This is a genomic window from Niallia sp. Marseille-Q9988 (genome assembly GCF_976954375.1).
Genome location: NZ_CDRJSZ010000002.1, coordinates 92501 through 150171, shown reverse-complemented (window position 1 = coordinate 150171; position 57671 = coordinate 92501). Strand labels below are relative to the sequence as shown.

The window sequence follows — 57671 nt, the reverse complement described above, 5'->3', positions numbered from 1 at the left end:
GATAAGTTCTCTTACTTCTTGTAAAAAGCCCCAAAACAGTCCTTCTGCTTGCTCAATGTCAAATGTTAAATCTCCTTTACCACCACTGTCAGTATACTTTTTAGTTGCTTCTCTAAGTTGGGTTGCAATTCCAATAAAGTCTACAATTGTTCCACCTTGCTTACCGGGGAATACACGGTTTACACGTGCAATTGCTTGCATAAGATTGTGACCCTTCATTGGTTTATCTACATAGAGGTAGGTTAAAGGCTTAGCATCAAAACCAGTAAGCCACATATCTCTGACTATAACAAGTTTGAGCGGGTCCTTTGGATCTCGTAATTTTGCTTTTACAGCCTCTTGATCCTCTTTAGATTTAATATGGGAGTAATCACTACCCTCTTGTTTTTGACGCCATTCTTCCGGGTCCTTTGATACATCACCAGTCATAATAATTTCAACAGGAGGACAATTTGATAGTTTTCGCATTTCATTATAAAGAGCAACACAGTTTTCACGACTCATACATACAATCATGCCTTTTGCTTCCGGTGTTACTGCTTGTTTTTCAACAAAGTGCTCTATAATTGTTTTTGCTAGTTCCTCGACACGTTCCTTAGTTCCAGCCAACTTAGCGAGAGCCGCCCATGCTCTGCGATGTTTCTCAAGTTCGTCATTACCTTCACCAGTTCCTAACTCGGCAATTTGGCTATCTATGTCGTCGTTAGTTACCCCTAATCTAATCAGACGTGATTCATAATAGATGGGAACTGTTGCATTGTCCTCAACTGCCTGAAGCATATCATAGGTATGAATCGTATGACCGAACACTTCATTCGTACTTCTTCCTGCAAAATCAACCGGAGTACCTGTAAAACCGATATGGCTGGCATTGGGTAGAGCCGTTTTTATATGGCCTGCATATCCGGCATCATTATATTGTGTTCTATGTGCTTCATCTGCTATCACGATAATATTCTCTCGTTCAGAAAGAACAGGATGAATACCTTCGGCCTCTTTCAAACGAAACTTTTCAATAGTGGTAAATATTATTTGCCCAGACTCATTTTTTAAAAGTTCTCTTAAATCGCTAGCAGAATCAGCCTGTTTCACATGACCTACAAGGTTTTTTCCCTCAACAAAAGTGTCATGTAATTGATTGTCTAAATCAGCCCGATCAACTTGAATCACTACAGTTGGATTTTTCATTTCACTGTGCCGAATTAAGATACCGGCAAAGAATAACATAGATATTGATTTACCTGATCCCTGTGTGTGCCAAATAACTCCAATTTTTCTATCCCCATTTGGCCTCGTTGCTCGAATGGATTCTTGGACAGCAAAGTTCACACCAAAAAACTGATGATACTTGGCTCCAATTTTTGCTTTCGTTTTACCATTGTCCATAAAGACGATAAAATTACGAATATAATTTAGTAGGCGGTCTTTTTGAAATAAACCCTCTACAAGAGTTTTCATTGTATTAGCGATGTTATTGTCTATCCTTACGCCGTCAATAGATTTCCAAGCAGAAAAAAATTCTATTGGTGCAAATGGCATTCCATGTAATGTTGTTATTCCGTCCGAAACAACAGAAAACGCATTATAATTAAATAGTTGGGCTATGTCATAGGTGTAATTTCTGACTTGTGTGTAGGCGTCCTGAACTGTGGTGTTTTCTATATAAGGGCTTTTTAATTCAAAAAGTATAAGTGGTAATCCATTAATATAAACAAGGATATCTGGTCGTCGTGACATTCTCCCTTCAATAGCCAATTGATTCATTACCACAAAATCATTTTCTAAAGGCTTTTCCCAATCGATAGGAGAGATATGGTAGAATTGGTCTTCATCATTCTCTTGCTCAATTTTAAAATCTATCCCTTTTGTTAACACTTCATGAAATCGTTCATTCCGTTGCTCAACTGTAACTCCGTCAACATTAGTAATCTGAGATATCAAAGCAGGCATATGTTCTTTTGGAAAGGTAGGATAAGTATCATAAAGATACCTTTCCAACCTTTTCTCCATAACAACATCTGCTAATGACGGACGTGAACCCCACTCATAAGCGGGAACATAATCATATCCTAAGTTTTTTAACCTCTCTATCGTCGTTTCCTCAAAATCAGATTCATACAGACGGCTCCGGTTGCTCATTCAAAATAACCTCCTTTACTTTTTCTGCTACTTCTGAAAGATCTATTTCAGCCGACAAAAGACGTGGAAGCAGATAGTCCCTCGTATCTGTCAACGACAATATTTGTTCATGATTCGTTTTAATTAAACTTTCGTATACCGAAACCCTACTCTCATATTCATTGATTATGGTTTCCACTGGGACAATGACTTTTAGGTTTTCTAACTCTCCTTTATTAATAGAGTTAAAAATAGTTCCTGAACCATACTTATCTTCTTCACTAAAAAGTGTTTTTAGTGTATATAACAAAAAAGAGGGATTATTTGTCTTTGATGAAATGGCACTTAAACCACGTCCAATAACCATTTTTGTATGTGCTATATTAAGTCGACCAACAGGTGCTCTGACACTTATTAGTAAATCCCCTTCCTCAGCAACACGGAGAAGTTTAGTACTATGTGTGATATTAATCGGAAATCTAATTCCAAAATTTGCTACACCTTGATGAAAAGGAAGCCCTTCACCTTCCTGATTATAAAACTCAGATTTAGGTGATTGTCCCATTAGGATACTTGCAATATCTTTCAATGACTTTACTTCCCAACCTTTAGGGATTTCTCCTAATTCCGTATCAGTAAAGTCCCCATCTTGAAATGGTCCGAAATCAATAAACCAATGCTTGTAAAGTGTCATTGCCATATGTTCTAGAGTATTGTTCATCGCATGGTTTAATTCAATTTTGCTTTCTATTGAATCAATTATATTAACAATTTTCTCTTGAATTACCTTAGGCGGTATAATTAGTTTGACTTTCTTCAAGTCTCTTATAGGTAATTGTGGTTGAGCACTCCCTGAAGTAAGGGACTTATATTGTTCTTTTAATAAGGGACTCTTTAACAAATGGTATAGATACTGAGTTAAGATATCACTATCAGCGTTTCTTAGTATTACCATACCTGAATTTATTCTAGCAAAATCGTAGTCCAATTTATTATGAAAGAATCCAACGTTCCCGACAGTACCACGTGTAGTTATAATAATATCATTAACTTGAATCCTTCCTTTTCTTAGTAAAGAATCCCTTTCCTTAGATATAAACTCACAATCATTTAGAGATATTTTATCTCCTATTAAGTTTTTATTATTTAAGAATGGGCAGTAACCAGTAGATGTTAGTTCGTCTTTTTTGGGATAATTTTTTCCCCTGTCACCATCAATAATATTTATATTTAACTCTTCTAGACTCTTAACTGTCCAATTTTGTGAAAAGGAGTTCACACTAGTCCCTCCAAGTTCTTTAATATCTTATCCTGAAGGCGGTTACTATCTGTAAATTGCTCCCGAAGCCTGTTTGTCAATTGTTCCATTTTTTCCTCATAGGGTATATCTTCTTCCTCAACTAGTGCTGTTCCAACATATAACCCCGGTGTTAATTTATAATCATTCCCTATTACTTGTTCAACAGTAGCAACTTTTGTAAATCCTGCCTCCTCTACTAAATTACCATCAATGTTACGAAATTCATGATACGCATTTGCAATTTTCTCAATTTCCTCATTGTAAAAAGCCTTTTGTCTTCTACTTACAAGTGATCCCATCTTTCGTGCATCTATGAAAAGAATCTCATTCTTTCTTTCTCTATAGTCTTTAGAGCCATGTTTATTTTTACTTAGGAAAAATAAGCAGCAAGGAATTCCTGTTGTGAAGAATAGTTTTTCAGGTAATTGAACAATACAATCAATATAATGATCATCAACGAGTTTTTGTCGAACTTCTTTTTCACCAATTGTGTTAGTAGTCATTGCTCCATTAGCCATAACATACCCTGCTGTTCCGCCTTCTTTTAAGTGATAAAGGAAATGTTGCATCCACATATAGTTAGCGTTCGTATTAGTAACTGGACCGATTAAACGCGGGTCATCCTTGGATATTCTCTCTGCCCCCCATGTATCAACGTTGAAAGGTGGATTAGCAATAACATAATCCGCCTTCAAGTCTGGATACTGGTCGTTCAACAAAGAATCACCAAGACGTATTTCTGCATTCATACCATGCAATAGCACATTCATTTTTCCTAATCGTAATGTTGTTTCAACATTTTCTTGACCGTAGAAAGATAATGCATTTTTTCTTTCAGAATATATTTCTGATTGAATAAACATTCCTCCTGAACCACATGCGGGGTCAAACACTGTTCCCTCAATTGGTTCCATCATTGCAACAAGAAGTTTTACAATTGATGAAGGAGTGAAAAATTCTCCACCTCTGTTCCCCTCACTTGATGCAAAGTTCCCAATGAAATATTCATACGTTCGACCCAAAACATCTACACTATCTTCCTGACGTGCGCTAAAAACATCTCTTGAGAATATTTCAATCAGACCTGCAACATTTTCTGATGGTAAGTTAGAACCTTGAAAAATACGTGGCAAGATTCCTTCCAATTCGGGGTTTTCTTGCTCAATCAATTTCATAGCATTATCTAAAATTCCTTTAATATTGCTATCATTTGCTTTTTCAACTAGATAAGACCACCTTGCTTCTTGCGGGACCATAAATACATTTTCTGATCTATATTGGTCAGGGTCGTTAAGTATATTCTCTCTAACTTCTGGATCTTCTGAGTACCAAATATTATCAGGCTCATTAACCATCTCTTCAACTTGTGCTCTACGTTTATCAAAACGTAATGAAACATATCTTAAAAATATTAGTGGTAATACGTAATGTTTATAATCTGATGGAGTAATACTTCCTCTCATCCTAGTCGCTGCATCGAATAAGTCTTTCTGAAAATCTATATCTGCTTTAACAGCCATTATTAAATCCCCCTAGTCATTCCTCAGAATTTCCAACTTTCTTCCTATTTTATCATATTTTTTGTCGTATAATATAAATAGATTATACCTCTATCCAATGGTCAATGTGCTTATGTAGAAATTATAGAAATTTTCTTCCATGTCTATTTTTCTTACAAGTAAAAATAGATTAAGAGAGTATATTTGAGACGTTTTTAACTGTTCTCACCAACCTTAGATATATTTATTCTTAAAAACTTTTAAATGAGGTGTTTCCATGAATAATAGAAGAAGATTAAATGGTGAAGAGACTTGGTATAGACTTCGAGAATGGTCTAAAGGACAAGCACCTGCTGAAAGGCTTGCCGGCAGCGTTTTACATTCAGAGGGTTACCTATCTATTGACCCATCCCATCCATTAGGAGGACCTGATGGAATTAAAGATTTAATATGTAATAAAGATGGTGTTTCTTGGGTAGGCGCATGTTACTTTCCCAGAGGACAGAAATCCTTTAGCACAATTAAAGAAAAGTTTTTAAATGATTTAGAAGGCATAGAAAAAAATAATGTACATGGTCTTGCATTTATCACCAATCAAGAACTAACACTTTCAGAGAGAAGCCAACTTAAAGATCTCTCTACATATCAAATTGAAATTTACCATTTGGAGAGACTTGCTAGTCTTCTGAATAATCCAGTTAATTATGGGACTAGACTAGAATTTCTAGATATTGAGATGACCTCAGAAGAGCAACTTTCTTTTTTTGCTCAAAGAGACCAACAATTAACAAGCAGAATTGAGAGTTTCTTATCGGACATGGACAATTTTAAAGAAGTTATATTAAATAGGGCCATTCAATATGAAGATAGAGAAGAAGAAGAAATTAGTTTGGCAATAGAGGAATTAATTGAAAAAGTTTGGTACAACCGCCATTTAGTTCTGAGATACAAAGTAGAAAATGGAATAGAAAAAGTAAATCCAGAAATTTGGAAAGGCGCTCTTTCTTCTGCCAAAAGGGTTGAAGAGAAATTCGGGATAGAAAATTTAGGACCTTATGATGATTTTGAATGGGGAATGCTTAATGGTAAATTGTCAGCCCTTCGGTGGGTTCTAGGTGATGATTGGGATATGTTAGATACATAAAGTAATCCTTTTATTTAGGTACCCTTCCAACTTCATAGACTTGCAATAGAGCGGCATTATTTTATAGCCTTAGACGGGGTTCTAACGTGTCAATCACTTATGAGAGTAAGAGATATACCAAGAATGTTTAAAACATATTCTAGGGGTCTTTTAAGGCCGATTTTAGCCTTATTTTATGCTGTTAAGAGGCAATGGTTAAGAAGGACCCTATTTTTTTATGTATAGTTAAAACTTTCTCTCCTTTTGCTTTTTATAAAAATGATCTGTCTTTAGTTTTTCCTTTCTATCTATTTTCTAATTTGCTTGCTTATGTGTTCACAACATTGTTTTGATAATCAATTAAATTGGATATGTAATTAAGTTCCTCTAAATTGCAGTAATACTTATGTCCATCTTCAACTTTGATTTGTACTGGATATTGCTCAATTTCCTTGTCAATTTTAACATCAATATGACCACAAACTCCTGAATGGACAATGTCACAAATATCCTCAACATAAAAGTTTCTAAGGATCATTATCAAATCCCTCTTACTAAGAATGAATTCTTCTATATCATGACCATCATAAAGTTCAAATAGAACCGTATTACCTGTTGCGTAGGTTATCGTTACTCTAGTTGCACCATTATAAAAATCATTAATTTCTATTAATTCTTCTATACTTAATTTAAGCAATATCTCACCCCCTTTTTCGTTTACTTCTACATTTAAGCGATGATTACTGCATTTTAAAACAATAATTTTATAAACATATCCGGAAATTAAGGCAAATAAAAAGACAAGGATTTCACTCCTCGTCTTTGTCCAAATAAATTGGATTCAATTTTTCAACCAGTTTTAAACACTCGAAAATCGCAGCATCACCTAGAATATACTCGCTCAAGACAGCATCTATATTTTGAGTAAGATCTTCAAAGGTTGCAAAAACATTGTCACTAATCTCTGTATTGAAAACTTCAATTAAAGAATTCTCTTTATCAATCTTTGCTAGCCTTTTGTCGAACACAAATAAAAAGTACTGATATCGAGAGAACCCCTTGTATTGCTTCCAGTTGATTCTTTTAAAGCGTGTAATAATAAATTGATAATCTTCGTGATGGAATTCAACAATTTCATTTTCCATTGTTTTTCTTGAGTGATTTGTTCGCTGCAAGTGTATCTCCTCCATTATCTTTTGAGAATTTATTCATGACGACTCTTCAAGAACATGGAGTAAAAACCTTGATTTTAAGGGAGATTATCTATATATAAAGTTGAGTTTAGGGTCTGTTACCCCCTTTAAGTGATTTTCCCTTATTATAGTTACTAAAAAGAAATAAAAAAGTCGTTAGTTAGCAAGTAAATAAGAACTTGTTAATTAACGACTTATTGTAATAATCCTTAAACAACATCTAAAAATTCATCCATAGTCATTTGCTCATAATTTTCAAAGATATGTTGTCCAGTTTCTAGGAATTTATCTGAAACTAGAAACCTTCTCACAATATTCACCTTTTTTCCTTCAACAGATTCAAAAGCATAACTTTGTTCATGAATTGTAACATTAATCCCAAACTGGATAATCTGTTCGATAATCTCTTTTATGTAATTGTGAATCCAACGCCTCATTTTTTGTTTAAATGGAGAAGGTAATTGTCCCCATACCGGGTTAATTTTTTCACAAATGTCTGTGCTTGTAAAAGAAAATGGTCCTGATCCAATATTTCTTCCAATAACACTCCTTAATGAATTGCGTACTTGGGTTTGTAAAATATCTTCATTTTCTTTTTCTAATTGACCATTGATATCAACTGGAACAATATATATTAGACTATTGTTTAGTAAGGTGTTTTCATTTATAACCCTGTAACTCTCTAATTTTTCTCCCTTTCTCACAGTAAGATATAAACCATCCGGTTTAATCTCTATTCCAAAAATATCATGAGTCATAGAATGGCCTAATTTATCCTTTACTGTTTCACTTATAGATTCCAAAGTTTGAGACATTTTCTGCTGTTTCTCTTGATTAACACCGTAAACAATTTTTGCATTTATATCTGACTTGGTTTCTAAACCAAAAAAATCTCTTAAATGATTTGGTGTAAGACTTAAGTATCCAGCAGCCTGTCTCGTTCCATGGTGACTCCAATCAACATCGAAGTTACGAACTTTACATTCAATTAATAAATATTCTTTATCATTATCTTTATATAAAATTACTTCTGGAGTCACGGCTTTCTTTTGTCCAATGACTTCTTTGAGTTTTTTTATGCTTCGTGGTTCAAGTGGTATTGGTTTCTCGATATGTTTTAAGACATAACCCTGCCTGTTAAAATAAGGATAAAAATTAGATTCTTTTGGATAGGGTAAACTTAAATGTATTAATAAATTCAATTGAAATAATGGAGATAATTCCGTCTTCATTGACCTATACCACCTATTACATTGTTTAGTATTTCTTCATAGGGAATATCTCCAACAAACACATCAATTTGCGGATCTAAAAATCTCTGAATGTTTGTTACAAGTCGATGTATTGTATTCCCACATGTACCTTTGGGAAGAAAAAGAATAAATTCCTCTAGACTTAAATCTAGAACAACATTTTGCCAGAGATGAAGGTCTACTCCGTAAACGTGAACTCGTTCCTCACTAATTCTTTTTACTTCTCCAAAAATTTTAAATGGCTCTCTTCCCTTTGGGAAGGTGAATTCTATAAAGTTATTAAATACATTACTACTTAATGGTTTGCTAAATTTAATTGTAACGGGGCTAGCCTTAAATGAATTATTAATTAGAATATCCTTACTCTTAACTTCTTCCATTTCAACCCATGCTTTCTTTTCTAAACGCTCAGTCATATTTTGATAAATTGTGACAATTTGTTTTAACTGCATACGATGATCAGAAAAACTATCGGATCGATTTGTAAATTTTCCATTCTGGTAAACATCATGCCCACCTTTTCCAATATGACTTGGAAATCGTAAACTTCCTACTGAGTGGAAAGAAGAAAAATATCTTCTAACACCTTGCAGTTTATCAACTATACCACCTATCTCTTCAACCAAAGATACCGATGAAACCTTATGTTCAATGATTTCATCTTTGTTAAGGTGATTTTTCTCAAACATTCCATTAAACTCAAACTTCATTTTTGTGAAACGTTCTGGATGATGAAGTGAAGTAATTTCTTCTAGAAAGTTGTCATACATTTTTCCAGAAATCCATAAAGAATCCAAAATTGTAGATTTTTTAACTAATGCACGTGTAAGGTGATCAGAATACTTAGAAGATTCTGTTGTATATAATGTACAAAAACGCATATTCAGTTGCTCAATAAATCCAATTATCTTACCACTTTCATAGAAAGCAAAAAGTTCCTCATCAATTTGCTCAAGAGTGTGTTTGGAATCACTAAATAAACTATTTACGTTTAATAATTCTCTTGTTACATGTTTAGAATTAAAAAGACTCTCATCAAATGTCTCAAAGACATAAGATTTTAAGAGTGTATTTTTCATTTTATAATTATCAATTTGCTCTTTTGAACTTTGTGAGTATTCTTCGAGGTAATTAAATACTTTTTCTCTAGACTTCCATTGACTTTCCAATGTAACGTTCCCCCTAAGTAATACGGTTCTATGTACGAAAAAACCCTCCTCATGCAATGATGAAGAGGGTTCCATGGGAACTGTGCGCTCAGTTGCGCGGAGTGCTAGGACTCAATGTTCCCAAACATTGAATGCGCTCGATTACGCGGTGCGCCAAGGCACAACATACTATATTATACACCTACAATGTACTACATATTCCATATAATTGCAATATTTTTATTCATCTATCGTAGCAGCGGTGGTTTCATAAGCGTTCTGTTTTAGTTGTTCCTTAAGTAGTTCATTTTCTTCCAATAACTCTTTGTTCTTCTGTTGCTCATCAATTAATTTATCTTGGGTTTCAGTATAAATACGAAACATGTTTGGCATAAAGTGTTCCATAATTGTTATATCAATTTCATCTAAAACTTCTGGTCTGACTTTTGCCTTTTTCCCGTCTTTTTCATGTTGGTATAAAACTCGGTTTTTATCTATTCCACGAACAGCCTCTAAACATATTCCACTCCCATGCTTCAATCCGTCAGCAGTATCAGCATCTATATGTAGAGGATCATCATCTCCGTGTTTTCCAGAAGAAATCGGCGCAACAAGAAGTTGTCCTTTATTATTGTCATAAAGAACCACTGCTGGATGCAAAAATGTCAATTCTTTATTAAAATGTCCAAACAATTCTACCTCTACAATATGGCCTCTAGAGAGGTTTTTTCTAAATACGTGAGATATTCGCTTAGATTGATCTTTTACGTACCTCTCTAACCCCATTAACCAACGAATACCATAGTATTGGTTTTTCTTTATTATTTCATTAAATAATTCCGAAAGTAGTTCGTTTGTATCTTTAATTAATCCTAAATTTTCATGCATCTTAGGAATATTTTCATTTGGAATTCCTCTAAAGTCTTTCAGTTTTGTTCTGTATTTATTTGTACGCAAACCGACCTCTCCCATATCAAATATGTATTCTCTTTATCTATTATACTCTTTTACATACCATTCCTAAAAGAAAATTTTGGATATAAAACTTACTAATTACTTAAAAAATATGGAAAATTTTTGATATAATCTTACTGAAATACCAATTAAGGAGGATATTTATGAGTGATGACAAATTAAGGTTTTTAGAAGAAAAAGTTCAACATTTAGAGTTCAAGTTAGATTTAATGTTTCATGATTCCAATATTAATAGAGTTCTTTATGAATATGATATTACTAAAACTCAATATAATGAAATTATGAATCTCATGGACTATTTCCGAGATAAAATAAACCAAAAAAAGGAAATTAGTAATGCAGAATATGAATCTGAAATTTATAAAATCACTGGAAATGAAGGGGATTACCATCTAGCCGAGTACATCGCAAAAGCATTTTGGGAAGATGAAAGATGGGATGAAGTTTTTCCAGCACTATATGGTAACTTCCCAAAATACAGGCATATTATTAGTGAGAAGGATGGTATTTAACTATTGGACTTAAATACTTTAGGCAGTATATCAAGTATAGTCTCTCTAGGTGGGGCTGTAATTTCATCAATATTCGCTTCCAAAACTGTGAAATATTTTAAAAACACCACATTGCAATATTCCTACGCTGATATCCTATCGAGAATTAAAAATATTGCTGAAGAATCGCGTGAGAATAAACGAAAATATATTAGAGGTAGTGAAAAGTCTTATGAAAAAATAATAACTAAGTTGAATAATGTTTTATATGATTTACCTATTAACGAAGATGAGATTAAATCCTCTATTGAATCTATTATCAATAGAATTGATGATTGCCTCAAAGAGCAGATCTCCATTCAGCAAATAGACGAAAAAATTGCTACTATTGAAGGAAGAGAAAAATTCAAAGACATTGACACCATATTTAGGGAAATTGTCGAGATAATTAAAGGAAAGTTATCAATCCTACAAGATAAAAACTCAAATAATTTATTTAGTTGGATTAAATATAGGTTTCAGAAGAAAAGTAAAAATGATCATTAGAGAAAATTTAAAATTAAATAATAACAGGGAAATCCCGCTGGATTGCCCTGTTATTATTATTGAACTAAGGTTTTAATTTTTCTAACCAACATTTATTAATCCCTAATTCCACTCGTTGTTTTACCACTATTTGTGATACGGTTCAACTAAATTCACTGGTAATATATATGTTCATACCTAATTTCCATATAAATAAAAGGAGACCATAATAGTCCTCTGGTTTCTTACCTCATCACTTTTTAATAGTAATTCCTTTATACACAATACCTTTTCAATTAAACACTCTATCATTTTTAATTTGATTTCCCTATTTCTCTTTTGATTTCTTCTATTCGTTTTTTTCCCCAATCATACATCATTTCCACAATTGGAAGTAACGTCATTCCCAACTCAGTCATTGAGTATTCCACTCTAGGCGGAACTTCTGGATAAACCTCTCGATGTACAATGCCGTCTTCCACCAATTCCTTTAATTGATTCGTTAAAATTTTATGGGATATTTTTGGAAATAATCTTTGTAATTCACTAAAGCGGTGCGGACCTTCAACACCTAAATGCCATAAAATCACAACTTTCCACTTTCCACTGATAATCGATAAAGTAAGTTCTTTTTCACAGTTGTAATCACCATTTATTATCTTCTCTTTAATTTCATCTCTAAGTGTATCCGACATATTTTCTGCCTCCGCTTTCAATTGTTACTTTAAGGTTACCCTGTTACAAAAAAGTGCATTCTTCCCAGAATAACAAACAGGTTGTAATATATATTTGTGAGTTAAAGACAAACTATTTTAGGAGGAATAACAATTATGAGTAAAAAAGCACTTTTAATTATACCACCCGAAAGATTTAATGAAGATGAATTATTTAAACCAAAAGAGGCACTTGAAAAAGCAGGAATAGATGTAACAATTGCAAGCACAAAAACTGGCGAAATTATTGGCGATTTTGAAGGTAAGGCAATATCCGAAAAGGTCTTTACCGATACTACAGCAACCGATTTTGACGTTATTTCTGTTATTGGTGGTTCTGGCACAAATGATCATCTCTGGAATAATGGAGAATTATCCACGTATTTAAAGAAAGCACATAATGATAAAATTCTTGTTACTGGAATTTGTGCTGGTTCAGTTTCTGTCGTGCAAACTGGCTTACTTGAAGGTAGAGAAGCAACTTGCTACCCTGTTGACGTACAAAAAGACCAACTGAAAGCAAATAATGTAAAGTATGTTGAGAAACATGTTATTGCACATAGTGACATTATCACAGGTGACGGCCCAGATGGCGCTGAAGAATTTGGAAAAGCACTCGTTAATGCAATAAACTAACTTAAAAGATGATAAAAGCCTTTGGTGTATACCAGAGGCTTTTTCAATTTTTAATCTTCTCTTATTCCTCATTTTATGTTAGTAAATAACTTATCTAACCACTGATTATCAAGTACAATTTCCACTCTCTATTTTACCACTATTTGTGGTACGGTTCACCCCTATTAATCCGAAAAGCCCGATAAACCTGCTCCACCAAAATCAACCGCATCAACTGATGAGGAAACGTCATCTTACTAAACGAAAGCTTATCATCTGCCCGCTTCAACACCTCATCACTAAGCCCCAAAGATCCACCAATAATAAAAGTAACCTTGCTTTTTCCATATGTCCCTAGCTTATCAATGGTATCGGCTAGCTCCTCTGAAGACTTTTGCTTACCTTCTATAGCTAGTGCGATAACATGTGCATCAGCTGGGACTTTGGCAAGGATTCGTTCGCCTTCTTTTTTCTTTACTTGCAGCATTTCTGCATCACTTAAGATTTCTGGTGCTTTTTCGTCTGGAACTTCAATGATTTCTATTTTAGAATAGCTTGAAAGTCTTTTTGTATATTCTTCGATTCCAAGCTTTAAGTATTTTTCTTTTAATTTTCCAACTGTAACAATTGAGATATTCACATGCTTTCCTCACTTTACAAACAAGATATCCACATAAGTTATCCACATATCCACATTTTTAATCCACATATAGTATGGAATCACTTGTTCGCCACCATATATATGGCGTTATTTTTACAATATTCACAGGTTGTTGATAACTTTTCTTTATCTGAAATTTGTTCCAAAATCGGAAATGTTTCAAACTCATTTACCACAGAATCTATTGCTATATCAACGTGTTCAGCACAACTATAAATCATTTTTCCTTCTCCTTTTAGCGATTGCTTTTTTCATTTTTCTAAAAATAATTGTGGATAATCATTTTTTCTAATCCAATTATTAGTTATCCACATTCCATCTTATCATTCTACCCAAAAACTGCAACCACTCTAACAAAATTCATTTACTTTTCACGATAAGACCTTATCCACAAACAACATCATTATTTTTGGAAAAAAATATTTCTCCTTATTCTCCTTTAATAAAAAAGTAGAGCAAAACTTTTGTCAGTTTTGCTCTACTTTTCTTTTTTACATTTGATCTTCCGATAACGTTAGCTCTGCTGTTTCTAACTTTCCATTGCGATAATATTTTACTTCCATGGAATCGCCAATTTTCTTTTCATTATATAAATGCTTTCTTAAATCAATTAAGTCCACTATTTCTTTGCCATCTAGTTCCACAATAACATCTAGCTCTTTTAATCCTGCTTTTTGAGCTGGTGAATTTGGTGAAACATCTTTAATTGCTACACCTGTAGTGACATCCTCTGGTAACTTTAATGCTTCCTGCTGATAGTAGCCCGGAATATCGCTAACAGATTGCAACTCTACTCCCATGTAGGGTCTTTGTACTTCTCCATGTTCTTCTAAATCCTCAATAATTGGTATAGCTGAATTAATTGGTATCGCAAGCCCAATCCCTTCAACAGCAGATTCGGCAATTTTCATACTATTGATACCGATAAGTTGACCTTCAATATTAACAAGGGCTCCACCACTATTTCCTGGGTTAATAGCAGCATCTGTTTGAATAACCTCTGATTGCCAATCTGGTGTCCCGTCCTCATTAATATCAACTGGAATCGTTCTTTCTAATCCGGAAACAATTCCTTGTGTAACCGATCCAGAAAAGGTTAACCCTAATGGATTACCAATTGCAATGACAGGTTCACCTGCTTTCAGCGTATCTGAATTACCAAATTCCGCTATCTTTGTTATTTCGCTTGCATCTACTTCGACTACTGCTAAATCTGTCCAAATATCAGCACCAATTAGTTCCGCACTAATTTTCTTTCCGTTTGATAAAGTAACCTCTAGCTCTGTCGCACCTTGCACGACATGATTATTTGTAACAATATATGCCTTGCCATCACTTTTTTTATATATAACACCTGAACCTGTACCAGCCTCTTCTGCCGTCGTTTCATCTGCCCAGAAATTAGAGGACTGCAGATTGGTAATTCCAACAACTGAATCAGCTGCTTTATCAACTGCCTTTGTGACATCTGTTTCGACATTCAATGAGACATTCTGCGTTTTTACCCCTTCCGAATTGCTTATCACACTCCCGCCTTCTTCCTTATTCGGAAGAATCGCTAAATCTGTTAACCGTGGGCTAATTAATAAAACAAGTACTGCACCAATAATTGCACCAATAAATCCAGAGAAGAAATATCCTTTTCGTGACCTTTTCTTCTGCCCATCTCCCTGATTCCCATAATCGTAATCCACGAGCTTCATTCCTTTCTACAGACATTATCTAAATACTTTTCTAACATATTCTTTATTATTTTTCCTTTTTTTTAAAAAAACAAACGAACTACTTAGAGATGTTTTCACCATATGATACCCAAAAGCGTTGATAGCATACTTCCATTTTTCCATAAAAAACAATCATGATCTTTCGCTCTTAACCCAGGAATGAAAATTGGTTCCCCACACCATAATGTAGATACCACAAACAGTGAGTATATGACGTGGCTCTTATTGGTGGTCTTACCCTGTACAAAAAACTGTTGGAATGAATTTGGTGCACAACCCATTGTTAGCTCTCTCCTATGAGAGATGACTACGAACAGAAAAATGCTTAATTTCAAATTCATTCCACTGTTTGTGGAATATATTCTGGAAGGTTGAACAAATGGAAACATTGTACAAACGGTGTGCTGGCTTGGATGTTCACTCAGAGACTATTGTAGCCTGTGTCCTAATGGGTGAATCAGAGGCAGACCTGGTAAAAGAAACTGAAATGAAACATTTCCTACTATGACTAAAGACTTGTTTCGGCTTCTAAAGTGGTTAGAAGAAAAAGAGGTAACTCATATTGCGATGGAAAGCACTGGCGTTTACTGGAAACCTGTTTATAACATCTTAGAAGATTTTTTTGATATTACCTTGGCAAACGCACAAAGAATCAAAAACGTTCCCGGTAGAAAGACAGATGTGTCAGATGCAGAATGGATTGCCAAATTATTAAGACATGGATTAATAGAGAAGAGCTTTGTTCCTCCAGAGGACATAAGAAATCTAAGGGATCTAACTCGTCTCCGCAAGAAATGGATTGGTCATATGACATCTGAAAAGAATCGAATCCAAAAGGTACTTGAGACTTCAAATATCAAATTAAGTACAGTAATTTCAGATGTATTTGGAGTTTCCGGCAGGAAACTTTTAGAACAACTAATGTCTAATGGTTACTTAGATCAAAAAGACGTTGAACAAAGAATTCATGGTCGAATGGCTCATAAAAAACAGTCAATTACAGACTCCTTGTTTGGTACGATAAATGACCACCAATTATTTCTTATCAAACAATCTTGGATGCACATTGTCTATCTAGAAGAGTTAATATCAGATATTGAAAAAAGGATAGATGAAATCTTAAAAGACTACAAAGAAGAAGTGGATATCATTGTCACGATGACAGGTATTAAAAAAGATACAGCAGCTACAATAATTGCAGAAATCGGAGTAAATATGGAACAATTTCCGACTTCCAAACATATTGCTTCCTGGGCAGGATTATCACCAGGAAATAATGAAAGTGCAGGGAAAAGAAAAAGCACACGGACGGTGAAAGGAAACCCCCATATTAAGTCAGCACTTTGCGAAGCTGCGTGGGCAGCATCACGAAGTAAAAACACCAGGTTATCCGCTAAATATTGGTCACTAGCTGCAAGAAGAGGAAAGAAAAAAGCACTCGTTGCCATTGGACATCGAATGCTTACAATCATCTATCACATGCTAAAGAACAAAGAACCCTACCATGAGTCAACATAAATTAGCAGTATAGACAAAAGTTAAAAAAGATATTCGAGATACCATAAATTCAGGTACCTCTGCTTTCCTATTGCAAAAATTGCATTAATAATATCATTAACACAACTGATCTTGTTTAAACCCATATTTATTTTCACAGAAAAAAGCGAATAACCAAGTATCCGCTTTTTTTATCCACTTATATTGCCATCATTTTTGTCGGTATTCTAGGATCTGTATCAAATAAAGTAACCTGTTCCCCTAACCCGACTCCACGGCTTTCCAATGTCTGTCCAACTGACATTCTGGCTAAATCCTTCATATTATTATCTAAGCTTAGGTGAGCAAGATAAATATGCTTTGTGCGATCTCCAATTACCTCGCTCATTGCAATTGCTGCATCTTCATTACAGACATGCCCTACATCGCTTAAAATACGTCTTTTAATATTCCATGGATATTTTCCCATCCTCAGCATCTGCACATCATGGTTGCTTTCAAACACATAGGAATCTGCATTGGAAATGATTCCTTTCATTCGATCACTAACATAACCTGTATCTGTGATTAGTACGAGCTTTTTCTCTCCTTCATGGAATACATAAAACATTGGCTCTGCCGCATCATGGGATACGCCAAAGGATTCAATGGATAAATTGCCAAATGTCTTAACGGTTTCCATATCAAATTGAAATTTCTGCTCTGTGGGAATTTCGCCGATTAAGGGATCCATTGCTTTCCACGTTTTTTCATTTGCATAGATAGGTAATTTATATTTTCTTGCAACAATTCCTACCCCTTTAATATGGTCACTATGCTCATGTGTCACTAATATCCCTTTTAAATCACTCATTTTCCGTTCAATGCCTTGAAATAAGCCTTCCATTTGCTTTCCGCTTAATCCAGCATCAACTAAAAAGGAATGATCTTCTGTTTCAACAAAGATGGCATTTCCTGTACTGCCACTTGCGAGAACACTAAACCGCATTTTTCTCTCACTCCAATTTCATTTCCTCTGTTTCTGGTTGAATAACTGCCCCGTCCAAAGCATTTACATAAAAGTCTTCTTCATCCACTGTTACTTTCCAAGTTGGAGCAAGCAATTGTGCAGATGTATCAAGCTGTGTATAATAGCCTAATTCTACATAGCTTACATACGAATCACTTTCTATGAAGTTATTTGTAAATAAGTTCAGAATAACATCCAACGGCTGAATAATGTTTTCTTTTTCATCCATTTCTTGAATTTTTTCCAAATACGTCTGGTTATAGGAAACGATTTTGTTCTCTTCATTTACATTAAAGGTAATTTCACCCTTTGGATTTCGATATAATGTCTTTCCAGCATGCTGTTGATAATACGTAATGGTATTCCCACTCTTTTCCCAAAAGCGATACTCTGAACCGTTAAGCACTTGATTAAACAGAAATTCAGTTAACTCCTCTGGGTCAAAATCTTCTTTAATACTAATTGGCTCCACTAACACTGCTTGAAGATATATGCTATCTCTTACGGTAATTTCTTGACCACTTAATAGCCCTTTTTCCATCTTTTTGATCTCATCATCCGTGAATTTCTTCGACTTCGCTGATAAATATTGATCCTTTTGGTTATTGACTGGAAGCTTTTCTTTATCATATTTAATTCCTAACCGTGAAAGCGTATTGGTCGTTGGCTCTGTTGTATAGTCATCCGCCCGTTGGTATTCTTTAATCTTTATATATTCATAAATTAGATATACATCCAATATTAAGAAGGCAATAATAAATATGGTCTTTATCTTACTCCAGTCCATCTAAGTTGCCTCCTGTTCCTTCCGAATATAAGGTATACCATTTATTATCATATTGGTAAAACCAGGTTGGTTCTAAGGAAACGATATTTTGCGAATCGACCTGCATATCATATCCCATCACAATATTCTGGAGTTTTTCTGTCTTTAACTTTTTATTATTTTGGAGATATTGTAAAACCTCTTCTCCTGATGAAACCGTCTCTTTTGAAAAATCAAACGGAGTAGTTGTATTAATAATAATTAAATTACTAGTTAAAAGGCGCTTCGCCTTATTATTTTCCCAGAACAAACGAATATCAGATAGTTCTGTTTTCAAATTAAACACAGGCATTCCATTTGTGTTGTATAAACGAAAGGTTATCTTTCTGTCTTCATCTCGTCCCACATATAAATAGTCATTAATCCAGCCACCTCGCTGATTGATTAGATCGATACTATTATTAATGATATGCTTCTGAATCGTTTCGTTCGAAATGCCAGAAGGTTTAAAGAAGCTGACAATATGGGTATCTTTATATATTCTAAGTAAACCCGAATCGTCTGTATACTCTTCCCAATTTGTTAAAATTTCTTTTTGGGCGATACTAGGATTAGTAAATAATGCTCTTTTCAATCGAATAGATTCGATTTGTCTCGTAAAATATTTGTATTTATTGACTTCCCTTTTCTCACTAGGTAAGTAAATTAAATACTGATCATTTGGTTTATACGAAAAATAGGTAGAATACACTGTTTTTTCATTAAAGACACTATCTTTAAATTGATTCAGTTCCTCAACATATTTCGATCGTACCGATGTTTCATATACTTTCCCCGTTTCTTTAGACAGAAAATAAACCTTTCCATCCTTATATGAAAACAAAATCGTATCAAAATCAAAGGAATTATCCTGATCTACTCTTAAAATATCTTTGTAAATTCGAAAAGGAACTTGTCCTGGAAATCTTATTTCCAAACTATTATCCTGCTCTTCTAAAAAGCTTGCTACACTTTCTACTTTTGAAGTTATATTACGAAAATCTCCATACTCAAATTCTTTAAGCTTCTGGATAATAGAATCTATTTCTTCCCTTGAAATTGTACCATAATGATTCCCATCTATGTGTTGGTAAATTCCGTCTGGCTTTACAACTTCACTTACTTCCTTTGTTTCTCCTAATTCCTCCAGAGCAGTAGTTGACCCACTACCAATTGAATCAAATTCCCCACCCTGATCTGTCCAAAGGAGATAATATAATAACACACTTAAAGCTACGAGAAAGATTAAAATACCGCTTTTTACACTCTCATATTTCATCCCCAATCATCCTCTTCAGATTGAATATACGGTAGGGTGAAAGATATTTTTGTTCCTTTGCCTTCTTTACTGGATGCCCAAATTCTTCCCCCATGTGCTTCTACCATTTCTTTTGCGATTGCAAGGCCAAGTCCAGTTCCACCGAGCTTTCGTGTTCTCGCTTTATCAACACGATAGAAACGATCAAATATTTTATCAATATTTTCTTTCGGTATACCAACACCATTATCTGATACACTTACGATTATTTGCTGTTCCTGTTCCTTAATGGAGAAGGTAATGTTTCCACCTTCAGGAGAGTACTTCATTGCATTGGAAATTATATTATCTAGTACTTGTGTTAATTTATCTTCATCAATTTCAACAAATGCTGCTTTCTTTGGCAATTTTCTTATGAAGCTAACATTTTGTTGTTTCGTCAATTCAAAACGGTCAATAATTCGATTATAAAAAACGATAAAATCAACAAGTTCTTTATTTAACTGATAATCACGGCTATCTAATTTAGAAAGCTGCAATAAGTCATTTACTAAGCGTATCATTCTCTCGGTCTCATTTTGGGTGACATTTAAGAATTTTGGAGCCAATTCTTCATCTTTCCAAGCTCCATCATATAAAGCTTCTACATAACTGCGCATCGTAGTTAACGGGGTACGCAATTCATGGGAAACATTCGCTACAAATTCTTTTCTTTCCATATCAATTTTTTCCTGCTCCGTAATATCATGGAGGACCGTAATCAAACCATTAACAAACCCTGTCTCTTTTTGTATAACCGAAAAATTAGCCCGTAAAATATATGGCTCATAATGAGTACTATAATCCAAAATAACCGATTCTCTTTCCTCCAATAGCTCCTCAAATGTATATTTCCCATTAAGATCAAGGAGATTAATAATTGGCTCCGAGAGTACTGTTTCACGTGAAACATCTAGCATCTTTGCAGCTGGCTCATTTATAAGAATAATTCGCCCTTTTCGATCTGTTGCAATTACTCCATCTGTCATATAGGCTAAAACAGATGATAATTTTCGCCGCTCACTTTCTGTTGTTGCCTGTGATTCTTGAAGCTTCTTTGTTAAATTATTAAACGTGATTGCTAATTGTCCAATCTCATCAAAACCATATACTTTAACCTTTCTGGAGAAATTCCCCTTCGATAAAGCAAAGGCATGCTTTTGCATATCTGAAATAGGCTTTGTAATCGTTCTTGCTAATAAGACTCCTAATATTGCCGTTACAAATAAAGTGATAATCGTTCCTTTTTGAAAGATTTGATTGATCTTGTCAATTTGTTTATAGACATTCTCAATCTTGCCCTCTAAATAAATGGCTCCGACTATTTCATCCCCATTTGTTTTTATAGGCGTAATCAGCTCATAGATTTTCTCACCGTTTTTCTGCTTAATTGGATTATCCGGTTGAGAGGCGTTTGAGAGAACTCTCCTTACCGAAACATCAACCATTTTCTGGCCGACCAAATGTTGGTTTTCCGGATCAGAGGTTCCAACGATAATGCCATTACTATTAACAACTCTGATTTCTTTAATATCAGATGAATTATTATCACTTAAAATTCTTTTGATATCTTCCTCTAATGTTGAATCACCGTTTTCAACAAATCGTTCCTTTACGAGCTGCTCTTCTAAATAGATAGATAAAATATTTACTTTCTCTTGAATCGATATTTTAAAACTGTCTAATAGCGTTGTTTGTAGGGTTTTTACAAAATAAACCCCAATTATTTGAATAGAAATAAGAATAAGCAAAACAATAACTAATACAAGCTTCAAATGAATAGAACGAAAAAAACTTACTTTTTTCATTAATAAATTTACTCCTGCTCAGGATTTCTTAAATAGTAGCCAACGCCTCTTCTTGTCACGATCCAAGTCGGATGACTAGGATTATCTTCAATCTTTTCTCTTAATCTTCTTACCGTTACATCGACTGTTCGTACATCACCATAGTAGTCATAGCCCCATACTGTTTGAAGCAAGTGCTCTCTAGTCATAACTTGTCCTATATGTTTTGCTAAATAATAAAGTAATTCAAACTCACGATGCGTTAGCTCGATCATTTCGCCTCTTTTTGAAACGATGTAAGCATCTGGATGAATAATAAGGGAACCAACTTCAATTTCATTCGTTTCTTTTTCTTCTTCTGCAGCAGATGAAACTTGCTGATGTCGTCTAAGATTTGCTTTTACACGTGCAATTAACTCTCTTGTACTAAAAGGCTTTGTCACATAGTCATCTGCACCTAATTCTAGCCCTAAAACCTTATCTATTTCTGAATCCTTTGCCGTTAACATAATGATGGGCATTTCATATTTCTTTCTGACTTCACGACATACTTCCATGCCATCTCTTTGCGGAAGCATAATATCAAGCAATACTAAATCTGGCTGGATTTCTTCCACTTTCTCTAGGGCTTCATTGCCATCATAAGCACAATACACTTCGAAGCCTTCTTTCTTTAAATTAAATTGCAGAATATCTGCAATTGGTTTTTCATCATCTACAACTAAAATCTTTTTATTCATTCAGGTATTCTCCTTCTATCAAAGTTTATCTATCGTAACTTCCATACTTTTATTGTTTACTTCTACTGTCTACTTTACCATTTTAAATTTATATAATCACTTTTTTTCTATTATAAGTTTAGTGATACGTTAGCTTTATCCTCTTTGTTTAGATCGCTTGATGACTACTTTCTCATCATTGCTTTATCCTCTAAATAGCCACAAATAAAAAAGACAGTGAAGCTTTCTCTATAAGCCCACTGAATCTTTCATCCATTGAGGATTAAAAAATCCCTCTATAAGAGAGGGTTACCATTTCCGATTATTCTACTTCATTCCAATGCATGGGAAATCTCCCTGCATCATTCATTATCGAAACATCCTTTTTAGGCTATTGTATATGACCTCAATTCATAGTATAGCAATAGAAAGAGCCTCATTTTACTATAAGAAAAAAATACAAATGAAGATAGCTAAATTATTGAAACCTTTTATACTAGATAATCGTCTATATATATGAGTTTCATTTTCCCTTAATTTTGACAAGGAAATCCTTTCCTAGAATGGATTTCCTTGTCCTTTTTTTATCTATTATAGCCTCTACTTATTCTTCACTAGACAGTAAAATAATTCCCCTCCCTGCTAGTAATTCACTTTATATATAAAGATTATTATGAAGAAGGCATATACATTTACTTTAGCATATATTTAAAGGAAATAATGTTTTGCTATTATATTGTAATGAAATTGTTGTATTATTATCATGTTATGCAGAGATTTGTAATAGAAAGGATCTTTCGCGGTTTATTTACAGGGAAATAATTTGGGCATAAAAAAAACAACGAACATTCGTTGTGAATACAAAATCAAGGTGGCTCAGGACGGAATCGAACCGCCGACACAAGGATTTTCAGTCCTTTGCTCTACCGACTGAGCTACTGAGCCAAACTATGGTGACAAATGCTTAGCTCTAACATTTAAGCAAAGGTCGTTATTTACTTGTCTTCATTATGTATAAGATAAATGTATATAAAATATGCAAATGCATAGGAAGAAAAAATGGCGGTCCGGACGGGACTCGAACCCGCGACCTCCTGCGTGACAGGCAGGCATTCTAACCAACTGAACTACCGGACCATTTTTTGCATAATATCTCTAAAAGATATTATGACCCATACGGGATTCGAACCCGTGTTACCGCCGTGAAAGGGCGGTGTCTTAACCGCTTGACCAATGGGCCATGATTGATATCTATAAATGGTGAGCCATGGAGGATTCGAACCTCCGACCCTCTGATTAAAAGTCAGATGCTCTACCGACTGAGCTAATGGCTCCTATTATGAGCTTGTCTCTTTTGTTTTTGTCATTTGCGACGCTTTTTATATTAGCATATTATCAAAATAAAAAGCAATACTTTTCTTAAAACTTTTTTAATTTTTTTTTATTTTGCTCTAAGCTACATTTCCCTTTTAAGATTAATGTACTTTTTTGCGTTTGTTTATAAATCCACAACCTTACCATTATCGCAAATTCAAATGCTAGCCAACAACCATTAAGAATAAGTTAATCGTCTCTTTAATTCAAACAAAGTAGTCTGTATTCTCTCATACCCATCTATCTACTTGGAAAAACAAAGGTCGTTCAAAATTTAGAACGACCTTTATTTTCATGTTTAGATTTGTCTCCAAGGGCTGTGTATAATATTTGTTTGTGTACGATCCGGCCCAACAGAGAACATAGATAATGGAATCCCAGTTAACTGTGATACTCTTTCTAAATAATGACGAGCATTTGCCGGAAGATCGCTTAGTGTTTTACAGCTAGTAATGTCTTCTGTCCAGCCTGGTAGCTCTTCATATACTGGCTCACATTCTGCTAATACTTTTAGGCTTGCTGGGAACTCTTCCATTACTTCCCCTTTGTATTTATAAGCAACACAAATTTTTAACGTTTCAATTCCTGTTAAAACGTCAATGGAATTTAGAGAAAGATCTGTAATACCACTAACACGACGAGCATGTCGAACTACTACACTATCAAACCAGCCAACACGACGTGGTCTACCAGTTGTTGTTCCATATTCACGACCAACTTCTCTAATTTGGTTTCCAATTTCATCATTTAATTCTGTTGGGAAAGGTCCGTCTCCAACTCTTGATGTATAGGCCTTTGATACACCTACAACATGTTTAATTTTAGTTGGCCCAACACCTGAACCAATTGTTACGCCTCCAGCTACTGGATTAGAAGAAGTGACAAATGGATAAGTACCTTGGTCAATATCAAGCATTACCCCTTGAGCACCTTCAAAAAGAACTCTGCGTCCATCATCTAATGCATCATTTAATACAACAGAAGTGTCACAAACATATTGCTTAATTTGTTGACCATATTCATAATATTCATTTAAAATATCCTCTAATTTAAAGCCTTCTGTTTCATAGATGCGCTCTAACAGACGATTTTTTTCCACTAAGTTTCTTGCAAGTTTTTCTTCAAATACTTCTCTATCTAATAAATCAGCAATACGGATACCAATACGTGCAGCTTTATCCATATAAGCTGGTCCAATGCCTTTTTTCGTTGTTCCAATTTTGTTAGCACCTTTGCTTTCTTCTTCCACTTCATCTAATTTCAGATGATAAGGAAGAATAACATGTGCACGATTGCTAATTCGTAAGTTATCTGTTGTAACATTACGGTCATGTAAGTACTTTAACTCCGCAATAATTGCTTTTGGATCCACTACCATACCGTTTCCAACAACACTAATTTTTTCTTTATAAAATATCCCAGATGGAATTAAGTGTAATTTATACGTTTCGCCATTAAACTTAATTGTATGTCCTGCATTGTTACCACCTTGATAACGTGCAATCACTTCTGCATTTTCAGATAGAAAATCGGTAATTTTACCTTTTCCTTCGTCTCCCCACTGCGTTCCTACCACCACTACTGATGACATATCCTAGAGCACCTCCACAGGTTTCTATATCTTTTTATTATATCCTTAATCAAACATTCCTATTTTACCAACTTTTTAACATAAAAGTCAACAAAACACGAACAATCTTTTTAATCAATTAAAGTTATGTTCGTAAAAACTGATAAATAAAGATAGATAATTTTGTAGTATTTGCTCCTATTGATGCATTTATTCATCTAAAAAAAGCATAAAAAAAGATTAGTAGCTTTAAAACTACTAATCTTTTTTATTAGGCCCCTGTCGGCATCGCACCATCCTCAAAACGCCGTTCTAGATTAACGAATTTATTGTATTCTTTTACAAAGGCTAGCTGTACGGTTCCAGTCGGACCATTACGCTGTTTCGCAATAATGATTTCGATAATATTCTTGCTTTCTGATTCTTTATCATAGTAATCATCACGATATAAGAAGGCTACAATATCCGCATCCTGCTCAATACTTCCTGATTCCCTGATATCGGACATCATCGGACGCTTATCTTGTCTTTGCTCTACACCCCGTGATAACTGAGATAAGGCAATGACAGGCACTTGAAGTTCACGTGCAAGCTGTTTTAAGGAACGAGAAATTTCCGATACCTCTTGCTGTCTATTTTCACCAGCACGGCCACTTCCCAAGATTAGCTGTAAGTAATCAATTAATATCATTCCTAAGCCGTGTTCTTGCTTTAGACGACGGCATTTTGCTCTTATATCTGTAATCTTTACCCCTGGTGTATCATCAATGAAAATACCTGCATTGGACAAGCTTCCCATTGCCATCGTTAGCTTTCCCCAGTCCTCATCTGTTAACGATCCTGTACGTAGACGCTGGGCATCTATATTCCCTTCTGCACATAGCATACGCATGACAAGCTGCTCTGCTCCCATCTCCAAACTAAAAATGGCTACATTTTCACCTGTTTTTACAGCAACATTCTGAGCGATATTTAAGGCAAAGGCCGTTTTACCAACAGATGGTCTTGCTCCAACGATAATTAAGTCATTTCGCTGAAATCCTGCCGTCATTTTATCAAGTTCAGCAAACCCTGTTGCTATCCCTGTAATATCGCCTTTGCGATTATGCATTTCTTCAATATTATCGTATGTTCGAACAAGAACATCTTTGATATTATGAAACGCCCCAGCGTTTTTCCGCTGTGCTACTTCTAAAATATTCTTTTCTGCTTCACTTAATAAAGCTTCTACTTCATCTTCACGTGAATACCCATCTTGGGCAATATTCGTTGCTGTTCGAATTAAGCGGCGCAACAATGACTTTTCTTCCACAATTTTTGCATAATATTCTATATTTGCAGCAGTAGGTACCGAAGCAGCCAACTCACTTAAATAGCTGACTCCACCTGTATCCTCCAAATTATTGGTTGCTGCTAACTCTGATGTCACTGTAATTAAATCGACTGCTTTTCCTTCGTCATTTAATTTCAGCATTGTCGTATATATTCTTTGATGTGCGCCTCTATAAAAATCTTCTGGTATAAGGATCTCAGAAGCTAATGTTAAACTTTGTGGTTCAAGGAAAATGGCCCCGAGTACAGCTTGTTCTGCCTCAATATTCTGTGGGGGCATTCGATCATTTAAAACTTCACTCAATCTATAAAACCTCCTTAAAATGAGAGGATATGATAAAAAACATAGCCTAGATTAAAAAAAGCAACAATCTATTTTACAAAAAGAGCATCCTTCCTGCTAAAGAAAGGTATTTTTGTAACAGCTGTTCCTTTTTCTCTTCTTTCCAATTACCTATTTAAAATGATATATCTTTTTATAAAGCTCTAATATTCATCTACATTTTTTGTTAAAAATCAGTCAAACAAAAAATGTGACCAGCTAAACCTGTATCACATTTTCTTAATCTTATTCTATTTTAACATGTTTAGAGATAAATGGAACTTCCAATATTAGCTTAATTCCTTAACATGTACATTTAAAGTTGCTGAAACCTCATGGTGAAGCTTTACGGGAACCTTTGTCACGCCTAGAGAACGAATAGCATCATTTAAATCAATTTTTCTTTTATCGATTTTAATTTGATGCTTTTTATTTAATTCATCTGCAATTTGCTTACTTGTAATAGATCCAAACAATCTGCCGCCTTCACCTGATTTGGCATGCAGCTCAACTGTTACTTTTTCCAGCTTTTCTTTTAATTCTTTTGCTTTTTCTAGTTCTTCCATCGCTTGTTTCTCTTCTTTTTTCTTTTGAGCATTTAGCGTACTAACTGCTGATGCATTTGCTTCGACAGCCAATCCCTGTTTTAAAAGAAAGTTATGTGCATAACCATCTGCAACGTTTTTCACTTCGCCTTTTTTCCCTTTACCTTTTACATCTTTTAGAAAAATTACTTTCATTCTTTTCTTCTCCCTTCGAAATACTCATCTATTGCTAGCTTTAGTCTTGCTTCTACTTCTTCCATTGGCATATTTGAAAGCTGGGTAGCTGCATTGGTTAAATGGCCTCCACCATGTAAGCTTTCCATAATAATTTGGACATTGATTTCTCCTAAAGAGCGAGCACTTATACCCATCATTGTTTCTCCTCTAGGAGCTATTACAAACGAGGCAATGATTCCATCCATTGTTAATAAAGTATCTGCTGTTTGTGCAATCAGAACACTATCCACTACTTCGCCTTCTTTGGCAGTGGCTATTGCAATACCCTCTTTATAAAATTGAACATTTTCAATTATTTTCGCTCTTTTCACATAGTTTTCAATGTCCTCTTTGAGAAACTTCTGAACAAGAACTGTATCTGCTCCTTGTCCTCTTAAATAGGACGCTGCATCAAAGGTTCGAGCTCCTGTTCTTAAGGTAAAGCTTTTCGTATCAACAATAATTCCTGCTAACAGAGCTGTTGCTTCTAGCATTTCAATTTTAACACTTTTTGGTTGATATTCTAATAATTCAGTAACAAGTTCAGCAGTTGAAGAAGCATATGGTTCCATATAGACAAGAAGTGGATTCTCAATAAATTCCTCACCTCGTCGATGATGGTCAATTACTACTACATCTTCTATTTTATTCAATAAATGCTCTTCTATCACTAGAGAAGGCTTATGTGTATCAACAACTACTAGCAAAGTATCCCCTGTTGCCATCTCTAAAGCTTGATCAGGTGTAATAAATTTCATAAATAGAGACTCTTGCTTTTTAATTTCTTCTAGCAGCCTTCTAACAGCTGTATCTATTTCCTGAAAATTAATGACGATAAATGCATCTTTTTGATTCATTTGAGCAACTTTATGAATTCCAATTGCTGCGCCAATAGCATCCATGTCAGGATTTTTATGTCCCATTATAATAACTTTGTCACTATCTAAGACTAATTCTTTTAAAGCATGGGAAATAACTCTGGCTCTAACTCTTGTTCGTTTTTCTACTGGATTAGTTTTTCCACCATAGAATTTCACTTTACCATTCGGCTGTTTAATTGCAACCTGATCTCCGCCTCTTCCTAGGGCTAAATCAAGGCTAGATTGCGCAATATTCCCTAGCTCTGGCAAGGAGGATACGCCTGATCCTACCCCAATACTGAGTGTTAAAGGAACATTCTGCTTTGTTGTTAATTCTCTAACATCATCTAATATGGTGAATTTCCCTTTCTCCAAGCTTTGTAAAATATGTTCATTAAAAATAGCAATGAAGCGATCAGAAGATATTCGTTTTAATAATACTCCATTATCTGTAGCCCATTTATTTAAAATGGCAGTAACAGTATTATTGATGCTACTTCTCGTCTGGTCATCCATCCCTTGTGTTAAATCATCATAGTTATCTAAAAAGATAATCGCAATTGCAGTACGTTCATCTTCATAAAGCTTCTCAATTTGCGTTTGCTCTGTAACATCGAAAAAATATAAAAGGCGCTCTTCCACTTTATGAATAACTCGAAATTTCCTTTCATGCAATGTAATGATTTCTGTTTCGACCTCTTGTTTAATTAAGGGGATAATCGATGGTGAAACATCATATAATGACCTTCCAACAAGTGTATCCTCTGCAAAACAAGATGCCAAAAAGGGATTGGTCCATTCAATATAATAGTCATCATTTATAAGCATGATTCCTATCGGCATTTCCATTAGGGCCTCTTCCCCCACCTTTTTGACTCGGTAGGAAAGAGTCGTTATATACTCTTCCGTTTCCTTTCTTTGACGACTTTCTATTCGTAAGATGAAATAAAAAGGGGTAACAAAAAGGACTAACCCAATTAAGGAAAATACCCAGTTATAAAAAGAGAGGATTCCAAGCATGATAATGGTAATACCGATTAAACATATTAATGGATACCGTATGGATCCTTTCTCTAAAAAAGTAGGCAATTTTTCTCCTCCTAAAACTCGTGAGATTTCACATAATCCTTGCTATGTATTCTTTATACCTGATACTATTATACCCCATTAAACTAAATTAAAATATAAAAAGGTCTATCCCTCTTCGGTTATCCAAATAATAGAGGATATAGGATATAGGATATACATAACCAGAAAGGGTTTGCATCATCACTTAATATTTTACTATCATTCTGATTCTTCTTCAACGAAGTTACTCAGAAGAAATACTAGAATAAAAATAAAGCAGACATCTTTAGGACATAAGCAGTACAAAAAAAGAAGCTTTTCCAAATAATGATGTAGGTATTGTATTGGACAGAAAAAAATGCGACAGAGTGGTTCATTTTCCCAAAATAATACAAAAACCCTATTAAACAAAAGTCTAATAGGGTTTTTTATAGGCTAATTATTCTCCACTAACGTATGGTAGTAAAGCCATAGTACGTGCACGTTTAATAGCAATCGTTAATTTACGTTGGTATTTAGCGCTTGTACCTGTTACACGACGAGGTAAAATTTTACCGCGTTCTGAGATGAATTTTTTTAGTAAATCTACATCTTTATAATCGATTTTAGTGATGCCGTTAGCTGTAAAGTAACATACTTTACGACGTTTAGCACGGCCACCTCTGCGTCCACCCATTGCCATGAGATTAACCTCCTTTTTTGATCATCAAAATTACATTAGAATGGTAAATCATCATCTGAAATATCGATTTGACCGCTATTTGCAAATGGATCTTCATCCACTTTCGTATAATCCTGATTATTTCTATTTGTTTGAGGTCGCTGATTCTGATAATTATTTGATCCTCCAAAAGGATTATCTTGTTCTCTTGGGGCACCATAATTCATGTTGTCACTTCTATTATTAGCAGAGCTGTTTCTAGGTTCTAAGAACTGAACACTTTCTGCTAATACTTCGGTTACATATACACGCTTTCCGTCTTGTCCATCATAGCTACGCGTTTGAATACGACCATCGACACCCGCTAAACTTCCTTTTTTCAAGTAGTTAGCAACGTTTTCTGCTGGTTTTCTCCAAATAACACAGTTAATGAAGTCTGCTTCTCTTTCACCTTGCTGATTTGTAAAGGTACGGTTAACAGCAAGTGTGAACGTTGCAACAGCAACTCCACTTGGTGTGTAGCGCAACTCCGGATCCTTAGTTAAACGGCCAACAAGAACTACCCGATTCATCATCAGTTTCAACTCCCTTCCATCTAAAATGTTTCACGTGAAACATTGTTTATATATTATTTTGCTTCATCTTTAACTACGATGTGGCGAATGATATCTTCGTTGATCTTAGCTAAACGAGAGAATTCTTCAACCGCTACTGGTGCAGCGTTAACTTTTACTAATTGATAGTAACCATCGCGGAAATCATTGATTTCATATGCAAGGCGACGTTTACCCCACTCTTTTGATTCTGCTAATTCCGCTCCATTATCTGTAAGAATAGCGTTGAAACGCTCAACAAGTGTTTTCTTAGCCTCATCTTCAATATTTGGACGGATGATGTACATAATTTCGTACTTTTTCATCACTTTCACCTCCTTTTGGTCTAGACGGCCCATAGTTGGGCAAGGAGCAACTATACATTACTCACAAGGTAAAAGTATAGCATACTTCGTTTCAAATGGCAATGTACTAAAAATAACATAAGCTATTACTATTTTATCTTCGTTTAATTAGACTTTTATGCATACTTTTTATTTAATCCTTGTCGGGTTTGAAGTACTTCACAATACTCGCATAACAATCCATCAAAAATTGTGTCCCATGATTGCGTTAACGCATAGATTCTAGCTTCTCTCCCCATGCTCCCTCTCATCTTTTCATCAAATAACAATTCGCTAATAGCTTGAAGAAAGCTTTCAGCATTTTGTTTTTTGCATATTCTGCCATTGATATGATCTATGACAAAGTCTTTTACGCCACCCTCATTAGCAACAATTGCTGGAGTTCCACAAGCCATTGCTTCTAATACAACATTTCCAAAGGTTTCTGTATAGGATGGGAAAACGAAAAGGTCGGCTCCTGCATATATCCTTGCCAAGTCATCCCCTTTTATATAACCAGTCAATGTAATATTTTGTTGTGACTTTTCCTTTTCTCTCCAAGCCTCCTTATTTGGTCCATCTCCAACTATTAGCCAATGGACTGATTCCTTTATATTCGAGGGCAATTTATCCACGATATCATTTAATGTAGCCAAATCTTTCTCTGGAGCTAATCTCCCTACATACAATAAAATATGGTTTTCTCTGATATGGTACTTCCTTCTAATTTGTTCTTTCGCATCGATGTTTGGCGTGAAAAGTTTAGAATCAATCCCTCTTCCCCAAACTTTTAATTCTCGAAAATCCAATGACTCTAATTTTCTTTGGGTTTCGTTACTGGGAACAAAAATTCTTTCTGTTGATTGATGGAACCATTTTAAATATTTCCATAAAAATGGCTCTAGTAAGGAAGCATGATAATATTTAAGATATTGATCAAAATTAGTGTGATAAGAAGAAACAACTGGGATATTTAATTTTTTGGCAGCGAATAATCCATACAGTCCCATCATATAAGGTGTAGCCAGATGAATTAGATCTGGTTTAAACTGTTTTAGATTATTTTCTATCTTTCTTGGGTTCGTAATAACTGTCCGGCACTCTGGATAAACAAAAAATGGAAGGCTAGGAAATTGGTTGATATTTGGGTATGTAGTAGAAGATTTATTTTCTGGAGAATATACTTGATAAGAAATTTGCTTTTTTTCCAAATGGTTACTAAGCCTCTTCAACGTCTGTGCAACACCATTCACTTGAGGAAAATAAGTGTCTGTGAAAATGGCAATTTTCAAAAATTCCACTCCCTTTTTATCAGTTAGTTATAGCTATTCCTAGCTTATCATTGCCATGCTTGGATAGTTTTAAAGAATTGTAAAAAGAGTGTACATTATTATTTACAAAAAAACACGCATTAAAAGATTTATTAGCACCATAAATGTACTAAAGTAATCTTTTTTATGCGTGTTGTTCTAATTCATGGGGCTGTTTTCGTAAAGTTTGTTGCTACAATTCACAGCGCCTTAATTTTTCCTTATACGTTAAAACGGAAATGGATAATATCGCCGTCTCTAACTATATATTCTTTACCTTCTAAACGAACTTTACCAGCTTCTTTTGCAGCAACCATATTGCCACTTGCTAATAAATCATCATATGAAACAGTTTCCGCACGGATAAAGCCTCTTTCAAAATCAGAATGAATAATTCCTGCACATTGTGGTGCTTTCATCCCTTGTACAAATGTCCATGCACGAACTTCTTGAACGCCTGCTGTAAAGTAAGTAGCTAATCCAAGAAGATGGTATGTTGCACGAATTAACTGATCTAAACCAGATTCTTCGATTCCAAGCTCTTGCAGGAACATTTCCTTTTCTTCTCCTTCAAGCTCTGCAATCTCTTCTTCGATTTTCGCACAGATGACAATTACTTCAGCACCTTCATTTGCTGCAAAATCCTTTACACGTTTTACATATTCATTATTCGCCGCATCTGCGATTTCATCCTCGCCTACATTTGCAACATATAATACAGGCTTAATTGTTAAAAGATGTAGTCCTTTAGCAATTTTTGCCTGTTCTTCTGTAAACTCAACCGTTCTTGCTGGTTTTTCTTCTTCAAAAGCAGCCTTAAGTAATTCTAATACTTCTAATTCAGCAACAGCTTCTTTATCTTTTTGCTTCGCCATTTTTCCAACTCGGCCAATTCTTTTCTCTACTGATTCTAAATCAGCAAGAATTAATTCTAAGTTGATTGTTTCTATATCAGAAATAGGGTCTACTTTTCCTGATACATGGGTAATGTTATCATCTGCAAAACAACGTACTACTTGGCAGATAGCATCTACTTCACGAATATGAGATAAAAACTTATTGCCAAGACCTTCCCCTTTACTTGCCCCTTTTACAATTCCGGCAATATCTGTAAATTCAAAAGTTGTAGGTACTGTTTTTTTCGGTTGTACTAATTCTGTTAATTTTGTTAAACGTTGATCTGGTACTTCTACAATTCCAACGTTTGGATCAATTGTACAGAACGGATAGTTCGCTGATTCTGCACCTGCTTGTGTAATTGCATTAAACAATGTAGATTTACCAACGTTAGGCAAACCAACTATTCCAGCAGTTAACGCCATTATGCCACTCCCTTATATAAACTATCTATCTCCATCGTACAAAATAGAAAGTAATTTCATTATTATTCTAAACCTTTAACAATTATAGTTTTAACGAGGGAAAAAGACAAGTAGTGTTCCTTTTCCTCGAACCAAAAAAGACAACAACTATCTTTATTTGCTGCCTTTCCGATAAAAAGTACTATTCTTCATGCTTTACTAAAACTTTTTTCATTTTCCTTGCAAACTCTCTTCTTGGAATGAGAACACTATGTTCGCATCCTTCACATTTAATTCGGATATCCATCCCTAACCGAATTATTTTCCAGCGATTTGTACCGCAAGGATGGGCTTTTTTCATCTCAACTACATCATTTAGACCAAACTCTTTCTGTTCCATATTTCCTCCTTGAACAAACTATTGTGGTTGTGAATACATGACTAATTTTGGGAAAGGACTCTCAATACCATTTTCATCTAGAACATTCTTTATTTCTTTTCTTAAAATCCTTGCGATGGCATGGTGCTTCATTGGCAAAGTTTCTGCAACTATACGAATAATAACCTCTGATGCTTGGATATTTTGTACACCTAATAATTCTGGAACACCGACAATATCCTCATATTGCTCTGGTAGTTTTTCAATCAATTCCTGTATAACCTTTTCTGCCCGATTAATATCACCTTGATAGGCAATACTTACATCTACAATTGCTTTACTATTGTTTATAGAAAAATTAGTTACTTCTATAATGCTTCCATTAGGAATAATATTCACTTCTCCTGTAAAGCCTTTGATTTTGGTTGTCCTTAATCCAATCTCTTCTACTACTCCCTCGTATGTCCCAATACGTACTTGGTCTCCGACAGAAAATTGATCTTCAAAGATAATAAAGAATCCTGTAATAATGTCTTTAACAAGGCTTTGGGCACCAAAACCTACCGCAAGGCCAACAATTCCCGCTCCTGCTAACAAGGCCTTAACGTCAATATTAAAAACAGATAACGCCATCATGATTGCCATAAAATAAACGACATAAGTAATTGTATTTTCCAAAAGTTTAATTAATGTTGCTTCTCTTCTCTCTGATACGCGTAAGGAAGAATGAGTTCTTACTTTAAATATATTTCGTACCGCTGCTTTTCCAATTCTAATAATCATTCCACTAATTAGAAATATAAGTACAATCTTTAATGCCCCAAACCCAAGACTACTCCAAAAATTCTCATTCATGAGATTATCTATACCTTCTTTTATATTCTCATCCATCTAGACACCTCTAAATATAAACTTCTACTAAATTATCTTCCTTTTTTTCTCTGTTCATACAACATAATTTACGTATTAATGCTCTATGTTTTATGGAATGAAAATAATGCTAACTATTTTTCTATTTTACTCTTTAACAGCCTTCATATTGGGTAAGTTTATTTTAACAGTTTTTCTACATGCTTTGTAGTAGTAAGCACCCTAATAAATGCAGGACTTTTGCCCTTATTATAATGGATTATCCGCTTACTGTATCACTCTTTTTTCCTTTATTTTTATGTATATGTATAGAATTTGTCTCTTTTCCATATACTGAATACTACAATTATTCTGCATAAAAATATCTCATGGTTCGATAGATTTCCATCTTAATTGATAGATACTTAACAGAATCTAACTGATCACGATAATTGCTTTCTTTATAGATTTTATCGAATCTTAAATGATAAAGGAGTAGATTCAATGACCTTATATTCCAGCCTTTTCGAAAAAAACGAACTTCCCATTAGAATAGCACATGATGAACAGTTAGCAGCTTTTAAAATTGCCGATTCATTATCTAAACATTTACCATCTGTTTCTGTTACTCGACCAATTGTCTTTGTTTGTATTGGAACCGATCGTTCTACTGGAGATTCATTAGGTCCGCTTATTGGAACTCTATTAAGTGAAAAGAATATATCTCCTTTTCATGTCTATGGAACATTAGATGAACCAATTCATGCACTTAATTTAGAGGATAAATTAAAGGAAATACATGAAAAACATCTTAATCCTTATATTATCGGAATAGATGCCTGTCTAGGCAGAATGAAAAGCGTTGGTGTAATTCAAATAGGAGATGGACCTGTTAAACCAGGAAGCGGCGTAAAAAAAGAGCTTCCACCTGTTGGAAATATTCATATTACGGGAATTGTTAATATAAGCGGATTTATGGAATTTCTAGTTCTTCAGAATACTAGATTAAGCCTAGTATTGAATATGGCAAAAATCATTTCAAAGGGTATTTATCATACCAGTCTTCGATATATGCATTCTGCAAAATTAGAGGAATACGAAATCAAAGAAGAACCTGTATAACTAATTCCAATCTTATGGTATACAATAAAAAGCCTCTAAAAAAAGATCGTTGTTACAGCTTGCCGATTGTAACATATCTTTTTTTAGAGGCTTTTTTTAATTTTCATTTTCTAATTCAAACAAATGGAGAATGCGTGCCAAATCCTCTTCTGAGAAAAATTCAATTTCAATTTTCCCTTTATTTTTCTTTTGCTTAATATGAACGGTTGTTCCAAATCTTTCACGAAGAAAGGACTCCTGCTCTTTAATAAAAATATTTTTCTGTGCGGGTTTTTCTTTTTTTGTTTCACGTGAAACATTCTCATTTAAAAGCTGAATTAATTGTTCCAACTGGCGTACATTTAATCCCTCTTTAATAACTTTATCAACTATTGCTGGAAGCTTATCTTTATTTTTCAAGCCTAATAAAGTTCTTCCATGTCCCATTGATATTTTACCGTCAGAAATATAATTTTGAACAGCTTTTGGAAGTGATAGTAAACGAACATGATTGGCAATATGTGGTCTGCTTTTCCCTAAACGTTTTGCTAGCTCTTCTTGTGTCAGCTTTAATTTTTTCATCAATGTCTGATAGGCATGACCTTCTTCAATTGGTGATAAATCTTCTCTTTGAAGGTTCTCGAGTACTGCTAATTCCATCATTTGCTGTTCCGATAGTTGCCGAACAACTGCAGGGATAGTCGCTAGTTTAGCCTCTTTAGCAGCACGATATCTGCGTTCCCCAACAACTATTTCATAGCCTTTGATGCTTTTTCGAACAATAATTGGTTGAAGAATCCCATGTTCTAGAATAGAAAGCCTCAATTCCTCAATTGCTTCCTCATCGAAGAATTTTCTAGGCTGATAAGGATTAGGTCGCAATTCATTGATGCTTATTTCCTGCACAATTTCTTCCTTCTCGGCATCTAATTTAGGAAAGAATGCATCTAACCCTTTTCCAAGTCCTTTAGCCACTAGTAACCACTTCCTTCGCAAGATCCAAATATACTTCAGCGCCACGTGATTTTGGATCATAAATGATTATTGGTTCCCCATGACTCGGCGCTTCTGATAATCGAATATTTCTCGGAATAATTGTTTTATAGACTTTATCTTGGAAATACTTTTTAACTTCCTCAATAACTTGTAAACCTAGATTTGTTCTAGCATCTAGCATTGTTAGCAACACACCCTCAATTGCCAAGTCATGATTTAAATGCTTTTGAACAAGTCGAACCGTATTTAATAGCTGACTTAATCCTTCTAAAGCGTAATATTCACATTGAACAGGTATCAATACTGCGTCCGATGCAGTCAACGCATTAATCGTTAATAATCCTAAAGAAGGAGGACAATCTATTAAAATATAATCATAATTGTGTTTGACCTCGTCTAAAGCTCTTTTCAATCTTACTTCTCTGGAAATAGTAGAAACAAGCTCTATTTCCGCTCCAGCTAATTGAATCGTTGCAGGTATAACATCCAAATTCTCCACATTTGTCTGTTTTATCACCATTCTTGCCTCTAGATCATCCACTAACACATCATAGATACAATGATCAACATCAGCTTTTTCAATACCTACACCACTAGTAGCATTTCCTTGTGGATCAATATCTACTAATAGCACTCTTTTTCCGATATATGCTAAACAAGAGCCAAGATTAACCGATGTAGTTGTTTTTCCAACTCCGCCCTTTTGGTTAGCAACAGTAATAATTTTACCCATGATGTCACCTACCTTTAATTCCATACGAGCTACGAAATATATAATCGACGCAAGATGGCTGCTTAATATAAAAAGATTGAATCGTTTATAGCCTTTTAAACTATAAGACAATTTATTGGTTAAAAAACATGAATAGATTACAACATGGCCAATTCCATGCCTATTGTAATCACGTATATTATTTTATCATGAAAACTTCTAAATATCGTCACTTTTTCTGTTAATCTGAATTAGTGGAGGAAAATATAAATATATTAATAGTATGAAAGAAGTTATAAAGCCTATTATTTCAAGCATTTAATAAGGATTCAACTAGTTATTTCGCTTAGAAAAAATCCTATTAAAATCAGAAATGGAGGTTTCAGTTTATACTTGTGGTTATCCTTTGAGGAATAAAATCATATAAAAAAGTGAGAACCAGCATAAATGGCTATTATTCTCACAAAAAAATATGCTCTGTTAAATAAGTATTTTTACTATCTTTTATGGAGTTGGATTTAACAGAGCCCAAAATCTATAAATAAGTACAAATTATAATTCTAGATAAGAAGCTATTTAAGTATTATTTCTTTTTCGGAATTTTTATCGTAAATTGATAAAAATCTTCAAACTCTTCTTCTTCGGCATTTAAATTAATTCCACTATCAGAAACCATATTCAGCGACTGACGAATGGTATTTACTGCAATCCGCATATCTTTGCTAAATGCCTTTCTTTTTGGCTTCGGTTTCTGCTTTGATTGTTCAAGCATTTTCACGACACGCTCTTCTGTTTGCTTTACATTTAAGCTCTTTTCCATGATTTCTTGTAATAGCTGGATTTGTTTTTCCCGTTCTTTTAAAGGAATCATGGAACGAGCATGACGCTCAGAAATCTCTTTATTTAATAATGCTTCTTGAATTTCTTCTGGCAATTTAAGAAGTCTTAATTTATTTGCTACAGTCGACTGCCCTTTGCCTAATCTTTGGGCAAGTGCCTCTTGGGTAAGATTGTGGAGCTCTAATAATTTGCCATAGGCAATCGCTTCTTCAATTGGAGAAAGCTCTTCCCTTTGAAGATTCTCTATAAGTGCAACAGAAGCAGTTTCTGTGTCGCTCATGTTTTTTATAATTGCTGGCGCTTCTTCCCAACCAAGTTTTTTCATTGCTCTCCATCTTCGTTCTCCAGCAATGATTTCAAATTTATCTTCTTCATATTCTCTTAATACGATGGGTTGTATAATACCATGTGTATGGATTGTACGAGCTAATTCTTCAATTTTTTCATCATCAAATACCGTTCTTGGTTGAAAACGGTTAGGAACAATCTGATTAATTGGGATTCGTCTAACTTCTTCATTACTTCCCATACTCTCGATCTCCTCTTGAGCAGCATCTGCACTTATTTGACTAGCATCTTCTATTTGCTCTCCTTTTTCGCCTAGTCCAAAAAATCGTGAGAAAGAAGGCTTCATCACCCTGCACCACCTTTACAAAACTCCCTATTAGTTATTCTCTATATGAAACATTAATCCCTGCAAAGTCATCTAACTTAAAGTAGAAACTTCTCGAAATTTCATAGAATATGACAATTATAGGTATATTATATAGTAGATATGATAGTTGATATAGTTCTAATCTTATGAATGATTATATCATTCTCTTATTTCTTTCGTAATAACTTATAGCTGTTTTCATAAAGTTGTTGCTATTACCAGACTCTTACCATGAGCCTGCTCCTTAATTTTCTCTATAATTATATCTTTTATGAATGAAAATCAATCTTTTTGAAAACAACCTAATATAAAATAATTATTTTTCCCGTCTTATTAATAAGCTCCCATCCCTACTTCACGCAGGAAGGGATGGAAGAATATCATATAAAGAATCGGATAACTTCAGAAACTAAATTATCAGACATAAATCTGTGCTTTCACCTATTCAATTGGTTCTTTATTAGGAGTTCCAGGTTTTCTTGGATACTTTTTAGGTGTTGGCTTTTCTTTTTCAATTATGATAATATTTCTTTCACTTTCTTCAACTGGCAATAAAAAGGAGTGTGTTGTTTGAATCTTTCCTCCTAATAGACTTACAGCCTTTTTCCCCGCTTCGATTTCCTCTTTGGCACTTGCTGCTTTCATTGCAACAAAAGTACCTCCAACCTTTGCTAGTGGCAAACAAAGTTCACTTAAAACAGAGAGTCGTGCTACTGCTCGTGCAGTTACAATATCAAAGGATTCACGAAATGCTTTATTTTGGCCAAATGTTTCTGCTCGGTCATGAATAAAGTTAACCTCTTTCAGCTCTAGTTGAGATGCTAAGTGTTCAAGAAAATGAATTCTTTTTTTCAAAGAATCGACAATCGTTACCTTTAAATCAGGAAAAACAATTTTTAAAGGGATGCTTGGAAAACCTGCCCCTGCACCAACGTCGCATACATGTACAGCATCGTGAAACCCATTATAGTAAAATCCAGCAGTGATGGAATCATAGAAATGCTTTAAATAAACATCCGATTTTTCTGTAATTGCTGTTAAATTCATTTTTTCATTCCACTCTACCAATGTTTCAAAGTAGAGCTCAAACTGTTTTATTTGCTGGTCTGATAAAGTAATTCCTTTATCAGACAACATTTGAATAAAATCTTCCGTTTTCATGCATGAACCCTTTCTATTCAGAGATTAAACACGAGCTATTTTTCCTTGTTCTAAATAAACTAATAAAATAGATATATCTGCTGGGTTTACACCAGAAATTCTCGATGCCTGTGCAATGGATAATGGACGAACTTTTTTTAATTTCTGTACCGCTTCCGTTGCAAGACTAGAGATCGCATCATAATCAATATTCTCAGGAATTTTCTTGTTTTCCATTTTCTTTAGTCTTTCCACTTGCTGTAAGGATTTCTCGATATATCCTTCATATTTAATTTGAATTTCTACTTGTTCTTTGATATCTTCTGTTAAATCTATTTCGCTTGGTGCAAGCTGTTCAATATGGCTATAATTCATTTCAGGGCGTTTTAATAAATCTCCTGCTCTTATACCATCTTTTAATTCGCTTCCACCTTGCTCTTTAATCAGATTTTGAACTTGCTCATTTGGCTTTAGCATTACTTCGCTTAAACGTTGCTTCTCTTGTTCGATTAATTGCTTTTTATCAGAGAATTTCATAAAGCGCTCTTCAGATATAAGACCAATTTTATATCCAATATCTGTTAAACGTAAATCTGCGTTATCATGACGAAGTAGTAAGCGGTATTCTGCTCTTGATGTTAAGAGTCGATATGGCTCGTTTGTGCCTTTTGTTACTAAGTCATCAATTAAAACACCGATGTATGCATCAGAGCGGCTTAAGATAACTTCCTCTTTTCCTATTGCATTTAAACCAGCATTAATACCAGCCATTAAACCTTGGCCTGCAGCTTCTTCATATCCTGAAGTTCCATTAATTTGACCAGCAGTATATAGATTTTTAATCTTCTTCGTTTCTAATGTTGGCCATAATTGTGTAGGAACAATGGCATCATATTCAATTGCATATCCCGCTCGCATCATTTGGACATTTTCTAAACCTGGGATTGTTCTTAATATTTCCTGTTGAACATCTTCAGGTAAGCTTGTCGATAATCCTTGAACATAAACTTCTTGTGTATTTTTCCCCTCTGGCTCTAAGAAAATTTGATGTCTTGGTTTATCATTGAATCGGACCACTTTATCTTCAATTGATGGACAATAGCGTGGTCCTGTCCCTTTGATCATTCCTGAATACATTGGGGAACGATGTAAATTCGAATCAATAATTTGATGTGTCTTTTCATTGGTATATGTTAACCAACAAGGAAGCTGATCTGTAATAAATTTGGTTGTTTCATAAGAAAAGGCTCTTGGAACATCATCACCAGGCTGTATTTCAGTCTTAGAGTAGTCAATAGAATGACTATTTACACGAGGTGGTGTTCCGGTTTTAAAACGCACTAAATCAAATCCTAGTGCTTCTAAGTGCTCCGATAAACGGATGGAAGGCTGTTGATTATTCGGACCGCTGGAGTATTTAAGCTCTCCTAAAATAATTTCTCCACGAAGGTACGTACCAGTAGTTACGACAATCGTTTTTGCTCGATACGTAGCACCTGTTTTCGTAATAACTCCTTTGACAACTTGATCCTCAACGATTAGTTCTTCTACCATTCCTTGAATCAACGTTAGATTTGGTTCATTTTCTAACGTCTTCTTCATTTCATGTTGATACATATATTTATCTGCCTGAGCTCTTAAGGCACGTACAGCAGGACCTTTTCCTGTGTTTAGCATTCTCATTTGAATATATGTTTTATCTATATTTTTCCCCATCTCGCCGCCAAGTGCGTCAATTTCCCTTACAACAATCCCTTTTGCGGGTCCTCCGACAGATGGATTACATGGCATAAATGCGACCATATCTAAATTTATCGTTAACATTAATGTTTTGGCACCTATTCTAGCTGCTGCAAGGCCAGCCTCACAGCCAGCATGACCTGCACCAATGACAATCACATCATAATTTCCAGCTTCGTACTGCATCATGATGCCTCCTTCTTTCTAAACTTTCTTTTAAGAAATACGTTTTTAGTTACTTTTATTGATGGCTAAATTAGCTGGTATTCTATTTCTCAAGACTCTGCTTCATTTCCATAGAGGCCACTGAAAAACTGCCATTTAATCATAATGTCGGTGGCCAACTTTTAAATTTAGGTATTTCTTTTTTCAAATACATAAATCCGTATTTAATTTGGAGAAACTTACTTTTTCAGTGTTCTCATTAAAATCACTTATTTCCCTAAACAGAACTGAGAAAACAACTGATTGATTAAACTTTCGTGCACACTCTCACCAATAATTTCACCAAGTATCTCCCAGGTTCTTGTTAAATCAATTTGTACAATATCTATAGGTGTGCCATTTTCTGCTCCTTCAATTGCATCGCTTATCGCCCGCATCGCTTGGCTTAATAAGGAAATATGTCTTGAATTAGAAACATAAGTCATATCACTTGCTTCAATAGAGCCTGCAAAAAATAGACTAGATATCGCTTCCTCTAATAAGTCGACTCCGTTTTCTTCTACTAAAGATGTTGTGATAACTTTGCGATTTCCCGCAAGTTCTCTTACTTTCTCCAAATCAATTTTTTGAGGTAAATCTGTTTTATTGACGATTACTATATAATCCATGCCTTCTGTAGCCTTGAAGATATTCTTATCCTCTTCGGTTAATTCATCTGCATAATTTAGGACAAGTAAAATTAAATCCGCTTCTCTTAACACTTTTCGTGACTTTTCGACGCCAATTCGTTCTACGATATCTTCTGTTTCCCGAATTCCTGCTGTATCTAGCAAACGAAGTGGAACTCCGCGTACATTCACATATTCTTCAATTACATCTCTCGTTGTACCTGGAATGTCTGTTACGATTGCTTTATTTTCTTGTACTAAACTGTTCAATAAAGAGGATTTTCCAACATTCGGTCTGCCAACAATAACGGTTGCCAGTCCTTCGCGGAGAATCTTACCTTGTTGAGAGGTCTGTAATAGCTTTTCAATCTCTGTTTTGATATACGCCGATTTTTCAATCATGACTTTTTGTGTCATTTCTTCTACATCATCGTATTCTGGATAATCAATATTAACCTCTACTTGTGCTAATGTTTCTAAGATTTCTTGGCGCAAATGTCTAATTAATTTTGATAACCTTCCTTCCATTTGACCAAGCGCAACATTCATCGCACGATCTGTTTTAGCTCTTATTAAATCCATTACCGCTTCTGCTTGAGAAAGATCGATTCGTCCATTTAAAAAAGCCCTTTTGGTAAATTCCCCAGGTTCTGCAATTCTAGCACCATAAGAAGTTGTCAATTGCAATAATCGATTTACAGAAGCTAATCCGCCATGACAGTTAATTTCAATAACATCCTCTTTGGTAAAAGTTTTCGGTCCTCTCATCAACGATACCATTACTTCTTCCACAACCTCGTCTGTTGCTGGATCTATAATATGCCCATAATGGATTGTATGACTTGCTACCTCCATTAACTTTTTATTACCTATACTTTTGAAGAGCTTGTCTGCAATTTTAATTGAATCTGGACCACTCATTCGAACAATTGCGATCGCTCCCTCACCCATTGGAGTCGATATCGCAGCAATTGTATCCAATTCCATCTTTTTCACCTCAATTCAAAAAAATATATCTATATAAAATGATTGTATTCACCTTTGACATGATTACATTAGATTAGATTAACATATCCACAAATGTAAAAAAAGAAAAAAATCCGCACACTTATCCACATTCTCTTTTATCGTTATATACCATTCTATCTTATCCACATGTGAATAACAATAAAACGAAAAATAAAATTACAAAACCGAAGGACTTCACTTTTTTTGTGTTATTTCCATTATCCTGTTCTTCAGCAATCTACCTAACAGCTAAGATGAGAAACAAAGAGCATGCTTTTTTTCTTATTCATTTTTATTTAAATAGAATATTATTTGAACATAATATTTCGCTAGAATATATGCATTAGGAGGCTTAAAAATTTTTGAAAAAATATTACATTGCCATGCAGAGGCAGACAAGATGAGGAGATTTTTATACAAAAAAAAAGATCGTTTCCCATTTGGAAAGACGATCTTTTTTTAAAACTATTTTTTTCCCCTTATTGGCGCAACAATAATATGTCGCTTCGCATCCTCTCCTGAGGAATACGTTTTTACACCTTTAAAGGAAACCAGCGCAGTATGAATCGTTTTTCTTTCATCTGCAGGCATCGGTTCAAGCGGGATTTCTTTTCCAATCTTCACCGCTTTATAGGCTATTCTTTCGGCTAAATGAATTAAAGCTTGTTTTCTACGTTCTCGATAACCTTCCGCATCTAATATCACTTTAAAATATCCTGTAGATTCTCTATTAATTACCAATTGTGCTAAATATTGAATAGAATTAAGAGTTTGTCCTCTTTTTCCTATCAGCAAAGCAATTTTTTCACCAGATAATTCATATAGAATATTTTTTCCATTTTGCTTCACTCGAATTTCAATAGGAACGCCCATTTTTTCACTAACATCTTTTAAAAAATTTTTTACGGATTCAACTGGATCTACCTTTTTCTTTACTATTACTTTCGCAGATCTAGAACCAAAACCGAGAAATCCTTTTCTTTCTTCATCAACAACAATGACTTCAACCTGATTCTTTGTTGTCTTAAGCTGAGCTAAAGCTGACTCCACTGCTGCGTCGACTGTTTGTCCTACGGCAGTAATTTCTTTCACTTCTTCGCTCCTCCTGCTTTGCTAGTTTGACTAGCATTTTTAATTTCAGGACCTTTAATAAAATACGTTTGTATAATGGTAAAGATATTACCTACTACCCAGTAAAGTGATAATGCAGCAGGGAAATTAATAGCAAATACTAAAATCATAACTGGCATTATCCAAACCATCATTTGCATTTGTGGATTTGGCGGTGCTCCAGCCATCGATAATTTTGTTTGGAAAAATGTCGTTACACCAGCTAAGATTGGCAATAAGTAAATTGGATCTGGCTGCCCTAGACTGAACCATAAGAAATCATGAGAAGCAATTTCTCTTGTACGAGAAATAGCATGATAAAACCCAATCAGTATCGGCATTTGTACTATTAGAGGGAAGCATCCTGACAATGGGTTTACTTTATTTTCTTGGAAAAGCTTCATCGTTTCTTCTTGGAGCTTTTGTTGTGTCTTTTGATCTTTAGAGCTATATTTTTGTTGCAGTTCTTTCATCTGCGGCTGAATTGCTTGCATTGCTTTACTATTTTTCGTTTGTTTAATCATAAGCGGCAATATAACTAGTCTAACTAATATAGTTACGATAATAATGGAAATACCATAACTACCTCCAGCAAAGGCTGCTGTCTTTATTATCAGTTGAGATAGTGGATATACGATGAACTCATTCCAGATTCCATCACTTTCAGAAGTTATCGGTTGATTAAACTCTGTACATCCTGTTAAAATGGTCATTAAAAAAAGCAGACCAACTATCAATAAAAATTTCTTATTCAAGCTGCAAATCCTCCTGTTTAACATGATTTTCAAATCTAACTTATTAAGTATTGTAACCGATAAACGAATCATAGGAAACGCTTAACTGCGATTTTCCTCTTAATTCTTTTTGGATAGAACCCTTGCTATTTTTAAAATATGGATAAGACTCTTTTTTACTTCTTCAAAACCCATATCAGCAACAGGCTTTCTTACAATTATGACATAATCATACTTATTTTCCAACTTATCTTCAAATTCAAGGAACGCTTGTCTAATATAGCGTTTTATCTGATTTCGCTTAACTGCGTTTCCAATCTTTTTGCTGACAGAAAGGCCGATTCGGAAATGCTCTTGATCCACTTTTTCCAATTTATAAATAACAAACTGCCGATTAGCAAAGGATTGGCCTTTTTTAAAAACCGACTGAAATTCTTTATTTTTTTTAATTCTGAATTCTTTTCTCAACGTTTATAACTCCTTCAATTCCTTCAAGTTAACATTCTTCTCTTTGTAAAAGAGGCTTTTTCGTAAAGTTTGTTGCCAGTGACCAGCAGCCTTCCTATCACCGGTTATCATAGGGGTAGACTTTAGCACCTCGGTAAAACCAATTTTAGGTCTCCCTGCTCCCCCTAGCGTCTTCGTAACTCAACTGCTAGTTATTTTAATAAATTTTTCCCAATTGAAAAATACCAATTTTAAAAAAACAGCCTTGAAAGAAAATTAGACAGGCATAATAACGTAAGTAAATGAGTATATTGTAAAAAAAGGAAGGGCTGTCCTTCTATTAAAAGCATTCCCTTCCCTTTTAATTGAAAAAAGACCACTGACGTTTCAGTGGCCTAAGCTGATAATACTTTTCTTCCTTTGCGTCGACGGCGAGCTAAGACATTACGTCCATTTGAGCTGCTCATGCGGCTACGGAATCCGTGAACTTTACTTCTTTTACGTTTATTTGGTTGATAAGTTCTTTTCATTGTATATGACACCTCCCTGAGGAATAGCTGTTATAGACAGTCCTTACAATTATATAAACATAGATAATTAATTGTCAACTATTCATTTTTATTTATCATTATTTATAGATCACGTTAACTTCGGTGATCTTTCCCTCTCTATTTCTAAGGTCATTAAAATAGTATACCACATAATTTTCTATTCTACTTCATATCCTTCCCAACTATTCTATTTTCCAACGAATATTTTTTATCATTTAGGTTATTCTACAAAAATTCTTCTTTCAATTTTTATGTAAAAAAAACGATATAAAAATTCAAAATGAAAAACTAGCTCTTCGCTCTGATTATATTTTCAAACAAACCAAGTTATTATTATGTCGTTTTTCCTATCTTTTCGACGATTGTGGATAATTTTCGACGGGATTATTTTTTCCACAATCGTTATTTACAACTTTTCAACAAACTAATACCTTGTGGACATTTATTACTAACAACCTAGCTATCTTGTGGATAAGATATTAAAAAGCATTGCAGTTCTTATGAATTTTTGATATTATAGTTTTGTTTTCACATCTGAATAAAATCTGTGCATAACTATATTATCCACAATCTGTGGATAAACTGTGGACATCTTATTCTATGTGTCTGAACAGAGTTGTCCACAATCCGTGGATACTGTCGAAATACCACTAATCTTCCTTATAATATATTTTTCCACATATGAAAAGGACAAGCTCCTTGTAATCTTGTATATTGGCATGCACAAGGGTGCACTATTTTGTCTAAAATCTTTTTTTATGATTCCTATTTTGTAGGAATTGGACAATTTGGATAAAGAAATATGGTCTTTTGTAAAAAATTATTTAAGTTGGTTAGCCATCGAACAAATAAAATCCTATAAGCGATTATTGCATCGATTGGTCTATTTTTTTGTTTTTTTAGAAGTTTTATCTTAAGGCTTTAAGGCTCTTTTTTTGTTTTTTGATCTTTTTTGAAGTAATCACGAAGTTTTTTAAACAAATTCGACATGAAAATATGTCTTTTTCTGCACGTTTAAGATAGATCTGCTCGTTAGTAGAATAATAAGGCTAATAACGTTTAACTTTAGGTAAAGGAGGCGAGGATAACTTGAACAATATAACAGATCTTTGGAATAATGCATTGAATACGATTGAAACAAAGATCAGCAAACCCAGTTTTGATACATGGCTTAAACCAACAAAAGCCCACTCTTTGCAGGGAGATTTACTAGTTGTTACAGCACCTAATGAGTTTGCACGAGATTGGTTAGAAGAAAGATATTCTCAGCTTATTGCTGAAATACTATATGAAATTACCGGTGAAGAACTTCTGGTAAAATTTATTATTCCTCAGAATCAAAAAGAAGAGGAGTTTGATCAGCAAATTTCTGTAAAGCATAAGAAAAAGGAAGAGGAAGTTACTGAGCAAACAATCTTAAATTCAAAGTATACTTTTGATACTTTTGTAATTGGATCTGGCAATCGTTTTGCTCACGCTGCTTCCCTTGCTGTTGCCGAAGCGCCTGCAAAAGCCTACAATCCTCTATTTATTTATGGAGGAGTTGGACTTGGAAAAACGCACTTAATGCATGCAATCGGTCATTATGTTTTAGATCATAATCCATCTGCTAAAGTTGTATATTTATCTTCTGAAAAATTCACAAATGAATTTATTAATAGTATCCGTGACAACAAAGGTGCCGAATTTCGTGATAAATATCGAAATGTAGATGTACTTTTAATAGATGATATTCAATTTCTTGCTGGAAAAGAATCAACACAAGAAGAATTTTTCCATACTTTTAACACATTACATGAGGAAAGCAAACAAATTATCATCTCTAGTGACCGCCCTCCAAAAGAGATTCCAACACTAGAGGATCGCTTACGCTCGCGCTTTGAATGGGGTCTTATCACAGATATTACACCACCAGACTTAGAGACACGGATTGCTATTTTGAGAAAAAAAGCTAAAGCCGACGGACTAGATATTCCAAATGAAGTGATGCTTTATATTGCTAATCAAATTGATACTAATATTCGTGAGTTAGAAGGTGCACTTATTCGCGTTGTTGCTTATTCTTCTTTAATTAATAAAGATATTAATGCTGATTTAGCAGCTGAAGCATTAAAGGATATTGTTCCAAGCTCTAAACCTCGAGTAATAACCATTCATGATATTCAAAAGATAGTTGGAGAGCAGTTTAATATTAAATTAGAGGACTTTAAAGCAAAAAAACGCACAAAATCCATTGCATTTCCAAGACAAATCGCTATGTATCTATCAAGAGAATTAACCGATTTCTCCTTACCAAAAATCGGTGAAGAGTTTGGCGGTCGAGATCATACTACTGTTATTCATGCCCATGAAAAGATATCAAAAATGCTTTTAACTGATTCACTTCTTCAAAAGCAATTAAAAGAAATAAATGAACTCTTAAAAGTTTAGATAGGATAATGTGTATAACTTACCTTACTTTAGACACAGTCTATCAACATGTGGATAGACTGTGTTTCCTTGCTTAAACCTAGTTATCCACATACTAACAGGACCTACTACTTTTACTACTATTTTTTAAAACAATATATTATTAAAAAAAAGCAGTTAGAACTGCATTAAAAAATTATTTAAATCGGAGGATTAATTAATGAAATTCATCATCCAAAAAGAGAATCTTGTTCAAAGTGTGCAAGATGTTATGAAAGCAATCACTAGTAGAACAACCATTCCTATTCTTACTGGTATCAAAATTGTCGCAAGTGAAGAAGGAGTAACATTAACTGGAAGTGACTCCGATATTTCGATTGAATCTTTCATTCCTAAAGAAGAAGATGAACAAGAAATTGTGGAGATCCAACAAGCCGGTTCCATCGTATTGCAAGCAAAGTTCTTTAGTGAGATTGTAAAAAAGCTTCCTACCAACCAAGTTGAAATTGTCGTTGATAATTTGCAAACTACTATCCGTTCAGGAAAATCAGAATTTAATCTAAATGGGCTCGATTCAGAAGAATATCCGCATTTACCTCAAATCGCGGAACAAAATTCGATAAAAGTCCCAACAGATTTATTAAAAAATATTATTAAACAAACTGTTTTTGCAGTGTCCACCTCAGAAACACGACCAGTGTTGACAGGAGTAAACTGGAAAATTGAAAATAACGACCTGATCTGTATTGCAACAGATAGTCATCGCCTTGCTTTAAGAAAGGCAAAAATAGAAACAGAAACAGAGCAAACTTTTAATATTGTTATTCCAGGAAAAAGTTTAAATGAGCTCAATCGTATTTTGGATGACCATGATGAACCAGTTGAAATTCTAGTAACAGAAAACCAAATATTATTTAAAACAAAGCATATTCTTTTCTTCTCTCGTTTGTTAGAAGGAAATTACCCTGATACAAATCGATTGATTCCAACCGAAAGTAAAACAGATATCATTGTAAACTCTAAGGAATTTCTTCAATCAATTGATCGTGCTTCTTTGTTAGCGCGTGAAGGTCGAAATAATGTCGTTAAATTTTCGACAATGGGTGAAAATGTAATAGAAATTTCTTCTTTTACACCTGAGATAGGGAAAGTTATTGAAGAATTAGTAAGTGAATCTGTTAGCGGGGAAGAGTTAAAGATATCATTCAGTGCGAAATTTATGATGGATGCATTAAAAGTTCTTGAAGGATCTGAAGTTAAAATTAGTTTTACTGGAGCGATGAGACCGTTTGTTATTCATCCAACAAATGATGACTCCACTTTACAGCTTATATTACCGGTTAGAACTTATTAAAAGTATTGGGTGTTCTTTTTAATGAACACCCAATTTTATTTATATTTAGCAGATGTATGAATATGCACTAGAGGGAATAAGTGTTATTTAAACTGTTTTCCCCCCACTATTTAGAATATTACCTATCTATTTATAGAAATATTACACTTTTCTTTGTGTATCAATTAATTATTTAGTAGAATAGATAGATACGACTAAAGTTGAGAGAGTGAAAAAATGGATAATCAAATTAAGATTGATACGGATTACATTACATTGGGTCAATTTTTAAAAGTAGCAGAGTTAATACAATCAGGTGGAATGGCAAAATGGTTCCTAGGGGAATATGAGGTATTTGTTAATGGGGAACAGGATCAGCGCAGAGGCAGAAAGTTAAGAAGTGGTGATGAAATTAATATTCCTTCATTTGGCAAGTACACTGTTTTATAAAAAAGGGTGAACCCAAATGTATATTGATGAGTTGCTTTTAAGAAATTACCGGAATTATGAGGAACTGGATATTTCTTTCGAGAATAAGGTAAATGTAATACTAGGAGAAAATGCACAAGGGAAAACCAATGTGATGGAATCTATCTATGTTCTAGCAATGGCAAAATCTCATCGGACCTCAAATGATAAAGAACTTATTTATTGGGACAAAGAGTATGCTAAAATAGAAGGTAGATTAGTCAAAGCACATGGGAAAGTACCCATGCAGTTAGTTGTGGCCAAAAAAGGGAAAAAAGCAAAATTTAATCATATAGAGCAGCGGAAATTGAGTCAATATATTGGCAATATGAACGTAGTTATGTTCGCACCTGAAGATTTAAACTTAGTAAAAGGCAGCCCACAAATTAGAAGAAGATTTATTGATATGGAAATAGGGCAAATATCACCAATATATTTGCATGATATGGGACAATATCAAAAAATTTTACACCAGCGAAATACCTACTTAAAACAACTACAAACAAATAAACAAACCGATCATACAATGCTTGAGATTTTAACAGAGCAATTTATAGATATGGCAGTTAAAGTGGTAGCGAAGCGTTTTGAATTCCTGCACTTACTGGAAAAGTGGGCAGTTCCGATTCATAAGGGTATATCTCGGGGGCTAGAAACACTGGAAATTCGCTATAAACCGTCTGTTGATGTATCAGAAGATCAGGATTTGTCGAAAATGAAGAGTGTATACGAAGAAAAATTCCAAAGTCTAAAAAAAAGAGAAATTGATCGAGGGATATCCTTATTTGGACCTCATCGTGATGATATGCTGTTTTATGTGAATAATAGAGATGTGCAAACTTTTGGTTCACAAGGACAGCAAAGAACAACTGCGTTATCCATTAAAATGGCAGAGATTGAACTAATTTATTCAGAAATACGAGAATATCCCATTCTACTTTTAGATGATGTGCTTTCTGAATTAGATGATTATCGTCAATCTCATTTGTTAAATACCATTCAAGGAAAGGTTCAGACCTTTGTTACAACAACCAGTGTTGATGGTATAGACCATCATACTTTAAAAGAAGCAGCAACTTTTCAGGTTGAATCAGGAACGATTAAAAAGATTCAATAGCTTTGAGGTGAAAAAGTGTACGTTCATATTGGAGAAAATATTCTTGTGCGAACTTCAGAAATTATTACTATACTAGATAAACAAACGGTAGAGTCATCTCCTATTTCAAAAGAATTTTTAGATAGACAAAAAGCAATGACTAATGGGAAAGGTTCATCTTATAAATCTATTGTAATTACGAAGAATACTATCTATTTTTCACCGATTGCTTCTAATACGTTAAAAAAGCGAACAGTCCAGTTAACTGTTCAAGAGTACTAATGGATGCAAAAAAATAATGTTAAAATTTTTCGATGTTAATGGAAAGTTAGGTGATCAATATGTCAACGGAACAAAATCCAGTTGAACAACAATCTTATGATGAAAGTCAGATACAGGTTTTAGAGGGCCTAGAGGCTGTTAGAAAAAGACCAGGAATGTATATTGGGTCAACAAGTAGTCGAGGTCTGCACCATTTAGTTTGGGAAATTGTCGACAACAGTATCGATGAGGCATTAGCTGGTTTTTGTAATGAGATTAATGTCATCATTGAAAAGGATAATAGTATTACTGTTAAAGATAATGGGCGCGGGATTCCTGTTGGTATTCAGGAGAAAATGGGAAGACCTGCTGTAGAAGTAATCATGACTGTTCTTCATGCCGGAGGAAAATTTGGCGGTGGAGGCTATAAAGTTTCTGGAGGACTTCATGGTGTTGGTGCTTCTGTTGTAAATGCTCTTTCAACTGAATTAGAGGTTTTTGTTCATCGTGATGGAAATGTCTATTACCAAAAATATCAAAAGGGTGTTCCTGTTGCTGATTTAAAAATTATCGGTGAAACAGACCGTACTGGTACAACTACTCGTTTTAAGCCAGATGGTGATATTTTTAAAGAAACGTTAGAGTATGATTTTGAAATATTGGCCAACCGTATCAGAGAACTTGCTTTCTTAAATCGCGATATTCGGATTACCATTGAAGATGCGCGTGAAGGAATGGAAAAAAGGAAAGAATACCATTATGAGGGTGGTATAAAATCTTATGTAGAGCATTTAAATCGAAATAAAGAGGTGCTTTTCGAGGAACCAATTTATATTGAAGGAGAAAAAGACGGTATAAACATTGAAATCTCTTTCCAATATAATGATGGATATACAGGAAATATTTTTTCATTTGCTAACAATATTAATACACATGAAGGTGGAACGCATGAGTCTGGTTTCAAAACAGCACTTACTCGTGTGATTAATGATTATGCAAGAAAAAACAGCCTATTAAAGGAATCGGATGTAAATCTTTCTGGAGAGGATGTTAGGGAAGGAATCGTTGCAATTGTTTCCGTTAAGCATCCAGACCCACAATTTGAAGGACAAACAAAAACGAAATTAGGAAATTCAGAAGTCCGTGCCATTACAGATACTGTATTTTCAGAACATCTGGAGAAATTCCTTTTAGAAAATCCCACAGTAGCTCGCAAAATTGTCGATAAAGGTCAAATGGCTTTACGAGCAAGAATAGCAGCAAAGAAGGCAAGAGAATTAACACGTCGAAAAAGTGCACTGGAAGTTTCGAGTTTACCTGGTAAATTGGCAGATTGCTCCTCAAGAGATCCCAAAATTAGCGAACTATTCATTGTAGAGGGTGACTCTGCAGGTGGTTCCGCAAAATCAGGGAGAGATCGTCATTTCCAAGCGATACTTCCTTTAAGAGGGAAAATCCTTAACGTAGAAAAGGCGAGATTAGATCGGATTTTGTCCAATAATGAAGTTCGTTCCATGATTACTGCAATTGGTACTGGAATTGGTGATGATTATGATATATCGAAAGCAAGATATCATAAAATTGTCATTATGACAGATGCCGATGTCGATGGAGCACATATTCGAACACTATTGTTAACCTTCTTCTATCGTTATATGAGAAAAATAGTTGAAGCTGGCTACATCTATATTGCACAGCCACCTTTATATAGTATTAAACAAGGGAAAAAGCTTGAATATGCCTATAGTGATCCGCAATTGCAACAAGTTTTAAGCAACTTGCCAGCTAATCCTAAGCCGAATATTCAACGTTATAAAGGATTAGGGGAAATGAATGCAGAGCAATTATGGGATACAACAATGGATCCTGAGAAAAGGGTACTTTTACAGGTAAGCTTAGATGATGTGATTGAAGCAGATGAAACATTCGAAATGCTTATGGGTGATAAAGTAGAGCCACGGAGAAACTTTATCGAAGAAAATGCAACTTATGTTAAAAATCTAGATGTTTAAAAGATAGGGAAAGAAATTTGGTGCTGATTTAATTGGCACCTTGTGTATTTCTTTAGACGTTAGTTATTCCTATTAATTATGAGGAATTCGATTAGACTTGACTTTTTCTCTTACGTCTATTCGTTAAGATGAGGCAGAAAATCTAATGTTTTCTTAAGGAGGTTCCTTTCCATGGCTGATATGCCAAATTCTCAAATTAAAGATAGAAATATAAGTAAAGAAATGCGTGATTCCTTTTTAGATTATGCGATGAGTGTTATTGTTTCTCGTGCACTTCCAGATGTACGAGATGGCTTAAAGCCCGTGCATCGACGTATTTTATATGCAATGCATGATCTTGGAATGCACTCAGATAAACCGTTCAAGAAATCTGCACGTATTGTTGGAGAAGTAATCGGGAAGTATCACCCACATGGTGATAGTGCTGTTTATGAAACAATGGTGCGTATGGCACAAGATTTCAACTATCGTTATATGCTCGTTGATGGACATGGAAACTTTGGTTCCGTAGATGGTGATTCAGCTGCGGCAATGCGTTATACAGAAGCTAGAATGTCTAAAATAGCGATGGAGTTATTGCGAGATATTAATAAAGACACAATTGATTATAAGCCAAACTTTGATGGAGAAGAGAAAGAACCAGTAGTATTACCTTCTCGTTTCCCCAATTTACTTGTAAATGGTACGAGTGGGATAGCTGTTGGAATGGCTACCAATATTCCTCCACATCAATTGGGAGAAATTATTGACGGTGTTCTTGAAGTTAGTAAAAATCCAGATATCACTATTCCTGAATTAATGGAAATCATACCAGGACCAGACTTCCCTACATATGGGATGATTGTTGGTAGAAGTGGAATTAGAAAAGCGTATGAAACTGGTAGAGGCTCTATTATTTTACGTGCTAGAGTAGAAATTGAAGTGAAGCCTAGTGGTAAGGAAGTTATTATTGTGAAAGAAATTCCTTATCAAGTCAATAAAGCGAGACTAGTAGAACGCATTGCAGAACTAGTACGTGATAAGAAAATTGACGGCATCACGGATTTACGAGACGAATCTGACCGAACTGGAATGCGTATTGTTATTGAAGTTCGAAAAGACGCAAATGCAAATGTATTATTAAATAACCTATACAAGCATACAGCTATGCAGACAAGCTTTGGTATCAATTTACTTGCACTAGTAGATGGACAACCAAAGGTACTTAACTTAAAACAATGTCTAGCTTATTATCTAGATCATCAAAAGGTAATTATACGTAGAAGAACAGAATTTGAATTAAGAAAAGCAGAAGCAAGAGCGCATATCTTAGAAGGTTTGCGGATTGCGCTTGATCATTTAGATGAAGTGATTAGCTTGATTCGTAGTTCTCGTACAACAGATATTGCTCGTGAAGGATTAATGACGAATTTTAATCTTTCTGAAAAACAAGCACAAGCAATTCTAGATATGCGTCTACAAAGATTAACTGGCTTGGAAAGAGAGAAAATCGAGGACGAATATCGAGAATTAGTGAAGTTAATTGCTGAATTAAAAGCAATTCTAGCAGATGAAGAAAAAATCTTAGAAATTATCCGCGAAGAGCTTTTAGAAGTAAAAGAGCGCTTTAACGATATTCGTCGTACAGAAATTGTTGCTGGCGGAATTGAAACAATAGAAGATGAAGATCTAATTCCGGAAGAAAATATTATCATTACGTTAACTCACAATGGTTATATTAAGAGACTACCAGCTTCTACTTACCGAGCGCAAAGACGTGGTGGACGCGGAATTCAGGGAATGGGAACAAATGAGGATGACTTTGTTGAACAGCTAAGCTCCACATCGACCCATGATACTATCCTATTCTTTACGAATAAAGGGAAAGTATACCGTTTGAAAGGGTATGAAATTCCAGAATTCAGCCGTACAGCCAAAGGTATCCCAATTATTAACCTTTTAGGTGTGGAAAAAGACGAGTGGGTAAATGCGATTATTCCTGTTTCCGAATTTGTAGATGATTGGTACCTATTCTTTACCACAAAAGAAGGAATCTCTAAACGTTCTCCATTATCTTCGTTTGCTAATATAAGAAATAATGGTCTAATCGCTGTTAATTTAAGAGAGGGCGATGAGTTAATCTCTGTACGCTTAACAGATGGATCAAAGGAAATGATTATTGGAACGAAAAATGGTTTGCTTATTCGATTCCCAGAAACAGATGTACGTTCCATGGGTAGAACGGCAACAGGGGTAAAAGGTATTACTTTATCATCTGATGATGAAGTGGTAGGAATGGAAGTACTTGAAGAAAATTCCGAAATTCTAGTTGTAACTAAATATGGATACGGAAAAAGAACGCCAATCAATGAATATAGAGTTCAAGGTAGAGGCGGAAAAGGGATCAAAACATGTAATATCACCGATAAGAATGGAACCCTTGTTTCAATGAAAGTAGTGAACGGGGAAGAAGATTTAATGATTATCACAACAGGTGGCGTTTTAATCAGAATGGCTGTAAGTGATATCTCAACTATGGGCAGAAGCACACAAGGTGTTCGATTGATTAAATTAAATGAAAATGAGAATGAATTTGTTGCTACTGTTGCTATTGTAGAAAAAGAAGATGAAATAGAGGAAGCGGATGAACTTTCTGAAGAAACGCAACAAGAGTCTTTAGAAAATGATGCGGATTCAAACGAGTAATATACTTTGAATGTCTTAGGGGAAACCTTAAGGCATTTTTTTATGTTCTTTAGAGGTAAATAAATATTTTAAGATTTACGTAAAACATCGTGCATTGCTATAAAAAAATCATTTATAAATCATTTTAGGTGTATAGTCTTATTTGAATGGGGTTGCATTTCAAAAAAAATACATTAAAATAGTAAAAAAGTCCGTTATTATAAGGTGGTTTCAAATGATTATAAATGTGGAAGAGTTAAATCCAGGAAGTATTTTAGCAGAAGATATATATGTACGAACAAATAGACCAATAATTACTGCGAGAACGGTATTAGAGTGTGAACACATAAAGATATTAAAAGCTTTCTTAGTAAAGGAAGTTGCC

At 34.5% G+C, this 57671-nt stretch carries 51 protein-coding genes, 4 tRNA genes and 1 pseudogene (2 of these 56 running past the window's edge); 14 read left to right on the top strand and 42 right to left on the bottom strand.

The genetic code is table 11. The annotated features are described in order from the left end of the window. The 3 genes in view from ACWNMZ_RS03145 to ACWNMZ_RS03135 are tightly spaced (each overlapping or abutting the next) and all read right to left on the bottom strand, a layout consistent with a single transcriptional unit that may run on beyond the window. Window positions 1–2139: the 5' portion of a type I restriction endonuclease subunit R gene (locus tag ACWNMZ_RS03145; protein WP_235252337.1), read on the bottom strand. It extends 936 nt beyond the left edge of the window; only the first 2139 of its 3075 coding nucleotides appear in the window; its start codon is at window positions 2137–2139; the stop codon falls past the left edge of the window. Further along, window positions 2114–3397 carry a restriction endonuclease subunit S gene (locus ACWNMZ_RS03140; protein WP_235252336.1) on the bottom strand — a complete coding sequence of 428 codons (1284 nt, stop codon included), beginning with the start codon at window positions 3395–3397 and terminating at the stop codon, window positions 2114–2116. Before ACWNMZ_RS03140 ends, ACWNMZ_RS03145 begins: the two co-directional genes overlap by 26 nt. Continuing rightward, complete coding sequence (locus ACWNMZ_RS03135) at window positions 3394–4938, bottom strand: type I restriction-modification system subunit M (protein WP_235252335.1); 1545 nt, start codon at window positions 4936–4938, stop codon at window positions 3394–3396. Before ACWNMZ_RS03135 ends, ACWNMZ_RS03140 begins: the two co-directional genes overlap by 4 nt. A gap of 256 nt (window positions 4939–5194) precedes the next feature. Between ACWNMZ_RS03135 and ACWNMZ_RS03130 the strand changes: the two genes are divergently transcribed. Beyond that, window positions 5195–6061: a hypothetical protein gene (locus ACWNMZ_RS03130; protein ID WP_235252334.1), complete on the top strand. Its 867-nt coding sequence runs from the start codon at window positions 5195–5197 to the stop codon at window positions 6059–6061. Window positions 6062–6368: 307 nt separating this feature from the next. On the opposite strand, the gene ACWNMZ_RS03125 is transcribed toward ACWNMZ_RS03130, so the two are convergent. From ACWNMZ_RS03125 to ACWNMZ_RS03105, 5 genes are all read right to left on the bottom strand, one after another. Further along, window positions 6369–6737: a hypothetical protein gene (locus ACWNMZ_RS03125; RefSeq protein ID WP_349204540.1), complete on the bottom strand. Its 369-nt coding sequence runs from the start codon at window positions 6735–6737 to the stop codon at window positions 6369–6371. 112 nt (window positions 6738–6849) lie between these two features. Further along, window positions 6850–7215: a hypothetical protein gene (locus tag ACWNMZ_RS03120; RefSeq protein WP_235251865.1), complete on the bottom strand. Its 366-nt coding sequence runs from the start codon at window positions 7213–7215 to the stop codon at window positions 6850–6852. A 227-nt stretch (window positions 7216–7442) separates the two neighbouring features. After that, window positions 7443–8465 carry a hypothetical protein gene (locus ACWNMZ_RS03115; RefSeq protein ID WP_235251866.1) on the bottom strand — a complete coding sequence of 341 codons (1023 nt, stop codon included), beginning with the start codon at window positions 8463–8465 and terminating at the stop codon, window positions 7443–7445. After that, a complete protein-coding gene (locus ACWNMZ_RS03110; protein WP_235251867.1) occupies window positions 8462–9655 on the bottom strand; it encodes a hypothetical protein in 1194 nt (397 codons plus the stop codon). Before ACWNMZ_RS03110 ends, ACWNMZ_RS03115 begins: the two co-directional genes overlap by 4 nt. A 219-nt stretch (window positions 9656–9874) precedes the next feature. Continuing rightward, on the bottom strand, window positions 9875–10591 hold the full coding sequence (locus tag ACWNMZ_RS03105) for a type II toxin-antitoxin system PemK/MazF family toxin (protein WP_235251868.1): 717 nt from the start codon (window positions 10589–10591) through the stop codon (window positions 9875–9877). A 161-nt stretch (window positions 10592–10752) separates the two neighbouring features. Between ACWNMZ_RS03105 and ACWNMZ_RS03100 the strand changes: the two genes are divergently transcribed. Beyond that, window positions 10753–11121 (top strand): DUF1878 domain-containing protein, encoded by a 369-nt coding sequence (locus ACWNMZ_RS03100; protein ID WP_235251869.1) that lies wholly within the window; start codon window positions 10753–10755, stop codon window positions 11119–11121. Between the two features lie 3 nt (window positions 11122–11124). Next, window positions 11125–11646 carry a hypothetical protein gene (locus ACWNMZ_RS03095; protein ID WP_235251870.1) on the top strand — a complete coding sequence of 174 codons (522 nt, stop codon included), beginning with the start codon at window positions 11125–11127 and terminating at the stop codon, window positions 11644–11646. Between the two features lie 293 nt (window positions 11647–11939). Here ACWNMZ_RS03095 and ACWNMZ_RS03090 read toward each other — a convergent pair whose 3' ends face one another. Beyond that, window positions 11940–12320, bottom strand: coding sequence for a winged helix-turn-helix transcriptional regulator (locus ACWNMZ_RS03090; protein ID WP_235251871.1), 381 nt, complete (start codon window positions 12318–12320; stop codon window positions 11940–11942). A gap of 135 nt (window positions 12321–12455) precedes the next feature. Between ACWNMZ_RS03090 and ACWNMZ_RS03085 the strand changes: the two genes are divergently transcribed. Next, entirely contained in the window at window positions 12456–12974 is a 519-nt protein-coding gene (locus tag ACWNMZ_RS03085) for a DJ-1/PfpI family protein (protein WP_235251872.1), read from the top strand. A 139-nt stretch (window positions 12975–13113) separates the two neighbouring features. On the opposite strand, the gene rlmH is transcribed toward ACWNMZ_RS03085, so the two are convergent. From rlmH to ACWNMZ_RS03070, 3 genes are all read right to left on the bottom strand, one after another. After that, window positions 13114–13593 (bottom strand): 23S rRNA (pseudouridine(1915)-N(3))-methyltransferase RlmH, encoded by a 480-nt coding sequence (gene rlmH / locus ACWNMZ_RS03080; protein WP_235251873.1) that lies wholly within the window; start codon window positions 13591–13593, stop codon window positions 13114–13116. 80 nt (window positions 13594–13673) lie between these two features. Continuing rightward, entirely contained in the window at window positions 13674–13835 is a 162-nt protein-coding gene (locus tag ACWNMZ_RS03075; protein WP_065429117.1) for a CxxH/CxxC protein, read from the bottom strand. Window positions 13836–14105: 270 nt separating this feature from the next. Then, window positions 14106–15317 (bottom strand): S1C family serine protease, encoded by a 1212-nt coding sequence (locus ACWNMZ_RS03070; RefSeq protein WP_109768488.1) that lies wholly within the window; start codon window positions 15315–15317, stop codon window positions 14106–14108. A gap of 400 nt (window positions 15318–15717) precedes the next feature. Between ACWNMZ_RS03070 and ACWNMZ_RS03065 the strand changes: the two are divergent. Continuing rightward, window positions 15718–16856 (top strand): annotated as a pseudogene (locus ACWNMZ_RS03065) (IS110 family transposase). Between the two features lie 178 nt (window positions 16857–17034). Here the strand turns inward: ACWNMZ_RS03065 and ACWNMZ_RS03060 are convergent. The 20 genes from ACWNMZ_RS03060 to ACWNMZ_RS02965 form a co-directional block, all read right to left on the bottom strand. After that, window positions 17035–17823 carry an MBL fold metallo-hydrolase gene (locus tag ACWNMZ_RS03060; RefSeq protein ID WP_031535561.1) on the bottom strand — a complete coding sequence of 263 codons (789 nt, stop codon included), beginning with the start codon at window positions 17821–17823 and terminating at the stop codon, window positions 17035–17037. Between the two features lie 7 nt (window positions 17824–17830). After that, the gene (locus tag ACWNMZ_RS03055; RefSeq protein ID WP_031535564.1) at window positions 17831–18631 is read right to left on the bottom strand and encodes a two-component system regulatory protein YycI; all 801 of its coding nucleotides are present in this window, start codon (window positions 18629–18631) and stop codon (window positions 17831–17833) included. Then, the gene (locus ACWNMZ_RS03050) at window positions 18618–19928 is read right to left on the bottom strand and encodes a YycH family regulatory protein (RefSeq protein ID WP_154708542.1); all 1311 of its coding nucleotides are present in this window, start codon (window positions 19926–19928) and stop codon (window positions 18618–18620) included. Before ACWNMZ_RS03050 ends, ACWNMZ_RS03055 begins: the two co-directional genes overlap by 14 nt. Continuing rightward, the gene (gene walK, locus ACWNMZ_RS03045) at window positions 19925–21754 is read right to left on the bottom strand and encodes a cell wall metabolism sensor histidine kinase WalK (protein ID WP_109768487.1); all 1830 of its coding nucleotides are present in this window, start codon (window positions 21752–21754) and stop codon (window positions 19925–19927) included. The genes ACWNMZ_RS03050 and walK overlap by 4 nt, the downstream gene beginning before the upstream one ends. Window positions 21755–21762: 8 nt before the next feature. Then, window positions 21763–22473: a response regulator YycF gene (gene yycF / locus ACWNMZ_RS03040; RefSeq protein ID WP_048718265.1), complete on the bottom strand. Its 711-nt coding sequence runs from the start codon at window positions 22471–22473 to the stop codon at window positions 21763–21765. An 851-nt stretch (window positions 22474–23324) separates the two neighbouring features. Next, a tRNA-Phe gene (locus ACWNMZ_RS03035) sits at window positions 23325–23397 on the bottom strand. Between the two features lie 115 nt (window positions 23398–23512). Further along, window positions 23513–23589 (bottom strand) — tRNA-Asp (locus ACWNMZ_RS03030). Between the two features lie 31 nt (window positions 23590–23620). Then, window positions 23621–23692: transfer RNA gene (locus ACWNMZ_RS03025), tRNA-Glu, on the bottom strand. An 18-nt stretch (window positions 23693–23710) separates the two neighbouring features. Continuing rightward, window positions 23711–23786, bottom strand: a tRNA-Lys gene (locus ACWNMZ_RS03020). 338 nt (window positions 23787–24124) lie between these two features. Next, a complete protein-coding gene (locus ACWNMZ_RS03015; RefSeq protein ID WP_031535569.1) occupies window positions 24125–25417 on the bottom strand; it encodes an adenylosuccinate synthase in 1293 nt (430 codons plus the stop codon). A gap of 250 nt (window positions 25418–25667) precedes the next feature. After that, window positions 25668–27032, bottom strand: coding sequence for a replicative DNA helicase (gene dnaB, locus ACWNMZ_RS03010; protein WP_031535572.1), 1365 nt, complete (start codon window positions 27030–27032; stop codon window positions 25668–25670). 308 nt (window positions 27033–27340) lie between these two features. Beyond that, window positions 27341–27790, bottom strand: a complete 450-nt coding sequence (gene rplI, locus ACWNMZ_RS03005) for a 50S ribosomal protein L9 (RefSeq protein WP_109768486.1) — start codon at window positions 27788–27790, stop codon at window positions 27341–27343. After that, a complete protein-coding gene (locus tag ACWNMZ_RS03000; RefSeq protein ID WP_048718139.1) occupies window positions 27787–29760 on the bottom strand; it encodes a DHH family phosphoesterase in 1974 nt (657 codons plus the stop codon). The genes rplI and ACWNMZ_RS03000 overlap by 4 nt, the downstream gene beginning before the upstream one ends. Window positions 29761–30178: 418 nt before the next feature. Beyond that, window positions 30179–30415 carry a 30S ribosomal protein S18 gene (gene rpsR / locus ACWNMZ_RS02995; protein WP_031535579.1) on the bottom strand — a complete coding sequence of 79 codons (237 nt, stop codon included), beginning with the start codon at window positions 30413–30415 and terminating at the stop codon, window positions 30179–30181. Between the two features lie 41 nt (window positions 30416–30456). Then, window positions 30457–30975: a single-stranded DNA-binding protein gene (gene ssb / locus ACWNMZ_RS02990; RefSeq protein ID WP_109768485.1), complete on the bottom strand. Its 519-nt coding sequence runs from the start codon at window positions 30973–30975 to the stop codon at window positions 30457–30459. A 53-nt stretch (window positions 30976–31028) separates the two neighbouring features. Further along, complete coding sequence (gene rpsF / locus ACWNMZ_RS02985) at window positions 31029–31319, bottom strand: 30S ribosomal protein S6 (RefSeq protein WP_031535583.1); 291 nt, start codon at window positions 31317–31319, stop codon at window positions 31029–31031. Window positions 31320–31474: 155 nt separating this feature from the next. Beyond that, window positions 31475–32629 carry a glycosyltransferase family 4 protein gene (locus tag ACWNMZ_RS02980; RefSeq protein ID WP_349204543.1) on the bottom strand — a complete coding sequence of 385 codons (1155 nt, stop codon included), beginning with the start codon at window positions 32627–32629 and terminating at the stop codon, window positions 31475–31477. Window positions 32630–32868: 239 nt separating this feature from the next. Then, window positions 32869–33969, bottom strand: coding sequence for a redox-regulated ATPase YchF (gene ychF, locus ACWNMZ_RS02975; RefSeq protein ID WP_349204545.1), 1101 nt, complete (start codon window positions 33967–33969; stop codon window positions 32869–32871). A 181-nt stretch (window positions 33970–34150) separates the two neighbouring features. Next, window positions 34151–34348, bottom strand: coding sequence for a DUF951 domain-containing protein (locus ACWNMZ_RS02970; RefSeq protein WP_031535589.1), 198 nt, complete (start codon window positions 34346–34348; stop codon window positions 34151–34153). Window positions 34349–34366: 18 nt separating this feature from the next. Continuing rightward, window positions 34367–35218 (bottom strand): mechanosensitive ion channel family protein, encoded by an 852-nt coding sequence (locus ACWNMZ_RS02965; protein WP_349204546.1) that lies wholly within the window; start codon window positions 35216–35218, stop codon window positions 34367–34369. 462 nt (window positions 35219–35680) lie between these two features. Between ACWNMZ_RS02965 and yyaC the strand changes: the two genes are divergently transcribed. Further along, complete coding sequence (gene yyaC, locus ACWNMZ_RS02960; protein ID WP_349204548.1) at window positions 35681–36298, top strand: spore protease YyaC; 618 nt, start codon at window positions 35681–35683, stop codon at window positions 36296–36298. 96 nt (window positions 36299–36394) lie between these two features. On the opposite strand, the gene ACWNMZ_RS02955 is transcribed toward yyaC, so the two are convergent. The 10 genes from ACWNMZ_RS02955 to rpmH all read right to left on the bottom strand — a co-directional run bounded on the left by ACWNMZ_RS02955 (window position 36395) and on the right by rpmH (window position 47022). Continuing rightward, a complete protein-coding gene (locus ACWNMZ_RS02955; protein ID WP_048718127.1) occupies window positions 36395–37252 on the bottom strand; it encodes a ParB/RepB/Spo0J family partition protein in 858 nt (285 codons plus the stop codon). Further along, window positions 37245–38006, bottom strand: a complete 762-nt coding sequence (locus ACWNMZ_RS02950; protein ID WP_031535598.1) for a ParA family protein — start codon at window positions 38004–38006, stop codon at window positions 37245–37247. The genes ACWNMZ_RS02955 and ACWNMZ_RS02950 overlap by 8 nt, the downstream gene beginning before the upstream one ends. 562 nt (window positions 38007–38568) lie before the next feature. Then, the gene (noc, locus tag ACWNMZ_RS02945; protein ID WP_048718125.1) at window positions 38569–39459 is read right to left on the bottom strand and encodes a nucleoid occlusion protein; all 891 of its coding nucleotides are present in this window, start codon (window positions 39457–39459) and stop codon (window positions 38569–38571) included. A 462-nt stretch (window positions 39460–39921) separates the two neighbouring features. Continuing rightward, entirely contained in the window at window positions 39922–40641 is a 720-nt protein-coding gene (gene rsmG, locus ACWNMZ_RS02940) for a 16S rRNA (guanine(527)-N(7))-methyltransferase RsmG (protein ID WP_235251877.1), read from the bottom strand. A gap of 24 nt (window positions 40642–40665) precedes the next feature. Continuing rightward, window positions 40666–42546, bottom strand: a complete 1881-nt coding sequence (mnmG, locus tag ACWNMZ_RS02935; protein WP_031535604.1) for a tRNA uridine-5-carboxymethylaminomethyl(34) synthesis enzyme MnmG — start codon at window positions 42544–42546, stop codon at window positions 40666–40668. Window positions 42547–42794: 248 nt separating this feature from the next. Beyond that, complete coding sequence (gene mnmE, locus ACWNMZ_RS02930; protein ID WP_109768482.1) at window positions 42795–44180, bottom strand: tRNA uridine-5-carboxymethylaminomethyl(34) synthesis GTPase MnmE; 1386 nt, start codon at window positions 44178–44180, stop codon at window positions 42795–42797. A 486-nt stretch (window positions 44181–44666) separates the two neighbouring features. Next, on the bottom strand, window positions 44667–45293 hold the full coding sequence (gene jag, locus ACWNMZ_RS02925; protein WP_349204550.1) for an RNA-binding cell elongation regulator Jag/EloR: 627 nt from the start codon (window positions 45291–45293) through the stop codon (window positions 44667–44669). Continuing rightward, entirely contained in the window at window positions 45290–46024 is a 735-nt protein-coding gene (spoIIIJ, locus tag ACWNMZ_RS02920; RefSeq protein ID WP_435406664.1) for a YidC family membrane integrase SpoIIIJ, read from the bottom strand. The genes jag and spoIIIJ overlap by 4 nt, the downstream gene beginning before the upstream one ends. A 141-nt stretch (window positions 46025–46165) precedes the next feature. Further along, entirely contained in the window at window positions 46166–46513 is a 348-nt protein-coding gene (rnpA, locus tag ACWNMZ_RS02915) for a ribonuclease P protein component (protein ID WP_048718118.1), read from the bottom strand. A 374-nt stretch (window positions 46514–46887) separates the two neighbouring features. Further along, complete coding sequence (rpmH, locus tag ACWNMZ_RS02910; protein WP_016201470.1) at window positions 46888–47022, bottom strand: 50S ribosomal protein L34; 135 nt, start codon at window positions 47020–47022, stop codon at window positions 46888–46890. A 1110-nt stretch (window positions 47023–48132) separates the two neighbouring features. Between rpmH and dnaA the strand changes: the two genes are divergently transcribed. The 8 genes from dnaA to ACWNMZ_RS02870 form a co-directional block, all read left to right on the top strand. Next, window positions 48133–49473, top strand: coding sequence for a chromosomal replication initiator protein DnaA (gene dnaA, locus ACWNMZ_RS02905; protein ID WP_031535617.1), 1341 nt, complete (start codon window positions 48133–48135; stop codon window positions 49471–49473). A gap of 199 nt (window positions 49474–49672) precedes the next feature. Beyond that, on the top strand, window positions 49673–50806 hold the full coding sequence (dnaN, locus tag ACWNMZ_RS02900) for a DNA polymerase III subunit beta (RefSeq protein ID WP_031535619.1): 1134 nt from the start codon (window positions 49673–49675) through the stop codon (window positions 50804–50806). A gap of 216 nt (window positions 50807–51022) precedes the next feature. Then, complete coding sequence (gene yaaA / locus ACWNMZ_RS02895; RefSeq protein ID WP_031535621.1) at window positions 51023–51235, top strand: S4 domain-containing protein YaaA; 213 nt, start codon at window positions 51023–51025, stop codon at window positions 51233–51235. Between the two features lie 16 nt (window positions 51236–51251). Beyond that, the gene (gene recF / locus ACWNMZ_RS02890; protein ID WP_031535623.1) at window positions 51252–52370 is read left to right on the top strand and encodes a DNA replication/repair protein RecF; all 1119 of its coding nucleotides are present in this window, start codon (window positions 51252–51254) and stop codon (window positions 52368–52370) included. 15 nt (window positions 52371–52385) lie between these two features. Next, a complete protein-coding gene (gene remB / locus ACWNMZ_RS02885; protein WP_031535625.1) occupies window positions 52386–52631 on the top strand; it encodes an extracellular matrix regulator RemB in 246 nt (81 codons plus the stop codon). A 59-nt stretch (window positions 52632–52690) separates the two neighbouring features. Then, window positions 52691–54622, top strand: a complete 1932-nt coding sequence (gyrB, locus tag ACWNMZ_RS02880) for a DNA topoisomerase (ATP-hydrolyzing) subunit B (RefSeq protein WP_031535627.1) — start codon at window positions 52691–52693, stop codon at window positions 54620–54622. Between the two features lie 171 nt (window positions 54623–54793). After that, a complete protein-coding gene (gene gyrA, locus ACWNMZ_RS02875; RefSeq protein ID WP_031535629.1) occupies window positions 54794–57307 on the top strand; it encodes a DNA gyrase subunit A in 2514 nt (837 codons plus the stop codon). Between the two features lie 214 nt (window positions 57308–57521). Then, window positions 57522–57671 carry the start of an HD-GYP domain-containing protein gene (locus ACWNMZ_RS02870; RefSeq protein ID WP_235251878.1) on the top strand. It continues 927 nt past the right edge of the window, so 150 of the gene's 1077 nt are visible here — the first part of the coding sequence; the start codon lies at window positions 57522–57524; its stop codon lies beyond the right edge, outside the window.

Bases quoted from the DNA above. Each gene is read 5' to 3' on its own strand.
- ACWNMZ_RS03015 (WP_031535569.1), bottom strand. From the start codon at position 25,417: ATGTCATCAGTAGTGGTGGTAGGAACGCAGTGGGGAGACGAAGGAAAA.
- walK (WP_109768487.1), bottom strand. From the start codon at position 21,754: ATGAAAAAAGTAAGTTTTTTTCGTTCTATTCATTTGAAGCTTGTATTA.
- gyrB (WP_031535627.1), top strand. From the start codon at position 52,691: ATGTCAACGGAACAAAATCCAGTTGAACAACAATCTTATGATGAAAGT.
- dnaN (WP_031535619.1), top strand. From the start codon at position 49,673: ATGAAATTCATCATCCAAAAAGAGAATCTTGTTCAAAGTGTGCAAGAT.
- ACWNMZ_RS03055 (WP_031535564.1), bottom strand. From the start codon at position 18,631: ATGGACTGGAGTAAGATAAAGACCATATTTATTATTGCCTTCTTAATA.
- ACWNMZ_RS03130 (WP_235252334.1), top strand. From the start codon at position 5,195: ATGAATAATAGAAGAAGATTAAATGGTGAAGAGACTTGGTATAGACTT.
- ACWNMZ_RS03070 (WP_109768488.1), bottom strand. From the start codon at position 15,317: ATGAAGCTCGTGGATTACGATTATGGGAATCAGGGAGATGGGCAGAAG.
- rpsR (WP_031535579.1), bottom strand. From the start codon at position 30,415: ATGGGTGGACGCAGAGGTGGCCGTGCTAAACGTCGTAAAGTATGTTAC.
- ACWNMZ_RS03090 (WP_235251871.1), bottom strand. From the start codon at position 12,320: ATGTCGGATACACTTAGAGATGAAATTAAAGAGAAGATAATAAATGGT.
- spoIIIJ (WP_435406664.1), bottom strand. From the start codon at position 46,024: ATGACCATTTTAACAGGATGTACAGAGTTTAATCAACCGATAACTTCT.
- rpmH (WP_016201470.1), bottom strand. From the start codon at position 47,022: ATGAAAAGAACTTATCAACCAAATAAACGTAAAAGAAGTAAAGTTCAC.
- mnmE (WP_109768482.1), bottom strand. From the start codon at position 44,180: ATGGAATTGGATACAATTGCTGCGATATCGACTCCAATGGGTGAGGGA.
- ssb (WP_109768485.1), bottom strand. From the start codon at position 30,975: ATGATGAATCGGGTAGTTCTTGTTGGCCGTTTAACTAAGGATCCGGAG.
- yaaA (WP_031535621.1), top strand. From the start codon at position 51,023: ATGGATAATCAAATTAAGATTGATACGGATTACATTACATTGGGTCAA.
- ACWNMZ_RS02950 (WP_031535598.1), bottom strand. From the start codon at position 38,006: ATGGGTAAAATTATTACTGTTGCTAACCAAAAGGGCGGAGTTGGAAAA.
- ACWNMZ_RS02970 (WP_031535589.1), bottom strand. From the start codon at position 34,348: ATGGAACAGAAAGAGTTTGGTCTAAATGATGTAGTTGAGATGAAAAAA.
- rpsF (WP_031535583.1), bottom strand. From the start codon at position 31,319: ATGAAAAAGTACGAAATTATGTACATCATCCGTCCAAATATTGAAGAT.
- ACWNMZ_RS03100 (WP_235251869.1), top strand. From the start codon at position 10,753: ATGAGTGATGACAAATTAAGGTTTTTAGAAGAAAAAGTTCAACATTTA.
- recF (WP_031535623.1), top strand. From the start codon at position 51,252: ATGTATATTGATGAGTTGCTTTTAAGAAATTACCGGAATTATGAGGAA.
- ACWNMZ_RS03085 (WP_235251872.1), top strand. From the start codon at position 12,456: ATGAGTAAAAAAGCACTTTTAATTATACCACCCGAAAGATTTAATGAA.
- gyrA (WP_031535629.1), top strand. From the start codon at position 54,794: ATGGCTGATATGCCAAATTCTCAAATTAAAGATAGAAATATAAGTAAA.
- rsmG (WP_235251877.1), bottom strand. From the start codon at position 40,641: ATGAAAACGGAAGATTTTATTCAAATGTTGTCTGATAAAGGAATTACT.
- rplI (WP_109768486.1), bottom strand. From the start codon at position 27,790: ATGAAAGTAATTTTTCTAAAAGATGTAAAAGGTAAAGGGAAAAAAGGC.
- yyaC (WP_349204548.1), top strand. From the start codon at position 35,681: ATGACCTTATATTCCAGCCTTTTCGAAAAAAACGAACTTCCCATTAGA.
- ACWNMZ_RS03115 (WP_235251866.1), bottom strand. From the start codon at position 8,465: ATGAAGACGGAATTATCTCCATTATTTCAATTGAATTTATTAATACAT.
- ACWNMZ_RS03135 (WP_235252335.1), bottom strand. From the start codon at position 4,938: ATGGCTGTTAAAGCAGATATAGATTTTCAGAAAGACTTATTCGATGCA.
- yycF (WP_048718265.1), bottom strand. From the start codon at position 22,473: ATGAATAAAAAGATTTTAGTTGTAGATGATGAAAAACCAATTGCAGAT.
- ychF (WP_349204545.1), bottom strand. From the start codon at position 33,969: ATGGCGTTAACTGCTGGAATAGTTGGTTTGCCTAACGTTGGTAAATCT.
- ACWNMZ_RS03075 (WP_065429117.1), bottom strand. From the start codon at position 13,835: ATGATTTATAGTTGTGCTGAACACGTTGATATAGCAATAGATTCTGTG.
- noc (WP_048718125.1), bottom strand. From the start codon at position 39,459: ATGAAGCCTTCTTTCTCACGATTTTTTGGACTAGGCGAAAAAGGAGAG.
- ACWNMZ_RS03050 (WP_154708542.1), bottom strand. From the start codon at position 19,928: ATGAAATATGAGAGTGTAAAAAGCGGTATTTTAATCTTTCTCGTAGCT.
- ACWNMZ_RS03060 (WP_031535561.1), bottom strand. From the start codon at position 17,823: ATGCGGTTTAGTGTTCTCGCAAGTGGCAGTACAGGAAATGCCATCTTT.
- mnmG (WP_031535604.1), bottom strand. From the start codon at position 42,546: ATGCAGTACGAAGCTGGAAATTATGATGTGATTGTCATTGGTGCAGGT.
- ACWNMZ_RS02965 (WP_349204546.1), bottom strand. From the start codon at position 35,218: ATGGATGAGAATATAAAAGAAGGTATAGATAATCTCATGAATGAGAAT.